Below are 57,671 nucleotides of genomic sequence, written 5' to 3'. Positions count from 1 at the left end.
CACCTCTGAAGCTACGGAGCTATGCTTCGTAATCAGATGCTCGGTAATTCAATTGCCGATGTAGTTCACTACGCATCTGGCACTATTTGCTCGAATATATGTTCTATTTTCGTTGATTTCAATTCTTTCTCATAGTATAATAAATCTATACTAGTGTACTGTATCATCACCCGATTTGAGGAGGATCTCATGCAAATATCCGAAGAAATATTCCAGAATATTTTAGAGCAGCCGGATCCAGTAGATTTATCACGGCTTACTCCCTATTGCTCCGACTTTACACTGGATGCATTTTCTCAATACCGTAAACATTTCAAAAATACGAGAACAGCGAATGAATATGCCTATATGTTTGCTGATTTTTTCAACTTACTGAAAAAGGACATTCAGCAGATATCTGCAGAAGATGTGCATTATTACTTTTCTTCTGTGCGCGATAAATATTCCACTCATTCCTTATGCACACGGATCCGTGCATTGCGAGCATTTGCACGGTATTTAGATGCAGAAGCCTGCAACGACACGGATGATGTCGATATGGTAGTACCAGATCTTCAACGTGAGGAGCCTGCAGAAATTTCAGATACTGGAAGATTTTCCGGACTCTTTCCAGAGTTTTCTTTCGAATGTGAACAGCCACTTGTTGTTGGGATAACCATGCGGGATATCGACCGCGTATTATCTACACTTATGGATGAACAGAATGTAACCTTGTTTGCAATTATTTCACTGGTTCTTCGCACGGGCTTAACAACGGAAGAAATTTGTGGCTTAAAAATCCAGCAGCTGGTTACCAATGGCCAGACTGATCAGTGTGGGATTATGATTTTGGGAATCAGGAACCGTTTTATCAAGGTTCCATCTGACCTCTTCTCACTGCTACTACTGCTTTCCGAGCAAACAGACAATGAAACAGGTAATCTTTTTCTAACCAGACTCAAGCAATGCCCATTTACTCAGCGCAACTTGTTATTGGAAATCAAAAAGGCCTGCCTGCGGGCCGGAGTTCGTCCTTTCACGCTGCAGCAGCTCCGTAATTTTTCCATTCTTTTAATGCTGCGCAGCCACGCCCCTGAAGAGGTGGTATCAGACTATGTTTCAACAGACTCCAGATGGATGACCAGATACAAAGAGGCTGCGCCGAGTCTAAACGCTGCCCCTTGTGATTATGTAGCCTTATCCTTGCGATATAATAGCTAGGAGGAAATGAAGTGTGAACCGACTGCCCTTTTTCAAAAGAAAACAAAAATCAAATTCATTTGAGCAGCTCTTAACTGCAACTGCTGTAAAGTCGACTGCCATTAATATAGATTTTATCCGGTCTCACATTGAGCGCGGCCTGCGGCAGTGGCTTTTCGCCCAATTAAAACAGGATATTGATCTGCTGCCGGATGCTGCCTTGACAGAAAAGTTTTTCTACGAATCACAGGATTATATCATTAAGGGATTATATGGTTTCCCCGCTATTCGTTCAATCCAGGAAATTGAATTGACAGATGCTTCATTTAAAGATTATGATAACTCCTGTTTGCACTCCATTACTAGCATCCAATTTGTATTTCAATATACTGTAAAAGCATCCCGTACTTATACCCTACGCTGCACGGCTGTAAATAGCACAAGGTTTGGTTGGCAGATTAACCAGGTCACCCAGATTTAGGATAATAAGCAAGAATCCTCGGTTATTCAATTGCCGAGATGAAAGTGTCTGAAACGCAACACTATCTATACTATCGACTCCTAAGTTGCCAACATGTACAACTAATTTATTGTAATATGGATTTACAGTTATTGGAATCAAATTAGGAACTCTTGTTGTAGATGTATTATCTTCTGTATAAGTAATCTCTGGCAAGAAGCGTGAATCTACTGGTTTCTCATTTGCGGCAAAAGCTGTGATGTTGGAAGATACTATCATTACAGCGACCAAAAAGAAACTTACAAAATGTCTAATGAATTTCTTCATACTTTTCCTCCTTTTCATATTAACTCAAAGCTACGGTATTATATTCCGCAGATAGTGAAGCATTCTTCTGTTTCAAAACATACTTGAACCCAGTTGTCAATTTCAGCAATAATTTTAAAACTACATGGAAAATCTTTTTTCGTTACTTGCTTCACATTATTCCACTCGCTTGGAATTACTGTTGTGACTCCAAAATAAGAGAAATGATTTAAACAAATATTAAAAATTTTTTCCAGTTCCATCTGCTGAAATAAATCTTCTGGAATATAGAGAGAATCCTCCAACCAATGTGTTCCAGAAAAAGTCCCTTTCATAAACTCGAATACATCATGCTCTGTAAGTTTATTCTTTGTAAGTACATTCAATGGAATCCCCTTCTTTCTGAACTATCCTTTTGTATAAATTACACAACAAATAACTATAAAAAGCAATTTATTTCTACTTATTTTTAGAATATTTTTAGAGTATTTAGTGGTAAGATTTTTATTATTCGCTTACTTTACGGAATAGTGCGGCTGCTGCCTATCAAATTCTTGTGTGTTACTCTACCGCACATGAGCATTCCCAGCCGGATTGTAACTGGGGATGGGACTCCCATCGGGAATGTTATTTCTTCGGCTACCACCTCTACATGTATGTGGCCTCCGATTCCCATAGTGACCTTCCCGTATTCCCTCTTTTAGAGCGTGCTTCCCGGCATGATATGCTTTCTTTTCTGCATTCTTTTTTCTCCATGAAAGCATACCTTCCGGAGTTCCGTATTGAAAAACTCCTTCTGGATTCCGCCCATGACGCTTATGCTGTCTATGAGTACTGCAGACAGAAAAATATCACTCCCTTTATCGACCTTAATCCCGGACATACCGGACATTTCACTTATAAGGACGATTTCACCATTGATGAGGACGGCGTCCTGATCTGTAAGATGGGCTTACATATGCATAAAGACGGATATGAGGCTTCTAAGCACCGGGCGAAATACCGTTGTCCAAAATCAAATCGGACACGTGGCTGCTTCTGTGAGCATCCCTGTTCACCTGCAAAATACGGAAGAACCGTACACATTTTTACAGCAGATAATCCAAGATTATTTAACATACCGCCAAGAGACAGTAAAGCATGGAAAAAGGAATATGATGGAAGTACTTCCGTAGAACGCTCCAACAAGCGTGAGAAAGAGGACTATAAATTAGAAGACGGCAGACACCGCTCTACAAGGATGTGGTACTGCCGCCTCTATGGCATCATGATTCTACAACATCTTGATGCCTGGGAAATGCCATCTATCGAGGCATTTCAAGAATCATTATTAGGATTGACCGCCTAATAATGATATATTAAGCGATTCCATAAGATTTTTCAAGGCATAGTACCAGCTATGTCCAATGTTTATGTCCATTTTTCTCAAATTTCTTTTTCTACACGATATTCAGTTGTCAATTTTCAGTTAGAACCTCATTCGTTGAGTTTCCGAAAAGTTATATTTCATCGCTTATTTAACACTGCCCTATCAATTATTTCACCAATTTATGAATTACTTTTATCAGTAATTCCACATCAACAGGCTTAGCAACATGTTCATCCATCCCTGCTTCTTTTGCTCTTATTCTGTCCTCCGTGAACGCATTTGCTGTCATTGCAATGATCGGTACCTCCTTTGCATCCTCTCTGTCCAGAGACCTAATCATCTTTGTGGCTTCATAACCATTCATTACAGGTATCATAATGTCCATAAGAATGACATCAAATTCACCAAGTTCACTTTTTCTGAACAGCTCAACCGCTTCCTGCCCATTCCACGCTTTAATCACGTCCGCACCCTCATTCTGAAGCATAAATTCAGCGATTTCCATATTCAGCTCATTATCTTCCGCCAGAAGAATATGAAATCCCTTTATAGATTTTTCGGATACATCCTTCTGTTCTTCACGTTTATCCGCATCCGGATCTATTTTAAATGGGACCCGGATCACAAATGTCGTCCCTACGCCTTTTTCACTTTCAAAAGTAATGGTTCCACCCATTTTCTCGACCAGCTTCCTTGCAATGGCCATTCCCAGTCCAGTTCCGACAAACTTTGTGCGGCTTCCCGTATATTCCTGTGCAAATGGTTCAAAAATATGTTTCTGGAACTCCTCAGTCATTCCGATTCCTGTATCCCGGCAGATAAATTCCATTGTCGTCATTCCTGGCTGTTCGGATGGGATTTCCATGCAGCTAAGATAAATATGTCCATTTTCTCTGTTATATTTCACTGCATTGGACAGGATATTCATCATCACACGTTTTACATACCCCGGACTTCCAATAAGATCACGGTGTATGATTTCTTTTTTCTCCCATACAATCCGGATATTCTGTTCTGCAGCAATCTGTTCAATTACAACAAGCACTTCCTCAGAGATTTTGCTCAGATTAAATGGACTCTCTTCCAGAACAACTTCACCCGACTCCAGCTTACTCATGTCCAGAACATCATTTACTAGTTCCAGCAACAGATTGGATGCCGCTTTAACCTTTGTTCTGTATTCCTTCTGCTTCTCCATATCATCTGCATAATGGTCTGCCATATTGATCAAACCGTAGATTCCATTAATCGGAGTCCTGATATCGTGGCTCATACGATGAAGAAATTCTGTTTTTGCCTCATTGGCGGCTTCTGCCTTTTTTGCTGCTATCAGAAGTTCTGCTTTATATTTTTCATCTTTTTCAAATTCTTGTTTCCGGTGCGCCAGATTGGTTCTGTATGTCCAGAACCAGAATATGCCGGACATCAGAAAATAAAGAAAAATAACACCTATAACACTCAATGGAAGATTACAAAACACTTCCGTATCCGGAAGATATGCGTAGATATAATAATCACGCTGTTTCAGCATGATTCCATAACCTCCAATTCCTTCCTTCTTAAAATGATAGATATGCTGACTGTCTGTATGCTTTTTCATTGCCTGAACAACTTCGTTGTCGGCTGTATTCTGTCCCAACAGGCTCTCATTATTGCTGGCAACAACGATTCCGTCGTCTGCAACGATAATCGTTCCATCTTTCTGGATACTATAACCATTTAAAAGCCCCTGTATCGTCAGCGTATAGTTTCTGGCAAATTCAGGAGATGTGTAGTAATAGATTGCAACGATACCCGGTGCATCTTTTCTGGCGCAGGCTGCAATGTCAATAAAGGATCCATCTTCCCTGGTAAACCGTTCCGAATAGCTTCTTTCTTCATATCCGGCAAAATCCATGATAATTTCTTTTTGCAGATACTCCGTAATCTCATTAGCCAGAGACTCATCCGTGCTGTATTCACAGTCCGTCTTTCCTTCTGCATCCAGTACAATGATACCATCCACCCATAGAGTCTGCAGGTTTTCCTTCAGGAAATCCCGGCTTAGCTGACCGCCGTTTTCTATTTCCATTTTAATATTTGTACTCATCTGTCTGGCACTTTCAATGGCACGGAGGAGGCTTTTTGATTCCGAAGATTCATTAAAATGGGTGTAGGTGGAGCACTGCACTTTCACATAGTTTACAATCTCCACCATTCTTTTCTCTGCTTCCGCTTTTTCTGCGTGGAAGAAATAAAACAGAGAGGCTACAGCCACACAGACTCCAATCAGACCGCCGAACAGCTGGATTCGTTTTTCTTTTTTCTTTCTCTTAATATCCACGATCATCCACCTCCAGATACTTCTGGGGATCATCCAGATATTTTTCAATGATTTTCAGGGATGTGCCATCCTGACGCATTTCTTCCAGTGTCTGGCTCATCTGCTCACAGATTTCTCTGTCATCATCTTTTGCAAAAGCGACACCTATTCCGGTGATCATCAGAGGCTCTTCCAGAATACGGAAGCTTGCATCATAATCCTTCATATACTGAACAATAGATTCCTCGTGTGCTGCAACTGCATCTACATATCCTTTTCCCAGAAATGTATAGATCAGCTCCCTGTGTCCCAGGCTGATCAGATTGCCCAGTTTTGGGATTCTTTCATCCGTCCGATTCAGAAAGATACCTTCCGGTTTGGTTGTTGACTGAACAGCCAGGTTCTTTCCCTCTAGGTCACTCAGTTTATAGATATTACTATTCTCATTTACAGCAACCACCTGACGGCTTGCTATGTATGGTCCCGCCCAGCGGTAATCATCAAGACGCCCTTCCATGGAAAAGCAGCCCATGATACAGTCAATCTCTCCGCTCTCCACCAGTTCTTTTTTCTTCTCCCAGTTGATCTGGACAACGTCCACCTGATATCCCATTCTTTTGAAAGCTTCTGTAGCCAGTTCTACATCGATTCCCGTCGGTACACCATCCTCATTCAGATAATTGTATGGTGGATAGTTGTCACTGCCGAGGGTAATAACAGGCTTTTCGGTTTCTTCTTTCGTGTTATCTGTGTTTTTACACCCTGCCAGGGTGACTGCTAAAATTCCCGCAAGCAGAATGCCTGCAATTACTCTTTTTCCTTTCATTTTCTGTCTATCCCTAACTATCCTTTTTGATTCTTCTATATCCGGTTACTTTCCATTCGTCACTGTACAGTGACCTGCGGTTCGGTACCACCCCCCCCACCAGATTTTATGCTTCTGATCGTCTTTTCCAGCACCTTCATCTCAACCGGTTTTGAAACATGTGCATTCATGCCAGCCGCAAGGGAACGCTGAATATCTTCTGAAAATGCATTCGCAGTCATGGCAATGATCGGAATCGTCTGTGCCAGTTCATGGGAGCTTCTGCGGATTGCTTTCGTTGCCTCATAACCATTCATAACAGGCATCTGTATGTCCATCAGGATCATGTCATAATCACCTGGGACAGACTATTCAAATGCTTTCAAAATCTCTTCACCATTTTCACAGATGATACATTCCGCACCTTCAATCTTTAACAGTTCCGTCAGGATCTCCGCATTCAGTTCATTATCCTCTGCACACAGGAACCTCATTCCTTGAAGGATATTCCCATCCTGCTCATCTGTTTCTTCTTGTGCCGCCAGAGCAGCCGTTCTATCCTCTGCAATTTTCAGATCCAAGAGAACCTCAAAACAGCTTCCCTGTCCCAATTCACTCTCCACATCAATGGTACCTCCCATTGCCTCAACCAGATTCTTAGTAATCGCCATTCCAAGTCCGGTTCCCTGTATTTTATTTGTAAGGGAACTTTCCGCACGGGTAAACGCATCAAAAATTGTATCCTTGAAATCTGCCGACATTCCCACACCACTATCGCTAACTAAGATACGGTACTTTGCATAGACAGATGACTTTGTCTCACATTCTTCTACAAAGAACTGAATTTCCCCACCTTCCTGGGTATACTTCACTGCATTGGAAAGCAGGTTGCTGAAAATCTGCATCAGGTGAACCTGATCCCCATTCACCCACTCATGCTGAATATTTTCTTTTATGATTGTAAGGGTCTGCTGCTTTTCATATATTTGAGTATGAAATATAGTGTCAAGTTCCTGTACAAGATCCAGAATAGAAAAGTCAGAATACTTGAAGACTGTTTTTCCTGCCTCAATCTTACTCATATCCAAAACATCATTAATAATTCCTAACAGATGCTGTGATGAAATATCTATTTTATCAGCATACTCTATAACTTTTGCTTTATTACCTGCATCATGTCTGATCAAAGATGTGATACCAATGATTGCATTCATAGGAGTACGAATATCATGTGACATATTAGACAGGAAATCTGTTTTCGCCTTATTTGCATTTTCCGCTGTCTGTAAAGCCTCTGTTGCAACGTTCTTTGCCTTTTTCAGTTTTTGATTGACTACTTCCATTTCCTTCATTGTCTGCAAATGAAGTTCATTCTTTCTTTTTTCATATTCTGCTTTTTGATCTGCAAGACTAAGTCTGGAAATACTGTAGAATAATCCAGCAAAAAGTAAAAGTATAAAACCTGCCATGAGTGTTGTTGTACACAGCACCGTTTTCTGGTAATCCCTCAGCACATTGTCAATAACTCCCTTTGTCACAATGCATACCAAAATGGTGTTGTTGCTTTCTATCGGGCAATACCCCAGATAATAGGGGTTCTGTTTTCCCAAAAGTGCAACTCCGGATTCTCTGTTATCAAACTTCTTTTTGAGCAAATCAGCCTCTTCTTCTGTAATGGCCTGTTCCCCTTTTAAATGTTTTAACAAAGAATAATTGCGCTGATATTTATCACCACTCAGGTTCGTATACGTAATATTTCCGTCATCATCCAGCATGAAAAAATATGCTTTCCCATCATAACCTTTCAGTTTTAACATGGAATCCAGTTTCGAATGATCATACACCGTTCCAATTGCCGTATAAGTTTCCCCATTGATCGTATATTCCTGACATGGGATCGCAACCAGATAACCGTCTTTTTTCTTCTGATCATAATCAAGACGCACCAGTTTTCCAATATTGTATCCATTCTTTAAGTCCAGCAGAAATTTACTTGGCATATCAATCCGCATTTTTGTTCCACCTGCGGATATTGCCTGACCATTTTCCCGAAGAAATATAAGGGTACTTTCCGATTCTTTTTCCCATGCTTCAAGGAAACTTTTGTTCGTATCCGTTTCAAGAGACAGCTCCCTCTCACGAAGTAAAAATTCCTCAACCAACTGCAGCTGGCTGTAGTACCCACTCACCTGAAGATCATAGGTCTGTTGTATCTGTTCAACAACAGCTCCCATACTGCTTTTTCCATTTTCGCTGATATACTTGCTAGACTTACTTATAAGATACTTGATACAACCTAAGCTTAAAAGAATCATAAGCAGTATAAGCAACAGCCTTGTTATTTTTTTTCTTTTCTTTACCGTTTGTTCTATCTCCACTTTTACTGTTCAACCTCTATATAGTCTTCCGGTGCTGACGGCTGCTGTCCTTTTGACATTGCTGCGATCCATGCACTTGATAATGTTGTATCTTTAAGCTGCTCAATCTCACATTTCGGATTTATTTTTTTCAAAACAGACATTGTGGTGTCTGTAAGAAGAATCGAGTATTCCTTTTCTTTGTCTATTTTCTTATCATTAACTGTTAAGTCCTTTAATGAAAATCCACTTTCCGCTTGATTGACGATCATTTTCATACCGGATGCAATTGGTAATTCGTATTTATTGGTTACGTAAAAATTCTCATCAGCATCAGCAAGATAATTTTCCACGAGTTCATAAACCTGTTTACCATTCATTTTTGCAACATATAATGCTGTATCTGAACTCTTCGCTGTCATCATGCCAACCCGGCTATTGGTGCATTCTCCTTTGTACATAGAAGAAGTGAAATAATAATATGGCGCCAGAGCCAGCTGTGCATCATTTTCTTCTCTGATCGTAGTTAAAATGGAAGATGCTGCATCACGGCCATTTCTATCGTTCAGTGAAATGGAATATTCATTTTCAAAATTCATCGTTGCTTTTTCTTCTGGAGCTTTACGATTCATTACACTGCAAAAAATATCATAAGCCTGTGTTTCATCCATTTCCCCTGACAGTAATCCGTGAACAGCCTCAAGACTTGCATCAAATGATTTTTGAGCGGAATATCGGATATAAACAGCATTATTATTAATTTCATCTTCCAGTCCAGGCACATCCTGCATCATGGTTGGAACATCTGTATTCAATGAAATGACGCCGCTTCCATCCGCAATCAGCTTTTGCCCCTCTTCTGAAATCATACAATCCAGCACATCCAGTGCAGTATCCAGTTTCTCCCGGTCTTTTTCCAGATTTTTGTTAAATGCAATGTTTAAGGATGGAGTCATGTACACGTAGGATTCATCCGATGTCTGTGAAAAGTAAGGAATACGGATCAGCTCTGCATCCATCTGTTTCTGCAGCTGCTGCATAACCGTCGGATGTCCATGAAACATTGCTGATTTTTCCTCGACAAACATCTGGGTTCCTGTATCGATGTCAATATTGATATCTTCTTTACCAAAGTGCGAGTCCTTAAGAAACTGACTGGTTTCTGAAAAAATACGTTTCCATAATGTATCATCAAACTTCACTTCATCCGCTGCAGTCTCTACACCGTTTCGCCATTCAATACCATCCAGGCTTGTAAACTCACCGATTGCCGCCGCCTGGATGATTTCATTATTAGACCAGTCTTCCCCAAGATCCATGGAATACGGTTTTATGCCATTATCATAAAACTGCTGACAGGCCTGTACATATTCCTCATAATTTTCTGGAATCTTTACGCCATACTGAGCAAACAGTGTTTTGTTGGCAATGATCGTCTGCGGAATACCACAGATTGGCAGCCACTGGATTTCATCCTCCCCATTCTTATAATATTGCACCGCATAAGAATAGTACTTGGAAACAACATCATAAGAAGCAAAATCCATAAGATAAGGCTGTAAGTCCTGTGCATCTGTTCCGGAGAATCGACGTACTGTTATGATATCCGGTAATTCATCATGTTCTTTAAAATAACTGTATAAATCGGTATCATTGTTACCAATAATAAATTCAATATCCTGATCAGGAAACTGTTCATGGATATAGGGTGCAATATTTTTCATCAAACGATTTTCCCACAGATAAACGGTAAGATGATCATCGTTTTTAGATACTTCTTTCTTTGACTGTCCACATCCAGACAAGACAGCAGTTGCTACAAGTACACCTAACACCACTGCTATCAGACAACGTTTTTCCTTTTTCATACTTTTATTTTCCTTATTCTTTCCTGATAAAATCATTGTTGTTACGTCTATGAAATAACACCGTAAAAAAACACTGTCAGACAGACAGTGCACCGCATTTCATGCAACTGGCTGCCATTTTACAGGCCCTGTAGCTTTGCGTCCCAGACTTTCATCTGGTTTGCCGATTTCCTTATTGTACCAAGTTCAATATCGTTAAAAATTGTACATTAAAACTTTCCAAAGTAAATTCCCGTAAGGGAATCTGCCAGAGTAAAATACCGCTATCTCTTTTGAAGTAAACCTTCCGGCTTCTTTTCCATTCTTTGTTACGATACTCTCCTGTACAGACATCACAAAGTTGAGATAATGACCGAAATTATTCTGCATTTCTGTTGCTGTAGCAGTAATCATACGCATTCTTTTTTCCGTTACTGTGAGGCTCTACGCCCTGTAATCTTTCGCTTACAATATAATTGCTTTCATAATTTCCTGAACGGTATTGCAGGTATCTTCAAAAGAAATATCTTTTGCATAGTCATATTCGCGTCTGTATTTTTCCCACAACTTACGAAGGGTATCGCTTTCTCGGATTTCTTTCAAGATTTCCATGTAGTCCGTAAGAATCGCTCCGCTGCCGCGCTTTTTTGTTGTCCGTTCCAGAGCCTGGCGTAGTGTTTCTTTATCACACTCTTCACCGCGCAGCGCATACAGGATATGTATGTCGTAATAATCTCTCGGACGGGTATTTGCAATGTTGCGGGATAACACCGTTTCCAGCTTTTCCGCCAGCACCGTTTCAAGATTGTAGGCAAGAATACTGATCTGGCGATCATCAAACAGCATGGAAAATGTGTATTCCACCTCACGGGGCGTTATCATGTCGCCCGTAGTAACATCCACCGTCAGCGGTACACTGATCGGCGGATAGTTTGCTTTCAGCCCAACCCGGATGCCGGGATAATCATCCGTTTCCCGTATATCAGAAATTCCGACAACCGCAAACTGCACATCATCGGCAATCTGTACAGTACAGATATCCGTAAAAATTTTCCGGATCGCTTCATGGGTCAGAGTGAACCCTTTGATTGTCGTGTCCAGATCCATGGTTGCCCGCGTATCCAGCCCTACAATAGCAGAAATCAGGAAACCGCCTTTGAGAATAAAATTGTTTTTATAGGGCGAAAGCGAAATTCGTTCCAGCAGTCGCTCTAGCATATAGTTCTGCATGACAAGCTGTGCAGAAATATGCTTCTCTGCTGCCTTATTTTTGATAAAGGCTTTTAACTGCATTGGATTTTTTGTAATCATAAGAGAACCTCCATATAACGCAGGACCTTCGGCTTCACGCGAAGCTGATCTGCGTACTTCATCAGTTTGTGAATATTTTTGTCTTTGGAGGCCGCATAGCGTTTCATAGCCTCACTGACGATCTGGATATCGCTGCCGCTGCCGCGCAGGATATCGCATAGCGTCCGCTCCAAATCATAAACGCGGATTGGGTTGCCGGACAAAGATTTAATTTGGATTTGCCCAAACTCATAATTTTCCGGTACAACACGCTTGATGATCAAGTTCTCTTGCTTCAAAGACGGTGCATTGTAGCCTTTCGGAAAGGTCATCGTATATTTCGCCGGGGTACGGTCCGAATAACCCAGCAGGTACAGTGCAGTATCATGGGAATAGATTCCGCGTCCATACTTACGCTGCAAAAGGTAAAAATCGTCCTCCCACACATTGCTCAGCACATACAGGCCGCGACCAAAACGGTACATTTCACCGCTCTTAACATACTCCTGCAGAATGCCGCGGTGAAGTCCGGCTTCCGTCACCTGGGATGTGGATATTGTACCATCCTTCGATGCTTCCAGAAGTTCTTCTATTTTTTCCCTGGTGGTCATGTTTCTCACCTCACTTTAACATTCACACATTATATTATGCAGAAATAATGTGTGAATGTCAATCAAAAATGACGAACACACATTAAATTACAACAAAATAATGTGCGTTCGTCAAATGAATTATTTAATGCTTCATTTAGCTCCGATCCACCATATCTTTCACCCGGGCACGGAATATACATTTCTCCGCATCAATGGCTGCCACAAAGCAGGAATACCCGTCTTTAGGATTTAGCACTTTATTTTTTGAGAGTTAATGAAATATATTTTATCCTCAAGTCAGCATATTTGCTGGCTTTTTTCTTTGTTTTAAAAACTTGACAAATTTTCTTTTTTATACTTGCTTTTATGGTGCTATGGTGCTATACTATAAGAGGGTGACTTTTATGGCATATTTTCTTAAAAAAACTAACAACAAAAATTGTATCTGGGGCTGGCCGTCGCGCTAGCGACTTGGTACAATATGATGATATGGCATTTAATTATATCATCGCTGATGCGAAGGGGAGATGGAAACAATGATGATCATGGATAGCAGCAAGCCGCTGTATCTGCAGGTGGAGGCAGATATTAAAAACCGTATCCTGTCGAAGCAGTACATGCCGGGAGATAAGCTTCCGACGGAGAACGAGCTAAGTGACCAGTATAATGTGAGTAAAATCACGATTCGAAAGGCGATACAGAATTTATCCGATGAGGGATATGTCAATAAGGTCCAGGGAAAGGGCACCTTCATCAATTTCAAGAAGGACAAGCTGTATCTGAATAAGACCAGCGGCTTCAAGGAAAGTCTGTCGAGCCTTGGACACGCGTCCAGACACGATATCATCCAGGCATCGTTCCTGAACGCGGATGAGGATATCGCAGAGAAGCTGATGATTCCGATGGGGACGAAGGTCGTCTACATCGAGCGTCTGGTCTGGCAGGATAACGAACCGATCGCGATCGATAAGATCTACATCGAGGATGCCCGCTTCCCGGACTTCATCACGACACTTTCGAAAGATCGCTCGTTCTACCAGGTGATGGATGAGTGCTATCATATCCGGCCGAATCATTCCGTCCTCGAAATCGACGGAAAGGCTGCGCAGAGCCACAGCGCAGATACTCTGAAGTGCAACGTCGGCGACCCGCTGTTTTCGATTCATAAAATCAGCTATGATCAGGATGGTAAGCCGATCCACTACTCGCTGACGACGGTCCGCTGTGATCGCGTCACCTATGTCGTTTCCACAAACGACTCCACGGTCATGGACGAGAAGATCAAGTCGAACTGAGCTTCGATCCACAACAGAAGGACGCTTCAGCCAGAACCAGCACAAACACAATCACAGATTTATCTCCATAAAGTTCAGAAGGGGCACCGACACATCTCGTGTGGTTGCCCCTTCGCTTCGTTTATTTATCGTTTATTTATCTTCTGTTTTTCGTGCTATGAACGGCGTTACGCCATCTCACAAATCTTACTGCGCACGCTGAGCACCATAGATGGTGCGACACTCAGCTCATCGATGCCCATCTCGACGAAACGCTCCGTCAGGGTCGTGTCAGCACCGAGCTCACCGCAGATGCCGGCCCACTTGCCCGCCTTATGCGCGCCATCGATGGTCATCTGAATCATCCGAAGAACCGCCTCATGATGTGGATTATAGAACTCGTCCAGCTTCTCATTCTGGCGATCGATCGCAAGTGTATACTGCGTGAGGTCGTTGGTGCCGATGCTGAAGAAATCGACGAGCTCTGCCAGCTCCTCACAGATCATCACTGCTGCCGGCGTCTCGATCATGATGCCCTGCTCCGGAATCGCATACGGGATTTGCTCCCGCTTGAGTTCTGCCGCCACCTCTGCGACGATCTCACGGATCCGAAGCACCTCATCTACGGAGATGATCATCGGATACATGATGGCGAGGTTTCCGTACTTCGCCGCACGAAGCAGTGCGCGGAGCTGTGTCTTAAACACATCCGGCTGTTTCAGACAGATACGGATCGCGCGATACCCCATCGCCGGGTTATCTTCCTTTCCGAGTCCGAGGTAATCGACGTTCTTATCCGCACCGATGTCGAGCGTTCGGATGATCACCTTCTTTCCGCCCATCGTCTGTAGCACCTGACGGTACGTGTTAAACTGCTCAGTCTCATCCGGCAGCGCGGTCTTTCCGAGATACAGGAACTCACTGCGGAACAGGCCGATGCCCTCCGCGTCATTTTCCTGTACATATGCGACATCTGAAACACTGCCGATGTTTGCATATACGTTTACCTTCCGGCCACTCTTCGTCACCGAAGGACGTCCCTTGTAGTTTGCAAGCAGCCGCTTCTGCTCTGCCGCCCTCGCCTGCATCTCGTGTGCAGCAGCGATGGTTGCCTCATCCGGATCCACGCAGAACACGGCATCCTTGCCATCGACGATGCCCATCGTACCGGAATGGAGACTGTCGAGCTCCACCGGCACACCGATCAGCGCCGGGATGTTCATCATACGCGCGAGGATCGCGGTATGGGAGTTCGTCGAGCCATGGACGGTGACGAACGCAAGGATCTTACGCTTATCCATCTGCACCGTTTCACTCGGTGTCAGGTCATCCGCCACGATGATGGACGGTTCCATATGCGCCCAGTCGAGCTCCTCCTCACCACTCAGATTCCGGATCAGACGATTCGAGATATCCTTCACATCCGCGGAACGTGCCTGCATGTACTCATCATCCATATTCGCGAAGATCTCGGCGAAGTTATCTCCGGTGACCGCCACCGCGTACTCAGCATTGAGCTCCTCCGTCTCGATCATCGAGTGGATCGCATCCTGGTAGTCCTCATCCTCGAGCATCATCTGATGCACCTCGAAGATCTGCGCGTTCACCTCGCCAACCTCCTGAAGCGCCTTCTCATAAAGCGCGCCGAGCTGGGCCTGCGCCTGTTTCTTCGCATCCTCGAGACGCTGGAGCTCTGCCGCTACATCCTCGACATGCTGACGCTTTACGATGCCATCACTCTTCTTCAGAACATTGATCGGACCGATCGCCGTTCCCTTATAAACGGACTTTCCGATGTATTTTTCCATTTCCTGTCCCCTCAGATTCTATATCGATCGATGAATTACAGATTTTCCTGGAAGAACTTCTCGAGTGCCTCGAACGCAGCATCCTCATCCGGACCCTCGACCTGCACGGTCACCTCATCGCCCTGCTTGACGCCCATGCTCATGATGGCGATCAGCTTGCCGGCAGCTGCGGTCTTTCCCTTCGCCGCGAGCGTCGTAGCGCTCTGGAACTTCTTCGCTTCCTTCACCAGCAGTCCGGCGGGTCTCGCATGCAGTCCGAGTTCTTCCTTGATCACATATGTAAATTCTTTCATCTTTATCTATCCTTTCTTTTCACTGCGTGAGCTCATACGTAAGTCCCCTCTGCAAATAAGCGGGATTCCTGCATACGTCACCATGTCATCTAAGTCATCATGTAAATAAGTTCTCATTATAAATAAAACTTCCCGCACGGTATAGTACTTTCCGGATCTCGAATTCACTATGCATGCAGGAAGTCTGGATATTTTTTCAGGGGTATGCCACAGTGCCCTGTGGTATTTTAAAGAAGTGTATCGCTCTGTTTAGAGAATGCCCAGTGCACCCATGACCATGCCGAAGAGGACGATGCCGATCAGCAGGACGTTGGTATTGACCTTCTTCTGAACGAGATTGTAGATGCCCAGCGTAAATACGAACGGAAGCATCTTCGGGATGATGGAATCCAGCATATCCTGGATGACCAGATTCGTACCACCGGTGGAGAAGGTAAGCGGCGTGGTGACGGACACCATGCTGGCTACCATACCGCCGACGACGGCGAGACCGACGATGGATGCGAAGTGCATTACGCGATCCATAAGTCCTTCCTGGTACAGCTTCGCGAGGTATTTATTACCTGACCTGTAGCCGAAGAAGGTTGCATTGTAGGCAAACAGCAATGACGGAATCGCGAACAGCAGTACTGCGAGAATCGGTCCCAGGATGCTGCCCTGCTGTGCGAACGAAAGGCCGATACCGAAGGTGATGATTCGGATGGTTCCCTGGAAGAAGCTGTCACCGATGCCGGCGAACGGCCCCATCAGACTGGTCTTGATCATGGAGATCGACTCGGTCTGGAACTCACCCTCTTCTGAATTTGCGTTCTGCTCCTCCATGGAAGCGGCGAGGCCCATGATAAACGGTGTCAGCTGCGGTGTGCAGTTAAAGAACTCCATATGCCGCTGATACGCTTCCTTTTTTCTCTCCTCATCATCTGCATACAGCTTGTCAAGCACCGGTGCCATGCCATACATGAAGCCCATGTGCATCTGACGCTCATAGTTCCATGAGCACATAATCGCGAGGGAATGCAGGAAGACCTTACGTAAGTCTTTATCGCTTACCTTCTTTAATGCTTTCTGATTTTCCATTATGCATTTGCCCCCTTTCCATACAGAACCTTATCCAGGATGAATGCCAGGATCGCGGCGAACATGGTCACACCGATCAGGCTGAGACCGGAATATGCGACGATCAGGAAGCCGAGAAGGAAGTACGGGAACATCTTCTTCGACAGCATTGAACTCAGCAGCATCGCAAATCCGAGGGCCGATAAGAGGTTACCAGCGACTGTGAGGCCGTTCGTGATGACCTGCGGAATCGCAGCTACCAGGTTCGTAACTAGATCCGTACCGAAGTAAACGGTCAGGAAGATCGGGATGAAGTAAACCAGCGCGTTGAAGCCGAAGGACCACCAGAGGTGGATATGAATCGCCTTCTTGAACTGTCCGTTCTCGATGGCCTTATCCGCTACATGAGAGAACTGCGCGATCACCATACGCATGATGACACTCAGGAACTCGCCAATGACGGCGACCGGAACGGCGAGGGTCAGTGCCGCTTCCGTGGAGGCACCGGAAAGAATCGCAAACGCAGTGGCGATGATACTTCCGAACTGCATGTTTGGTGGTCCGGCTGCTCCGATCGCTACAAATCCCATGGAAATAAGTTCCAGGGATGCACCTAAAATTACACCCTGTCTGACATCGCCTAATACGAGGCCTGCCAGTGTACTCAGGATCAGTGGTCTGCCGATGTTCTGACGTCCGATCAATCTGGAGTCGATGACACCGACGATACCAACTAAACCGAGTAAGATCGCTTTAATCAGCATACGACATCTCCTTTTTTAATTCTCAAATGATGCATGCTCGATCGGGGAGGATGGCACCATCTGAATATAGATCTTCTTTCCCATCGAAATCAGTTCCTGGGTGGCCTTCAGCTCTGCTTCATTTAAGTACACGGCCTTACCGTACTCCTTCGAACCGGCCTTCTTCGCCACACCGCCATAATTGATTTCGGTCACCTCTGGAAGCTCCTTCGCAAGCTGAAGTGCTTCTGCCGGTCCCTTTACGATGATCATGATATTCTTGCTGGCATTCTCATCCACCAGCTTCCGAAGCTGTGAAAACGGAATGATACTAAGCTCACAGTCCACCGGCTTCGCGATGCTGAGCGCCATCATGCTGATCGGATCATTCGGAACCTTATCATCGGCGACGATGATATAGTTGGTGCCTACCTGCTTGGTCCAGGAAAAAATCACCTGGCCATGTAAAAGACGATGATCTACACGAACTAACTTAATCATACATTTCCTCCATTTAAAAAGTTGTTGTACAGTACGATGCTCTGGGCTGCACTCTTACAGGTATCATCGAGGTCCAGCTCCTCCCATGTCGTACCGCTCTTCTTCATTGCCATGATTTCCAGTACCAGCGGGAGATTTACACCCGCGATCAGTTTTCTCGACGAGCTCATGAATGGTAAGGCGGTATTCGCCGGCGATCCTCCCGGAAGGTCCAGAAGGACGACCAGATTCCGATCCTTATATCTCTCCTCGATCGTCGCACGGATTGCTTCTGAAAAGTCATCCAGTGACTCTCCGTTTTCGAACGACAGCGTCCCGAAATCATCCTCGTCGATATCCAGGATCAGCTTCAATGCATCTGCATATCCCTTGCACAATCCTGCATGTGTAATCATCAGCACATCAAATGCATCTTTCATGTTTCGTACCATCCTTACTTAATTCTTCTATGATTGGAACAGCCTCTGATAAAGAGGCGATAATCTTTATGGCCTGTCGCTTCTGGACTTCCGTCGGCGGCATCAGATCCGGCACCATGATGACCGGGATCCTGGCATTCCAGGCTGCCTGGACGCCCACCTTCGAGTCTTCGAAAACCAGTGCATCCTCCGGTGCTGTATTCATCTTCGCAAGCACCTTCAGGTACGCTTCCGGCGAAGGCTTCCGCTCGACGACCTCATCACCACAGCAGATATAGTCAAAGTACTGTATGAGCTGTAAGCGAGTCAGGCGCTCCTCCGTCAGTGATCGACTGGTGGCGGTCGCTACCGCACACGGAAGTCCGGCCTTTTTGATGCAGTTCAGGAGTTCCACGGCACCCGGTTTTGCGGTGAGCTCACGCTCCAGACGCTCTACTCCATGCTGACGGGCGACTTTCATGAATTCCTCTGTGGAGCAGCGTCCACGGAACAACTCTTCCATGTAATCATACACCGGCTGTCCACTGCGACCAACCACATTCAGAAAGTCCTCTCTCTTCCAGTCGTCGATCCCGAAGTCTCTTGCCGTATCATACCATACATCCTGCCATACCCTCTCTGTATCGAGCAGCAGTCCATCTACATCAAAAATAACCAGTTTAAGCGACATATATTTTCCTCTTCGTACTGTATCTTAGTACTGCATCTGCCACATATAACGACGAACATCGAGTGAGTGACCACGCTCGAAGGCGATCGCCTCTACGAAGTGACGGATCACCACGCCGGTAAGGATGGCTGCAACATATGGCTTCGCCTCATCAGCTACCGTAGAAAGATCGAGATCCTTCTGATCGAGTACGAGCAGATCCTCTGTAAACTTCTTTGCGAAGTTCTCTACACGCTCATCGAGGTGTCTGGTGTGACCGATGGACTTTACAAGCATGAATGGAACATCATAATCGGTTACCTCGAACGGGCCATGGAAGTACTCACCGGAGTGGATGCATCCGGAGTTGATCCACTGCATCTCCATGAACCAGCACATCGCGGTGGAGTAAACCTCACCATAGTTGATGCCGCTGCCGATGGTGTAGATGGTCTTCTCACGCTTGTTGCGCTTCGCCCATGCCTTCGCCTGTGCATCGTACTGTGCCTTCGCCTGTGCAGAAAGATCGGTCAGCTTCTCGAGCTCCTTCAGGCATACATCCCACTTCGCATCTGGAGCGAGTACGGAAAGAAGGCTGAAAAGTAAGCCGTAAAGGATACCCTTATTCTTATCAGAATCGCTTACTTCCTTACCCCAGTCATAGTGAACAGGATACTCTGCTGCCTCCCAGAGTGGAGAACCCTCGAGGTTGGATAAGCAGATCGTAAGGGCGCCCTTGGAACGTGCAAGCTTCGTTGCCTCTACGGTCTCCGGTGTGTTTCCGGAATGTGAGCAGGAAATCACGACGGAGTTCTCATTGAGACGCTTCGGCGTATCATATACGAACTCGTTCGCGGTGTATACGTGGGAAGGGATCGAACTCTCCTTATCGAACATATACTGTCCAGCCATAAGCACTGCCTGGGATCCGCCACAAGCGACGAAATAAACCTCATTGACCTCCTTTCTGGCTTTCACTGCCTCAACTGCGGCCTTAATCTGTGATGCATGTAAGTCTCTCATAATTCCTCCTTAAAAATGATAATTGATTATATATCATTATTGGTTTTATAAGTCTTATTATATACATGTAGCACAAATTTGCAAGTACTTTTTTCTTTTTTGTCGGGAGTTTTACACTTCTTTTTTTAGTGTTTTAATACAAATCCTTTATTTAAGCCATTTACGGCTTATTTTTTTGTCAAATTTTATGATTTTTATAGTGCCCGTCTTTAGGATTTAGCACTTTATTTTTTGAGAGTTAATGAAATATATTTTATCCTCAAGTCAGCATATTTGCTGGCTTTTTTCTTTGTTTTAAAAACTTGACAAATTTTCTTTTTTATACTTGCTTTTATGGTGCTATGGTGCTATACTATAAGAGGGTGACTTTTATGGCATATTTTCTTAAAAAAACTAACAACAAAAAAGGTACTTATCTTCAGATTTATTCAAGCTTTTACGATCCTGAACGCAGGCATACTGCCCACAAGGCTTATAAACCTATTGGTTATGTTCATGAGCTTCAGGCAAAGGGCATTGACGATCCTATCTCCTTCTACAAAGAAGAAGTTATCAGACTGAACCAGGAAGCAAATGCTGCAAAAGCCGCAAAAAAAGCGAAGCAGATTTCAGATGATTCGCCGGAAAAACTCATTGGCTATTTCCCGATGAAAAACATTAACGACAAGCTTTCTGTCAAAAAGTATATTGATCTCATGCAGACCGCTACTGACTTCCGCTTTAATGTTTTTGACATGATCTCTGTCCTTGTTTACGCAAGGCTTGTCCAGCCATGTTCAAAATCAAAGACTTATGACGAAGTGATTCCAAAGCTTTTTGAATCCTACGATTTTTCTTTAAACCAGCTCTATGACGGGCTGGAGTATATCGGTTGCGAATACGAAAAGATCATTGAAATCTACAATCATCAGATCCAACAGATGTATCAGTTTGATACCTCTCATACTTACTTTGACTGCACTAACTTTTACTTTGAGATCGACAGGGAAGATGATTTCCGGAAAAAAGGACCTTCCAAGGAAAACAGAAAAGAACCGATTGTTGGTCTGGGACTCCTGCTTGATGCAAATCAGATTCCCATCGGCATGAAGCTGTTTCCGGGCAATCAGAGTGAAAAGCCGGTGATCAGAAATATCATTGATGATTTGAAAAAGAGAAACTCTGTGTCCGGCAGAACCATACAGATCGCCGACAAAGGGTTGAATTGTGCTGAAAATATCTTCCATGCGCTCAAAAATGGGGATGGATATATTTTCTCTAAGTCCGTAAAGATGCTTCCGGAAACGGAAAAGACCTGGGTACTGCTCCCTAATAATTACAGGGATGTAAAAAATGCTGCCGGGGAGACTTTGTATCGCATTAAGGAATGTGTAGATGAATTTGAATATAAATTTACCGAGTCTGAAACAGGCTCTTTAAAAAAGTTCCGGATCACAGAAAAAAGGATTGTTACTTTCAATCCAAAACTTGCCAAAAAACAGATCTACGAAATTAATAAAGAAGTTGAAAAAGCAAGGCTTCTGAAAGCTTCGCAGGCTAAAAAATCCGAGTATGGTGATTCTGCAAAATATGTCATTTTTACTGCTGCAGATAAAAAGGGCAACGACACAGATGGTAAAGTAAAAGTCACCATGAATGAGGAACTCATTCAAAAATCCCTGGAGCTTGCCGGATACAACATGCTGGTCACTTCCGAGATTTCCATGAAAGATAAGGATGTCTACAATGCATACCACAATCTCTGGAGAATAGAAGAATCCTTCCGGATCATGAAGTCACAGCTGGATGCCAGACCGGTATACTTGCAAAAACAGGATACCATTGTTGGACATTTTTTAATCTGCTATCTGGCCGTATTACTGACAAGATTACTGCAGTTCAAGATATTAAAAAATGGTTATAGTTCCGAAGAGCTGTTTGAATTCGTACGTGACTTCAGAGTTGCCAAAATATCAGACAGAAAATATATAAATCTATCGCATGGTACATCATTTATCAGGGAATTGTCAGAGCTGTGCAGCTTACCACTGACATCGTATTTTTTGAACGAAGGAGACATCAAAAAAATGCTAAGCCACAGGTTTTAATCCTTGGCTTAGCACCATGTTTTATACTTCAACTCCGAAAGTCAGGTATTATGCAGAAATAATGTGTGAATGTCAATCAAAAATGACGAACACACATTAAATTACAACAAAATAATGTGCGTTCGTCAAATGAATTATTTAATGCTTCATTTAGCTCCGATCCACCATATCTTTCACCCGGGCACGGAATATACATTTCTCCGCATCAATGGCTGCCACAAAGCAGGAATACTGCCCGCCAATCTTGATGATGATCGGTCCGCCAGTTGTCGGAGATAAACGGTTCGGGTAAAAACAGTATACAGAGATATTGGGGACTCCCGGAATTTTTCCGATCCAGTTTTTCCCCTGCATCTCCACACACTCAATGATAATGTTGCTATGCAGAGGGAAACGTTCCTCGATACCGATCCATTCGGACTTTACACAATCTCTTCTGGAAACCAAAAACCGCGGCTCTTCCTCCGTAGATTTCGTCGTGTACCCTTTAATTTTCACATCAATGATCTTTCCGGAGACCGCCTGCTCCTTGATATTTGCCGCATAGCCATGGATCCATTCCGAATACGGCAGCACTCCCGGAATGGAAAGCCCCAAAATATCAACCACAATGTAATTCTGCAAATCCCGGCACAAAACCACAATGGCCTTTACCTCTAACTCTTCCCCGGCCTCTATAGATTTTTTAATCTTCTCCAAAGCTGCCGGCCTGTATTCCGCCTGCGCGGCCCGGTAGCTTAAATAGACCGTCCTCTCCTCCCGGTCAACTCTGGTGATTTTTACATTATAACACCGTTCCAGGAGATACGTTGCGCCAAAAATTCCCTTATAAAGCGTGGACTCCTCAGTCGGCATGATCAGCTGAACATCCCCGTCATATGCCTGCAGCCCTTTTTCCTTAATTTCCTGGGTAAACCGGATGTCTGTCAAAAGTTCTCCCTTTTCCATCAGGTATTCGTACTGATCCAGTTTTTTCTGGGCTTCTGCCTCCTTAGATTTCGCGGTGCCTCCTAAAAATCCCAATAATTCTAATCCAGTTCCATTCTCACTCATAAATTTGTCCTCTCTTCTTAATTTAATAATATTCCGATCCCCCAGGTAAACAGGAGAAAAAATCCCGGAATTCCCACAATAAATGTCAAAAAAATCCTGCGAAACAACAGCTTGTCCCTCCTCACCAGTAATAGAAGCAAAAAACCAATGACCAGAGAAAAGCCACTCACTGGCAGCGCTAGCATCCGCACCTTTCGGTAAAACTGTTCAAACAGTGCAAAGATCGTTTCCGTGACCCCACCATAAGCGGAACCGCTATAATCCTCCAGTTCCGACATGACGCGGTCATACGCATCCTCCAGCTTCCGTTTCTTTTCCCAGAGTTTTTCATTCATATCCGGAGCATGCAAAGTAATTGCCGGCCATGCCCTGATAAATTTTCCTGTAAAGTATCTGCACCAGGACTTAATCACCATCTGTACTCTCCACTCCTTCCATTCCAATATCCTCAAGATCTGCAAGGTCAGGCAGGTCATTATCACCATCTTGCGGATCCTGGAACACCTGACCAGTAAATGCCTTCATAAGTGGCGTTCCCGCCTTGATCGGTATGCTGGCAGCCACACTTCCCAAATCCGAAGCATTGATGAAGAAGCTATCATCAAATTCTGTCTGCACGATCTCTTTTTGAACCATGTCCCCACTTATCAGCTGACCGGCCGGAATGTCGGTTTGCGCATAATATACCTCATGCTCCAGGGCCTTTAATTCCTTTTCTTTCTTTTGCAGTTCATCTTCCGCCTGCCTGTTTTCTTCCTCAAGTCCTGTAATGAATGTATCTGCCTTCGTAACCATCCGGTTGTACCTGTTGTTTGCACTGCAGGCCGATACCATAAATCCCATGCATGCCACTAACAGCGCTCCCATCACTATCTGGATACCAAATTTTTTAAAGTCCCGCGGCCGTTCTGAAAAACGCTGCTCAACGGAATCGCTCTTTTTATATTTTTCTTCCTTATATGTACCATCCAGAAGTTTTAAAAAGATCTGTCTGCATGCTTTTCCTGGATAAAATGGATTACTCTCATATGGAATTGCTGCAAGGATCGTATTTTCCGGCATAAGTTCCTTTACATCTCCCAAGTCCGAACCGCCACAGTGGGAACTGATCAGTACCCTGCACTCATCTTCCCCAGGCATTCCCTTTATATCTTTTAAAAGTTCTTTTAATTCATGCTGTTTCCATTCTGCCTTTGATGTTACAATGAAGCGGTTTTGCATCCTCGCATACACATGAAAGATCGTTTCCTGGTCCAGACACCCAAAATCATAGACAATAAAATCATATAAGGGCTTATAGTCCAGCTGGAATTTCTGGAGTGGAACATGGTAATAGTAATCCAGCGTTCCGATTGCAAACTTTGTGATCCCATCCACCTGCTCTTCCTCCCGCTCCTGGCGGCAGAGTTGCTCAAAGCATCCATCCGCATCATCCAGTTCAACGATCGCAGCGCGCTTTCCCTCATGTGCCAATGTATTGGCAAGAAGAATGGAAATGGTTGTGCATCCAACCCCTATGTTGGTCGCCATAACCCCGATCTCACATGCCTGTCTCTTTGCCGGTTTACGTTCTGTCGGTTCCTCCTGTTTTCTTTTAAAAAATCGCCGTATTGCTTTATTCTTCGGCTGCTCTTCCCCTCCCGTATCCGCTTTTTCACCTGCCTCCTCTTTCTCTGGCTGACCGGAGGGCTTATAAAGGTATGCGTACTGTTCTTCCGCCATCTGACAGATCAGGGCAAAGCGCGGCTCCCGTTTTAACATTTCACATATAGGATCCGGGAGCTGGCAGACGATAGATGCCACCTGACTGGCCGGAATTCCATTTACCAGTACAGACATCCGCTGGATCAGGTCCGTGTACGATCCGTCATATTCCAAAAGATACTGGATACTGGCATTCACGTCCATATTGCGATACTGGACCACATGGTCCCCTCCGGCGACCCCGTAATAAGCCCGGGCCTCTTTTTTCGTCCGGCCGTTGCAGTACCATTCTGCGATTTTTTCAAAACTGGCATCTTCCTGGTAAACCGCCGTGTATATCCCCAGGCTTTCAATTTCCTTCATATAGTCGCTGCCACGCATTTCAGAAACTACCACGAACACCTGTAAATCACCTTCCGCCGTAGAGCAGATCTGATCAATGTCGCGCGGGGAAAGTTTTTCCTGATCCTGGTACTGGCTGAGTACCACCGCGTGTATTTGTGGATTGGCCCGGACAGACCGGATCACACTGTCTTTTCCAGAGCGAAATTCTATTCTGTGGACCGTGACTCCGCGTTTTGCAAATACACTCCGAAGTTCTTCTGCTACCGAATCGCCATCCCCGCTCATTTCCGTTGCGATCAGAAGGTCTAATTCCTTTTCCATACTCACCTCTTTCTGCCAAATAGTCTGCGCAAAAATCCTCCAGAACATTTTTCTGGTTTCTCCAGTTCTTCATCTACCGCGACTGCTGCCCTGGCAAGTGTTCTGATTTCTTTTGAAAACAGGGACCCTTTGTCACTTGATGCTGCTTCCCCGACATTCGCAAAACTTCTGGCATCCTGATTTGTATGTATGATACAGGTCGGTTCCATAGTTAGGATCCTGGCCACATGGGATATTCCAAGCTCGCATTTTTTATCATCAAGCGGCACCTGGTTTATAACCATCCGGATATTAGATTTATCTATCCGAAATTCACTAAGCACATCCAGGAAATTGCGGGCGTCCTGCACTGTGGATGTATCCAGGGAAAGGATCAGCAGGATCAGATCCGATTTTTCCAGGGGAATGACGGTCGTATCCTTTAATGTATTGCAATTGTCAACCAGAATCAGATCATAATCGCAGCGCCTCAGATTATCCATAATCGCCTCTGCAATCTCACAATCCAGACGCGCCGCTTCCATTGCATTATCACTTCCGGCCAGGATATGGATCTGCTCATCGTATTCGATTACATATCTGGATACGATGTCCGCCGGCGAATATGCAGGAATGTATCCCAGCCGCTCCCTATCGTTACAGATCCGTTTCACCCAGTCCATTACATTGGGCGATGGGCAGATACCAAACGCACTGTCCACATCCCCAAATTCCCAGTCCGCATCAAGCACCAAAATTTTAAGCCGTTTCCCATTTCTCTTCATGTTCGATAGGACATGGGCTAATTCCCTCACAATGGTAGATTTCCCTACGCCACCTTTGGGGGAATATACAGAGATCATCTGCTGCAATGACACGTTAGTAACCGGCTGGCTTAAACCAATCTGTTTATAGGTCCGCCGCACTGCCCTGTTTATCGTATGAGTTGGCGTTAGATCCTCTTCCGCCGGCATACGTCTGATAACGTTCTGCGGTTCCCGTGTTTCTGGAATGGGTTCTACCAAAGCTTTTCTACCGGCAGTCACTGTGGGTTTGGGTTCCTGTGTCTGGATATCCGGCAAAAGGTCTGGCATTTTTTCTGTTTTGGCCGCAGCTGGTTCTGTTCTTAACGCTTCCTCTGCTTTCTCTACTGCCTCTACAGAAATCTCTTTGCCCGTTTTTTCAGCAGTATTTTCGTTGACTGCCTGGGCAATTTCTTCTTCATCAGCTTTTTCTTCTGCTGCTTCTGAAACCGCCTGCGCTGCCCCATCGTCAGTCACAGTTGCAGGGGCCTTCAGCAAAATATCCGGCGACATATCCTGTTTTATCTGCTCTTTTATATGGACATCTTCACTATTAAACAGATCCTCAAATTCACCAAAAAAGTCCTCCGGAAGGATCGCATCCAGTTTTTCCTGTACAGACGGTTCTTTTTCCTCTGCTTTCTCTATTACGGATTCATTTTCCTGAACAGGCGGTTGAGTGGCTGCCCTATTGACCGCCAATCTTTCCTGGTCTGCCATCCTGTCCAGATTTTCATGATCCGCAGCCGTTTCCTTTAATAAGTTCGAAGTCCGAACTGGTCTTGCCATAATCTACCTCCAAAAAATTGCATTCAGAAACGGAAGATACTCCCGCAGCTGTGTGATCAGTGCGATCCCGATTTCCACCATTTCTTTGCGCGGTCCCGGGAAACATACGGACGAAAGCCCAAGCAGGCAGAACCCGACAAAAATAGTGGCTGCAAAAAACCGCACAATCTGCCCGGCTGCCTGGATTATAACGGAGAACGTATCGGGATGCTCCACAATGATGATATCCGTTGAATCCTGCAGGCCATGCTGCGCTTTCAACCGTTCCGTCTCCAGACTTTTTCGTTTCAACCGTTTCTGTTTTCTCTTTTGTGTCCTTTTTGTAAATACGTTCATACTCCTCCGCTAAAACAATAAATGTTTACTCCTTAAATATTTTTCCATCCGGCCACGCTCGTCTTCCCGCAGCCGGTCTTCCACTGCCTGCTGATATGCGATCTGATCCACACGCTCCGGAGCATCCAGACTATCCAGTATCGTGTTCGTATACTGCATAAAAGCTGTTTCAATGATCTGCTCATTCGCAACCGCACGCTCCTCTTTTGTGGCATTTACCATGCTGTTTTTAAGCCCTGAATAAACCTGCCTTGCGCTCACCGCGCTGTCCGTATACGCATGGTGCATGGTTCTGCGAAATTCCGGCTTCTGGATTTCTGCCTCATAGAATTGCTGCATGATTGCCGCGTCTTCATCCGAAACCGTGTCTGCATAGGTTACCTGTGGCCCAGACTGTACTCCCGCATCTTTTCCTACTGCTTCCACATCTGACTGGTAAGACGGCTGTTCCTTTGATCCCGGCCCGGAAACCGTCTCTACAGATGACGGATTATTATCCTGTGACTGGGATACGGTCGTAACAGTCGGCTTTGATGAGGAATGTACATTCACTTCCAACATTTTTTGCGGTTCTTCTTCGTAAACATTCAGTCCTTCCGGATTGTTTCTGTAGGCTTCTGCCTTGTCTTTCAGGATCGTTGCTCCTTTCTGCAGCAGCGGGCCGCCCCTTCTTACAAGTTCGACACCGCCTTCATACACCGGTTCGGCCAGAACTTCGCCTAAAACACCTCCGGCATTTGCGCCCATTGCGCCGCCTATGGCTGTCATCTGCATCTTTGCTGCCGGAGAACTGAATGCGGTCATGGCCATCCCGGCCGTTGCTCCAAAGGTCATCCCGGCCATGGTGCCTGCCGCGGTTGTCGCACCTCTCACCCTGGTCTTTGCGGCTCTTTCCCGGTACAGCGCCGCTTTCCGTTCCAGGGATATATTCTTAAACTGCGGAGACTCAAAATTATCAATGGTTGCATATTGATCCAGTATTTCCTGCTCTTCTTGTGATATACCACTTCCTAGTCCGCTCACACCGCCTCCAAAGCTGCTTCTGGATGGTGAAATCGCACTCCGGGCCCTGGCCGACAGAGCATCAATACGTCCAATTTCCTCCTTCGTCCGGGCATTCTCACCGCGGAGCCTGGACTGTTCTTCCATACGGATGGACCGCGAATGCTCCGCTTCGCCAATTCCCTGATCCAGTTCCCGGATCCTCGCATATCCATCCACCGATGGGGTATCCCCCCGTTTTTTCTGTTCATTCTGCTCCGCCTGGATCGCCTGTTTTTCAGCCTTCATAGACGCAATCTGTTCATTATCCATGGCAATTTCTTCCCCAATGGACGCAATTTTAGAATCATTGGAGCGGATATCCTCATTTAAAGAATCCTTCTTTCTTCCGATGGCATCAATACCACTGGCAATATTCTGCGCGGTCGCTGCTGCCTGGGCATGAGGGCTTTTCTCATGTATGTCCTCTTTCGGTGTAGGCCGATAGCCAAAAGCGAAGGATGTATCCGCATCATCCTCATTCAAATCCGGATGATTGCCTATGATATCTTCCATTTCACTCTGGAGTTCCTCGCCCTTATTTACATCTTCCAGGTCTTTCTTTTTCTGAACATCTGCTAGATCATCCATCATATCCGCGTTCCTCTTATCGGATTTTGCGTCAGAGGACGCATGAGCCAGCGCACCGGCCGCTGCTCCAATCCCGCTTCCAATGGATCGCATCAGGCTTGTGGCCCCCATAATGGTTCCAAACCCGGCAAGCTCCATTCCCATTCCATTTCCGATATGAAGAAACCCACGGATGACCCCCCGCGCCGGTATGATACAGCCACAGATAATGAGTGCAATCAGGGCATAACCTTTGCTTTCCTGGGCCGTCCCGATGATCATAAAAAACATGGGGATGAGCAGCAGGCAGGAATCAATCACCGGGTTTAATAAAATTCCAAGCACCTGCCGCATCCAGTTGGATATCGTTCCCCGCTCGACCATTTCAAACAATGCAGCAAACGGGAACAACAGCACCAAAACCACCATGCAGACGGCAGCGGAAATATAGCAGACTGCCAGGTACGCCTGATAAACGACCGCGCCTACATATAATATCGAATTAATAAACACGACCTTACCGTTGGGCTTTGCCATTGCACGGAACTGGCTGATCAGGTTGTAGTCTCCTCCCGAACCAAAGAAAAAGGCATAGGAATTATCCCCCATGTTGACGCCGGAGCCAACACTGTCCGCCACCTTAAGGATCATCGACTGGCTTCCAGTCATGAGCGCATGGAGCATGGCATCTCTCAGGTATAAAGCAATTCCCAAAAGCTGCGGGAACAGAATAAAACCGATGCTGCTGGCAACAAATAGTTTTGTCATGCCCAGCAGCCGTTCCTTGACCCGCGGATTGCCATTTGAGTAGAGGAAACCAACCAGGTAGTATAAGAATACTGGCACCATAAGCGTAAAAACCAGGTTCCGCAGGTACCCATACATCGCCATACCCACCAGGCCATATATGTTGCCGGTCCCCATGTCAAAGGAAAACAGCGCCACGTCCCCAGTACGGGCAGAGGCACCTCCCACTCTTCCGAATATGATCGCGTTTAAGTCACACCCAAAAGAAGTCAGCAAAAAATTCAGCCCGTCACCAATTCCTATACAAAACTCCCCCAGCAGTTCGGCGAAAATTCCTCCGTCCAGCATGTCCGGTGTACTGGAATCAGGTGCGTCCCCGGCGGAATCATAAATACTCTGGTCCGCACGGTCCGTCCACGGCCCATCCGCATAAGAAGATACCGGTGCCATGCAGAATGTAAGTACAAATATAAGAAGCAGCAGCTGGATTGTTTTTCTGCTGATGTTCTGCATATGTTTCATTTGCTTCATGCCCCCTGTTTCATCCTTGCGTGTTCTGCAATCTTTTCTACGTCTGTTTCCACTACATCAAACTCGCTGTCTTTTAGATAATCCGCCTGGATGAACACTGCGCGCTTCGTAGGAATGTCAACCAGACATAGCTCTCCATATTTTTTCGCCTCGGATGTACCGCCCAGATTAAGTACCGTATCTACCTGGGACTGGGTAAGGTTTGTAGTATCTTTGATGTACTGCCCATCCAGATAGTTATGGCGAAACAGCATAAAGGTCTCCGTGGATTTTAAGATTTCCTCTGTATCCTGGTATTTTGCAAAGTCCTTTACGGACTGGAGGATCAGCCATGGAGCTGTATGACGTTTACGCGCTACGCGGTATAGGGCATTCTCAAACATGCGTGCTCCTTCAAATTTCAGGATACGGTGTGCCTCATCGGTGGACACTATGAGTTTCCGGGCCTTATTCGGATTGGTAGAGTTTTTCTTGATAAAGTTTTCTTCAATATAAGACTGCACGACCATGATCATGTTAATACGCTCCGTCTCATCTGTGATCTGCGACAGATCAAAATTATGAAACGGCAGCGACATATCAATAGAAAGCGTGGACTGGCAATCTAGGTATGCCTGACTGCCATGAATTTCCCGCAGATAATAGATCTTGCCTTCTTCATGATTATTACAGACATGGGCACCTCTCTCGGTTCTTTTTAATGTGGACAGCTCTTCTCTTGTGAATTCCTTCATGCAATGAGGACAGTAATACATTTCACGCACGCGATCCTCAAATATATCCAACAGGAGGGAGAACGCGTTTTCTTTGAAGTTGTCCACATTCTCCCGCGCATCCAATAATATTGCACGATAAAAATCATGCATCTGGGGCAGCCGCTTCTTTCTCCGCCCTGACCCAAAGGATCCTCCGGATGCTGGCACCGTTTCATAAAGAGACGCTGCATCCTTGTCCCGAAGGCCGCAGTCAGCATAGATTTTCCTTACATTCTTTGAAATAATGGATTTAATGCGGGAATATTCCGTCGGCTCAAATTCACCAACCATGCCATTGGTCGTAAAGCTGGTTGCCAGTACCATCAGGATATTCGTCATGTCCACGATCTTTTCTTCCAGATATAGTGTTGGTATCTCCTCTCCGGTTGCTCGGTTATATTCATACTCATCGCTAATCTCGAAAAAATTAAGTTGGGAGTCGGAATAATTGGAGATCAGATAATTGACTCCGCCTACAGCTTCCGCCACTATGGAATACTCACCTCTCTTTCCATCGCCAGGGAGAGGTTCATAGTCAATATTCGCAATATGCACGCCGAAATCCACCTGTCTGGAAAAAAGCTGCTTCACGGTTGCCGACTTTCCGTATCCGGACTGCCCCGCGATCACGGCTCCGTAGGAAAAATGAGTCTTATCAAACGGGTCAAACGTAACCGGCATTCCACTGAAGATAGACCTCCCAAATACGCAGCCCTTTTCGTGAAAATATTCGCTCGTCGTGTGGTTAAAGATCAGGGATAAATATGCCTGGCTTAAAATATGTCCCTTGATCGGCTTTTTACTCACACTCAGATTTTTACCGACAGATATTTTTGCTTCAAATATCTCATTAAGTGGGAGGGATGTTAAAAAAGCTTCCTTATGCATCGCATAGCAGGAACGGAAACCGATCCCCTTTCCCCTGGAAATAAACTCTGAAATCCGCTCTGTTAAAAGCTTTAAGCTTTCCGCGCGGATCAGGAATAGAAAATATGTTTCAAACAGGGTTGACTGGTCAGAGTCGATCTGTCTGGCCCACCGCTCTGCATCCGCAATCTTTCCATCCAAAACTCTCAGCCGGTTTCTGTCCCGTTCCCCAGACCGCTCCATATCCAGTGACCGGATCCGGCGATTGATCTTTTTCTGGGATTCCTCTAAGAGCGGGTCTATGATGACCGAAGACTCAACATAGTCCATATTGAAGATCCCGGCAAAACTATGAGCAAACCGGCCCTCTACCGGAAGTTTGTCGATATAGAGACCGGCATAGTAAAGTTCAATCCCGTTATCATCCAGTGTCATGTAAGATACCGGCATGGTATTTACGCCATCCGGCGCAAGCACCTGTAAAATCCCGGCACGCTCTTTTATAGGCTTTGGCACATTCTTCGTCCCGCTATGAAAAACAGTACCTCCTGTTTTCTCTTCCGCCTCTTCTTTTTTCTGCTTTTTCTTAGACCAGATATGTACGATCAGTAACGTCACGCCCGACAAAACGCAGATGCACAGACTGAACATCATAAGAAAATCAACCATTTTGCAGTCCTCCGTATAACATTTCATCAATCAGTTCGTCCGTAAAGGATTCCTCTAAATCCGTGTCCTCCCGGTACGGCATGATCCGGCTGTCCCAATTGGACTCCAGCAGATCATCATAGCGGAACCTGTTTCCAGTAATCGGGTGATAATGCGTATGGAGTATATTAAAGAGTTCCGCTTTACTGCATGGCACCGCTTTTACATCACATTCTGCCAGGTTGTGAAGCAGCTTTTTGATATCTTCTTTTAAATGTTTTGTAGCTTCCTGATACAGTTCCTCTTTCGTTAGGACCGTTGCCAGGTCCGGCGGAGCGCTCCAGGAAAGTACATATGTTTGAATAAGGTTCTGCCTAGCTGCATCCGGTCCTGACACTTTCGCGATATAGGCTAACTGGCTTTCCACATGACGGATGCGCCAACTGTATGCTTTTATCTTTTTCTGGAGCAGGAGCAGTTGTTTGGAACGCTCCCGGGTTTCTGCGGAATCAAAATCACTCTTTACCGTTTCAAATTCTTTCCGGAGAGCTTTATAATCTTCATTCGTCTCAAAAAGCATGTCCTGAAGACCGGTTAAGATCTTCTCATATTCCCGGACAGTGCCATCCATGTTAATGTCTTCCCCATATATGCGGTATGTAACCCTGGACGTAAATTCTGAAATAAAGGCAGCATAATTATTTTTGACCCTTACTTTTTCCCCAATCGGCTTTGTGTAAAAGTCGCTGCCACCGCATTTTAGTACCACAACAAATTTCTTCCCACCATTTGTCACGATGACCCCCGGCCCGATCTCATCAATCGGTACCAGTTCATCCGTCTGGGAAAACAACCCTCTTTCTTCTGTTTCTGCCTTTTTTGTCTTTAAGTTCTTTTTTCTCATCCGGATAAGCCAGATAGCAGCTATTCCCAGAACCAGAATGGTCAGTCCTAAAAACGCAGCCGTAAGCCTGGTAAGATGATTGATACTTTCCATCTAGAATTCTTCCTCCCATTCCGTGTCTTTGTAATAAGTTCTGCGATTTAACCGATGCGCAATCAGGCTGATGATAAGCTCATCTGCAGTACGTCCGCCAAATGCCAGCAGGGAACTTCCAAAATCAGGGACCGGAAATGTGACCCCGATAAAAAGTCCTGCCTCAAGCATCACGCCAAACCACACGCCCAGAAAAGCCAGGTGGAGCATTGCCGTGATTTTAAAAAGAAGATAGGCAATCACCCCGCCGCCCAGGCACACCAGTAATGATTTGTTTGAAAAGATCCACCATTTTGTCACATCTGTAAAATCCGGTGGTCTAAGTTCTGTCAGCTGATCCATGCCATTCCTCCGTTTCTAATGCTGCAGCATGCCCAAAAACAAATTGATAAGTCCCACTAAGCAGCTAATGCTAAAAAACACGATCACTTTCGCTCCAACCACGTCAAGAAATTGATGTTTCCCATGGCCGGTATCATTTGCCGCCAGCTTAATTCCTGCTACGATCAATGACAGAACCATACCGCCTATGGACAAATACAGGCATAAACTGTAAAAAGAGGCAATCGGGCTCTGTAACGCTTCGCTGTCACTAAACCCAAAGTCGGATACCTGATCGTATGGATCCAGCTCAATCTGCCCATCTCCCATTCCAAAATCCATATCCGACAGTCCCGCGCCGGTTGAAGACTCTGTGATTTCTGCCGTTTCAGTTGATTCTGCCGGTTCCGCATAGGCACTCATTTTCATCGCACCTACCAGCAAAAAGGAACTCGCTAAAACAATTCCGATCCATGCACCTGGCCGTTTTTTTCTACTGGAACGCATCGCCAGCCGCCTTATAAACCAGACTTACAAAGAAGATTGCCCCAAACGCGCAGATCATACCAACGAAGATTCGGAATATCTTCTGCTTTGTTTGCTTTGCGTCAGAGGTATCACCAAATGACAGTTTTACGCCTGCATAGATAAACAACAGTACAAAAAGTCCCACTGCCACCACAATCGCAAAGGAATAGCCGCTTCGGAATACATCCTGGACCTTCGTGATCGCTTCCGTAAAAAGGCCTCCGCTTGTCGCATCTTCTTTCATCCAGTTTGCATCCTGGACCGTCTCCGCATAAGAGCAGATCGTCATCATTCCACTTAAGACTGCCGCCTGCATGGTCAGAAGTGCCTTCCTTCCATTTTCTTTCCATCTTCTGAACATTCCTGATGTCCTCCTTCATCTTTTCTATTGGTTATGAACAGTTCCTGCCCATATCCAGTACCCCAACTTGGTTGGGATACTGGATATATGCAGAACAGCCAGAAATTCATGGGAAACTGCCGCAGATGCAGCAGCTTTCCCATAAACAAACAAATTACTTATTGGAATTTTCTTCGGAACTTTCTTCCATTTCTTCTTCCTGTGTTTCCTCTTCCTGATCTTCTTCCTCTTTTGTCGGCTGACTGCCCGGTCCTGTATGCAGCGTTACCAGATGAATGAAATGGTTTTCATCATCCTTGGTCCAGATGCACCAGCCCTTATAAATTTTCACATCTTCCGTATACGGTTTCAGAAAATTCATAAACAGAGACAGTTTTTCATAAAAGCACGCTCCGCTTTCCGCAGTCGTCTTGACATCAATAGCTGATACAAAGTTATCATTCTTCATGTCCGAGATGCTCATCATCTGTCCTTCAAATGAAACTTTTACCGTATCAACCTTCTGGGCACCTGCATTCATAACGCTAAGCGCGCGTCTTAAACTGTTGCTGTTGGCCTGAAATTCATACTGCACGGTTTCCGTATTTCTGAAAGCCGCTTCATACATCCGTTTATCAACAGCGCTCTGTATATTCAAGCGAAGCTGATAAATCGCATCCGGCCACTTAAGAGCGATACCAATGATGTTTTTGTGCTCCTCATCAAACTGGAATGAAATACCGAGCTGATTATAGCTTTTGTTGCATGCCAGAATCTTGATCAGTGTTCCCGGTTGGATCGTCAGATAGGTCGAAATTGCATCTACATAAGGTTTATAATCTTCCTCTTTCACCTCAGACCGGTCTTTACTTTCAAAACGGACCATTGTTGGAGATAAATCCACCGTTAACATCGTGTTCTGGCGATCCGTGGATGCCATTTTCAAAATCGGGCCCTCTCCGGATAATACCGGAAGGAAGCCGATCCCACTTTTTGTAGTTGCCATGTGGGGTAAATACTGTGAGATTTTCTCCAACGGAATGCTCATGCTAAATGCATCCGTTTTCGGATTTTTCACCTTGGTCGGTTCTTCCACGAAGCTTACCGGGATCTGAATAGCTGGTTTTTGGGAAAGCAGTGTCACCTGCTTTTCCTCAAACTGCATATATACAATGTCGGTCTGCTCCGCAACGGCTCTGACCGAACCGGCAAACCGCGCCGGCAGATAAACCGAAATTTTCTCAACCGGCATCATCTCGCCCTTTTCATCAAGTCCTTTGATCTTGGCCTCGAACTTCACGCTGGCAGTGGTCGTTTTTCCCTCTACCGAAAACATGCACGGGTAACCTTTTGCCGTTGCCTTATTACTGGCCAGAAAGCTGATAACCCCCTCTTCAATCGTGATCTTATCCATCAGTTCCAACATTTTTTCGCTGGTAGCCGCAACGATCATCATTTTACTCATATATTTCCCCTTTCTCTTCTACTGAATTTTCCAGTTCATCTGTTGAGATACGCTCATGCGTCTGCGTATCCATTTCATACATTTCCAGAATCATCCTCTTGGCTTCATTCATGGTGCCGTCCATATCCACCTGGCCACCATCCCATTCTGAAAAATCGGAATGGTATAACTGGTAATCATAGCCATCTTCCGAAACCTGAACATATAAATAGCCCTTATTACCCAGCTTCCAGGCACACTCATCTTCCGTAATCTCCGGCTCCGGAGTACAGGTTGCCTGGCATCGTTCCAGACGTTCTGCCAGTTCGCAGATATGGTAAACTTCACTGCCAAAACGCAGATGATACTCATCCATATATCCGCAGGCCACAATGACTGTGCTGTTCGGATACTTCACCTCTACATACGCACCATCCGGAATCTGAAACAGTTCCCGGTAATTCGGATCAATGAAGCGGATCATGCGTGTCTCATCCGCCTTATCATTTTTAAATCGGTCCATAACGTCCTCCTTTTTAGAAATCAAACAACGAAAAAAAATTTGCCATACCTGCCATGGGTTGCTTTTGTGGCACTACCACTGCCGGTTCCTCGTTTTCCGGCTCCTGTAGATCCATAAAATCTTCATCCCACTGGCCGAACAGATTTTCAAACATCTCATCTTCTTTTGCTTTTCTGCGTCGCTCTACTTCTTCTTTTCCAAGCAACTCTTCATATACCTGCATCGTCACATACGCCTCAGCCTGTTTGTCCGAGCTGTGAAGCACATCAAACATCTTTTGCAGGGCATTGCCAGACTTTACATCTTGATCCGCCAGGCTTGATGCCAATGCAACTCTCGCATCAACACCCTCTGCCATGGCAGAAATTCCTTCCACGGAGAACTTTCCCTGAATAGCTGCCGTTGCTACCTGCTTTTCCGCGATCAGCTCAATCACTTTCGCCTGTGCGGTTCCTTCGTAAGCCATATAGTACGTTCTGCATTCCATGGTCTGGTTCATCCGGTAGTGACGCCTGGAAGCCTGCCAGACAGTGAAAAGGCTGTACCCCAGCTGATAAAAGATCAGGGTCGGATAGTTGTACCTCTTCCCGCCTTCCGTCCAGCACAGATCAACTCCTGTCTCGATGAGCTTTGGATTGGTGATAAATACTTCCACGCCATCTTTTGCCCGCTCACGAATCCAGTTTTCCCGCTTTAATGCTCCCGGGCTCTCCGCTTCCACAACAACGGCAAAGATCCCCGCGGCTTCCAAAATATCTCTGAGCCGGTGTGTGACGTTCCAATCATTTTTTCCAGAGCATTCAGCAAATACTACAGATTTTCTGCCTTCCGAAAGCTCTGATTTTATCAGTTCAATGAGTTTTTCTTCTTTCGGAAGCAGTATTTCTCCCGAACGGTATTCATCGTGCTGAGCAGCTCTAATCAGAATGTCTCCATTGACCGGATTACGGATCTCTTCATTGCCATATGGCATGTCCGGATAGAAAAGCCCATACTGTAATGCCTGGCTGAGTAACGCAAATCCACCTCTTTCTCTTCTTTTGGCGTATGAAGTCAGCCTTGACACCAGAATGGAATGATCTCTGGCCACGTCTCTTGCCATCGGAACGGTCACAACCATCTCCTTTAGATCCGGTAAATAGGATGACATGTCCGAAAGATCCAGAAAAACGGCACAGTCCAGCAAAAAGTCTGTAAAGATCGTTGGACTGATTCCCGGCTTTGTCTTTGGTGACGATAAACTCCGGCCGCGGGCAGATACTTTCTCCGCAAGTTCCTCATCCGAGGAAGATCCTGCATATTCATAGCGCTGCTCCACTTTTCCATACTGCTTGGAAAAATTCGCAACATCTGTCCAGCGGTACCCCTTTGATATCATTTTCCACGGTGCCAGCCGGTAAATCAGATAATAAAGATCCTCAGCCTTTCCGCCAGCGATGGTTCCAGTCAGTGCAAGCTGTTTCTTCGTTGCCTTGATCAGGCAGTGCATTGCATTTCCCTGGGCACTGTCTCCGTCCTTACACACATGGCATTCATCAAAAATCACGATGTCAAAATACCCTTTCATGTATTTTTTAATGAACGAAGCAGGCGAATACTTTCTTACCCCATCTCTTTCTGAAACGGATATCGGTTCCGTCTCATTCTCTGCGTAATACTTTCTTGCATATTCTTTATGTACCCAGACCGTAGTCTTTCCTTTTTGGGCCCGGTTTCTATAACAGGTTGCCCGGTACCAGGGGCTGATTTTCTTTGCACCGATGTTTTTCACATGCGGCATCCATAAGGATTCCCCGCACCAGATGCAGTTTGAATTCCGACCTGTTTTATACGCAAAGTCATTGGCTGTAAGTCCGCAGATTCCGCCAGATGCTGTATAGGCAGCAAGCACCTCTCCACAATACGGACATTTCATTCCATAGATTGTCTCGATCTTAGTTGTCCCTTTCTCAAAGTCTTTACCGCCGCAAGAAACGCATTTTCGGACAGGCATATTTTCTACTCCGCAGTCTGGATTCCTGCATTTCTTCATATACGCCATCTTAGCAATTTCCTTTTTCGGTACCGGCTTCAAGCTATAGGAGAGCTTTGCAAAATCTTTCGAGAGGATATAAAATTCTTTTCCAAACCTCTGACTTCCGCGCTTTCTAAGCTCCAGCAGCTGAGAAAAATCAGTTACGATCGTTGCCTTTGCATATGGAATCTGGCGCTCAATCTCCCCTTTCCATTTTTCAAGGAGATGACCAGGACACATGACGAGATTCCTGTATTTTACCAGGGACTCATCCATATAAATATCCTTGAGTGCTCTATGGCTGCGTCGCATTTCCTTCTGCACAAAATAGCTTTCGCAGATTGCAGCAGCCTGCGCTGTCTTTCCTGTGCCCATCCCCTCACAGATGATGGAAAAAGTTGCGCCATTTAAGAGGTGCGTGGTAACACCATTCACCATGGCTGCCTGCTGAGGGTAAAGTCGGATAGAGTTTAGGGTAAATGCATCCACCTCACCTTTCAGTTCGCTTTCCGGGCTCAGCAGATTTTCAAGATTTTCCACGAGCGTCGATCCGTACTGTCGAAAATACTCATCCATGCTGTTAAAGTTGATCGAGCGCTGCTCTTTCTTTGAGATCCAGATCTGTTTTTGCTCAAACAGGACCTGGATAGCAGACTTTAAAGCCTCATAATCAAAGGTTACAAGATCATATATCTGCATTTCTTTCAGGTCATCCGTTCCCTGTAGAGAATATTCCGTCTCAACGCATTCCGTATGAAGCCGATTGGAATAAGCATTGATCAGACCCTCTCTCAGTGCATATGAAAGGATTGGTTTTCCCCACCACTTAAGCAGTGGCAGCGGATATTTTTTCATCAGAATTTCATAAAGTTCTTCTCCTGCAGTTTCTTCTTTTGAAACGAACAAATCGTTTCCAATCGCTGCATTTAAGATCACTCCATGATAAAACCGCTCTTTTCCGCGCATGATCGGCACATAGTAAGCTTTATAGCTGCCAAACACGTTATACCGCTTCTCCTGTCCGTTTTTGTTCAGCCAGATTGTGTTCTGCTCGGTGGTGCACATCGTACTTGCTATCGCCTTTGCCTCCTGTAACGTCCGGGTAAAATAACTGATGTAAGCAGCCCTGATTCCCCGGATCAGCATTCGCTCCAGATAAGCCTCAAACATACCGATTCTAATCATTCCGTTTTTCATCACACTGCCCTCCCCTATGCTAACTCTCGGATCGTCCCGAAATTATCAATCACATGCAGCGTGATCTGGTTGCGTGTTGTGACTAAAACAGAATGAATATCTCCATCATCATTAATCTCCGGAGTTTCGACCTGAACTGGCTTTGCCTGTCCTCTTTGCAGGTGTAAATCGCCGCGGTCTTCATTTCCGGCCAGGCCCTGTCCGCCTCCCGCAATCGCAGACAGATACAGCAGATCTTTTTTCAGCGGAACAATTGGCTTTCCAAGGCCAACCGACTGATATTCGTTGGTCTGCAGAGCTTTTTTAAGCACTGGCACCAATGCACTCGTATTATGAAGCAGAATTGCCTCATCGAATTCCTTCGTTGTAAAGAGCTCAATCTCACTCTCCAGCGATACGGGAACTTCCATGCGTGTATCTGGGTCTTTGGGAATGTACGGAATATTCTCAAGCGGTGCCCCAGGATTTGTACTCATCCACTCCTCGTACTCTTTCCGGTATAGCCCGATCGATGCACGCTTCTGACCAATGAAAACCACCTGTTTGTATTTCGCAAACTCCTCATCGTCAAAACGATAGAAGGCCACAGGCTTAAACCTTGCCAGCAGAGACTTTGCAAATTCATCCAGATTCATTGTGGTAAGGGAAACAACCAAGACAAGATATCCTTTCGTTTTCATTAACTGGAAGATGCGTTCAACAAAGAGCCTTTCTAGTCTTGTTGATCCATCATCTCCGCCTACGCCATATGGCGGATTGGCAAAACACAATGTAAATGACCGGTTCGATGCCCGGATCCCGCCAATGAAATCTGCACATACTGGAAATTCAATCTCCTGCTTATACTGCTCAAAGGTTTCCCGATTCAGTTCCACACCAAATGTATGGACAGAACCGACTTCATCTGCCCTCTCGCACTGACTTAAAAACGCCTTCAGTGCTTCTGCATTACCAAACGATGGTTCCAAAACGCAGCATTCTCCCTGCAATCGGAACAACCTTCCTATTTTAGTGGCATGCACCGGATCCGTGTAGTAAGCGCCAAGCTTACTGTCATTAAATACCGTTCTTGAGAACGTATTCTGTTTGATGATTTGCTCCATCACCGTTTCCTCCTTTTGGAATAGTCTTAAAATAAAAAAATCCCAGTTATCGCTAACCGGGATTTGAATATAAAAAAATAGACTATTCCCTCCAAAGGCCCATATGGGCTCACTCACCGCCAAAAGCGGTATCTTTGAAAAAAATAATCTAATGAAATTATTATAACAAAGCAATTCTAAGATTGCAATATCGAAACTGGCAACATACTCGCTGCATATCCTGATGAATTACCAACCCCCACTTCAATTTCTTATAAATATGAAGTGAGGGCTTCCGATAATTCTGTCTCTTGGAATATGCCGCACTGGTATTAGAAATTTCAGGCAGCCACCATCCTCTTTTCCTGTCAAAATCGGTTGTGGCTATCGAAAATCTATATGACCCCAGTCAATGCAGCCGTCTACCTGGTTCTCCAGAAGGTAACGTATCAGTTTCACGCAGGTTTCCCGTTGGTCAGCATCAATTTCATCACGAACATCCATCAGGTAATCTTCATACCAATCATAAGGATAGATATCCCCATAAGTCTCCCTGTAGTCTTCTTCTGGATCTTCGTCATACACCTCTTCTGGATCGTGATCAAACGTAACCGCAATCCGTTCAAGCTCATCTATATCTACCTGGTGGTCATAGAGGTAGTAAAGAAATGAATCACTACCGCCCATTCCACTATAAGCCCGCGAAAACCATTCGCCTGCAAGTTCCTCCTCATCCGATCCATTTCTGTGCCATCCACTTAAATCACCAACAAACGCTTCCAGCAGCTGCGCCGGATGCTTAAAACCGGCTTTAAATGTATAATACAGAAGAGCATGATACTGCTCATCTGTAAGCTTTGGGCTTATATCTCTGTCTGCTTTTGTCGCAAGATCGGACGCTCTCTGTTCTCTTTCTAATATCATTTTTCGTGTCTCCCTTTAGGCATAATATTTTAAAATGCTGTATTGTTTACTCTCTAGGTGTGCCCCTCCAGTCGATTTTTTGACCGCATCCATGACAATAATTCGCCAGTCTCGCTGCATTTGGTCCCCATCCCAAACGGGTACCACAACTGGAACATGTATACAGCGTACCTTTTTTTACATCATGCAAGGCTCCAAGTGGATGAGCCTCTATTCCCTTTTTGAGTGCTCTCTTTGCAACTTCCAGCGCTCCGTAAACTTTCTTTACTTCATCCTCTGTTCCATTTATTTTAACATTCATTTTCTGTATTACCTGTAATGCCTCATCTTCCATCATCTGACATACACCTCCGTATTTCGTTTTACAAAAAAATCCATTCATCCTCCTCACTTTCTCTGTAATATTTTATATAAACAGGGAAAGTCTCTCCGTAGACATTCCCCTGATCATATCAATCTCAGGGCAATGCCCACTCATTTTAAATTATTCTACTCCTGCCACTAATGCCAAAGCCACGCTCCAGACACTTCCTGATCCAAACGATCTGTTTTCGATAACCAATAATGTACAATATTATCTTACCATAATTAAAACAACGTCTCAAGATTCCTCCGATATTTGGCCATTACTCTGTACCTTGTATCAACCTGCTATAAGTATGGATATGGGTAATTGAATTAAACAGCTTTTTCGTTGAAGAGTTCGTCCAGATAAATATAAATTTCATTTATGTCATATTATAATTTTTGACTTCCTATCGTCAAGCACTCTCCTTCCATTTACGAACTACCAATACTTAATTTATTGATTTTTGCACCTTGCTTTAGTATAATAATAATAATTTCACATGTGTTTTTACTATTTTTAGTAATAACAAACTTTGTTACTATGAAAGAGGTGATATTTTGGAAGGACGAGTATACAACTTTATGGGCAGCAGGAAAACAGATGAAAATCTTCCTGAGCAGGACTTAAGCAGCACTACCGAATCGAATTTTAATGATGTTAATGCTGAAACTTCGGAGCCTGATAGTCAGGATGATTTTTCTTCTGATTACTCTACTGGCACTTCAACTGATACTGAACAAAATAATCATAACGGCTCTGTTGTAAACGAACAAGACGGACATAATGGTCCTATTGTGAGCGATATAGATGGCTTATATACGTATGGACAACTTGCCAAATTGTTAAATAAACCAGAAAATAATCTGCGATACTTAATCAATACTTTCCGCGATTTTATTCATCCTGTTGCCGTTACAACTTCTGCAAATGCTAAACGTGCAAATTTCAAATATTCAGAATCTGATTATGCTACCCTTAAGCAAATTCTTGCTTATAAAGAAAAGGGAATTCAGAATGCTGAAATCATTAAGCTTTTAGAAAACGGGCCGGCTGATGATAACAACGATAATGAGGATGATCAGATTGCTATTATTGCGAAGCGAGTCCTGGCTTTTTACAAGAAAAATCTTTCCGATCGTGATCAACAAGTTATTAATCAATTTTCCTTAGTTAACGCCAGAAATCAAAAAGCTTTAGAAAGTCTGCTCCAACAAGTAAGCGATGTTTATTTAGATCAAAAGAAGTTTTATGAATCTGCACTCTCCGAGACAAAAAAGCAGAATGAGATTTTAAAAGAACAAAATGACAAGCTGCAAAAACAGTTAACTGATGCACAAAATATTATATCGTCTTCAAAAGATGCATATGAACTTAACAGTCAAGTTATCAGCGATGCGCAAGAAATCATATTGAAACAATCCGAATATATCGAAAAATTAAAGGATGAGCTTTCACATGATGATGAACAAACTTCAGAAAAGAAAGGCTTTTTTTCAAGATTATTCGGACTTTAACTTGATACCATCTTACAATTTATATGCCTATAAAAGCAATCATATTTAATGATTGCTTTTTTTATTTACTTGATTACACCCTCTCTCCTACTCTCATCTTTATTTTCTATTATTCTTTATTCCAACTTGCATCTCTTTAAGTCATACAAATACATGTTTGCTATTTATCGGGCTTCCTTTATGATAATAATAATTTATTTTTATCTTTTTGCATATGTAAAGTATTTATTATCACTAATTATGATAATAATGTTATTATTATATTTGATGATAGTAAATTTATTCATTATCCGTTCTCGTTTCGATATAGTAGTAATAATGTCATTACTACTATATCATTTCTCGAATTATATTCTTATTATCAAAATTGATAATTTATTTATCATATTTTCCATGTTGGATTTTCTTCTCTTATTTATCATTATCATTTTTGTGAATTAATTTATTTTATCTATGATAAATTTCTTTTCATTGATCACGGCACGCTCATTTCAGAAAACAAACCTGTGAGCTTGTTGTATTAGTAAAATTTTCTTTTATGAATCTGCCAAATTTATTTTTTATGTTTTATCAAAGGCAGGAGAGCAGTAACGCCATTAAAATGCAATTTTTAAGCCACTAACACGCAATTTTTACGCCATTCTGTCAAGCTGAAATTATTGTGTGCCACCATTATGCCATTATCACGCTATAGTTACGCCATTCTTACGCAATCGCAATGCCACTAACACGCAATTTTCACGCCATTCATCGAGTCTTATTCAGATTTAGTTCATTGATAAGACGATAATAATATTGACATTTTCGTAAATACACAGTAATATAATAGTAATGTCATTATTATTTTTGATAATAATAAATTGACTCAAGAGTTCTACAGCATCGAAAAGATAAGATATGATAATAAAATTGATGTTAATGAAAAAGAAAAGAAAGGAAAAGCTGCCATCTATGTAATTAGAAAAAGATGATGGGCAGTAGGAAAACGAATGGACCAGAAATTATATTTGAGCATTGACTGCGGATTTGATAAATTTAAGTGCTGTATTGGCGACTATTTACTCGCCTTTTCATCTAAAATGATTGATGTCACCAATTCTATTAATGCTTTATCAGTAGCAGATGGTGACAACACCTACATAGAATACAAGGGATCTGTATACATGTTCGGTGACAGTATCGATCAAATCATCAGTATGAAATCCAATTTAAAAATGTATGCTGAAGAACTTGATAGTAACCGAAACAAACAACGTTTTAAAGACAGAACTTTCCATATTAGTTTACTCGCAGCAATCGGATACTCAATAGTAGCATATGATACCGTCTATAACCCTGAAAAAGATGTTGACAAACATCTTTTTAGAAACCTCAGTAATTTGCAGTATTTTATCGGTATTGGTTTGCCTTATGGCAGCATGAATGAATGGCCACAGATCAAGGAATTTTTGAAGCAGCGCCATCATTTCAAAATCCGCCGTGGCAGCAAATCCTGTACTTTTGATTTTGACCTGGATCTTTCAAACGCGAATTTCTTATGTAACGCACAGGTAATCACAGCTTTTCTTTTCCAAGGTGCATCATCAGACGGTAATTTAACTATTGATAAGAAGGCCTTACCATGTATCATGATGGATGCTGGATATAAAACAGTTGGATTATTTGAACTGGCAAAGAATCTGTCGATCAATCCAGAAACCGCGTTCAGTGATACAGATCATGCAATGTACAACATTGATAAGTATGTTGAAGAGAAGGTAAAAGAAGCTGGAAGAGAGGACTTTAGTTATCTTCAGGTACAGTATCATGCCAGAGGCGAAGGTAATCCAGCAGTTCGTAAGAACACAACTGTGATCAATGTAAAGGATATCTACGAAAAAGTTTTGGCAGAAGAAGCTATCAAACTGTGTAGCCTATTAGAAGGAAAATATTCATTGGATGACGTTGAAAATATGTTCATAACCGGCGGCACCGGAATCGCATATTATCCTCACATAAAAAAATACATGGCTGAACATCACGGACTTACAAAAGTGGTTTTAACAAATCGTGCTGATGATGGATCCGAAATTTCTCCAATGTACGCTATTGTAATCGGACTGCATAAACAGCTCAAAAACAGGTACAAATAATGGCTAGCTACATTCAAATCAACATCAATACAGCTAATGCGCCACATTTCGCTACGTGGTATCATAACCGCAGCGGTCAAGCAATGTCATACTTGACCGCTGCCGTACTAAATTACGCAATCAAGCGGCAATTTCTCTTAATCGGCTACGCACCGAAAAACATTTTCCTTGAAGAGCTTCCAAAAATATTTCAGATCCGCATTAAAGGCAATGAATCACTTGTCAAATGGGAAAACGATTTAAAAATGGCAAGCCTCAACAAACGCAGAACGATTGAGTACATACTGGAACAATCCATCAGTACAGATACGCCCATTAGTTATACACAAGCAGAAATGGATATGAAAATAGCCGAGCTTACTTTCGGATCAACAGTCCGAGAAGAGAAGAGTAGTGTGGCACCTTCATATGTACCGGTGGTAAACGAAAATCGTACTGATAATAGTTCCAATGAAGCGATAACGAAATCAACGTCTTCCATGAAACAGGATACTTCAAAAGTTGTTTCTGAAAATAAGGATACCGAAACCGTTTCAAGTAGAACTACCGAGGAAAATAATTCCGATAATATATTCATAAACAGTGCATTTGCTGGCTTAGAATAAAAAGGATGATGACCATGCATATAACAAAGAAAAAGCGAGATGCAATTGTTAAGCTGCACCGTCAGGGCGAGTCGATCGAACTTCTGACCGCCATTAGCGGTCTCAACCGAACCACCATTACATCCATTATCAAAAAAGACGATAGTGAAAAGCTTTTTCGCGAATTCAATATGGTAAGTGAAAAATTATCGTTTGAGCGTTGATAAGTGTTTCCGATCAGGTAAGAATTTACAAAGCTAATCTAATATGATAGAATACTTATTACAAAACCGCTTTCCGGCATAACATAATCAATCTGCAGAATTGCTGCAGCCGATTATGTTATGCTTTTTTGTGCCAAAAATTTGAATTTGAGAAAGGATTTTAAGATGATAAAAATGAAATCAGTTTCCATTATTTTCCTCATATTCATGTTTGTCATATTGACAATCCCCACATACGCTGCCGATACCAAAAAGATTACCAGCGTAAGCATCCAGAGAATTTATAAAGTAAAAGAGGGCGAAATCAATGCAGATCAAGTATCATTTAAGCCCAGCCGTTCCGAGTACACCATCACTTATCAGGGAATGTATGATGCCAGCGATTTACCCATCGGTTCTTATATGGACTATAGGATTACTCTTAATGCTAAAAAAGGGTATGATTTTGAATGGCTAAAAGAACGAAATTGTCTTTCAGATTCCGGGACAATACAGGGACTCTCTATATCTGCAGATTACTCATCCTGTAGTTTTACCCTACATTCCTATCCGCTACCAATGGTTTTAAATCAGCCACAGCAGCTTCGTTGGAATGGGACAGTCGCAGAATGGGATCCTGTTGAACATGCCGACTCATATCATGTGACTATATATACCATCGAAAAGGACGGTCGTCTTACCCAACGTGGAAAAGAACTTACATGCAGCACAACCTCTATCAACACAAGAGAAATCCTATATTCAAAACCAGGTGATTATATTTTTAAAGTCGAAGCAGCCAGCGACCAAACATACCTGTATACCAGTAAAAAAGCAGAGCTGGCCTATAATCATTCAAAATATCTATCATCTGAAGATATTGGCTATTATACAGGATACTGGCAGAAGAAAAATGATGCGCAGCTCTATAAGCTCGCTTCCTCCGAACGCTCTGAATACGATAGTGAATACCTTATAAGTGGCCGATACCTTATAAACGGAGACTACTACACTTTTAACGAAAACGGTGAGCGGCTGACCGGCTGGCAATCTTTTGGCGGAGAATGGACTTATCACGATGAAAACAATGGAAGAGCAGTTCGCGGATGGTTTTCAAAAACATGTAAAAAATACTACTTCGATCCTGCGTCATCCATTATGATAACCGGTTGGAAGACGATCGATCATCAAAGATATTATTTCGATCAGTCCGGGGCCATGGTCACTGGCTGGCAAAAAATCCATGGAAAGATATATCTATTTCAGAATAATGGCACGCTAAACCTTAGTACGATAGTGATCCAGGGGAAAACCTATAGTTTTCAAGCCGATGGAAGTCTCATTCAGTAAACACATTTTCACTTGGAAAGGCAGGAATCATTTATGCTCAGTTTGATATTTAAAATTCTACAGGATAAAGTAGGCGAGTTATACAATTCCATCAATCGGAAAATCCAGCCCTTACCATTTGGGGATGACCAGGACTATATCTTTGACTCCGATACTGTAACCGTATCTGATTTCTGGAAGAATTTTAAAAAGTATAGCCAGAGCCCCGCTCTGGTTGGTGTATTTTATGCGTTTTTGCTTCTCAACATAATAATAAATTTATTTATTATTATCATTTCTATTTCTAATCTTTCCAATCACTACTTAGGAAATCATTTACTATCACTCATAATGGCACTTTTCTGGCTATTTATGCCTCCGTTTATCTGGATGTATTCTACCAGATATGTTTTTTGGAACTACCGTTTGTACAAATATGGAAGCCTCATCCTCCTAACATTGAATGACCTTATAATCATTCAGAAGTTCATAATGAGCAGCCTTTATCCGCCCCTGATTCGTTTTCTCTCAGTCATTCCGGTGGGAGAGTACATCGGCAAGGATATGATCATGCAACTGGGCATTTTCCTATTTGCCGGACTTCCGCCTCTTATTCCCATCTATATCGGATGCAAATTATATGGCACATTTTCTTCGGACCTAGTCTTGGATGAAATCGATCGGTTTAAACTCGATCATTACATAGATTTCCGGAAATCCAAAGAATTTGCTTATGATTTTAAAGCAGTCCGTTATCTTTCAACGGGATCCCAATTTATTGTAAAAGAGTTGGACCGATTTTTGCATATGTACTGCGACGGTACAACCGGCACCGCGAAAACATCCAGTGTGCTCACTGTTGCCATTGCAGACGACCTTGATCAGAAAGTATATAATGAGGACTATCAGAAAAGAACTTGTTATGCAGCTCTAAAAGAGGGGAAATTACGGATTTGTGTTCCATTCAAGGAAACCGATTTTTCCATCAATTACTTTGAACCGGTTCTGTTAGAAAACCCGAATACAGACAGACAGATTGAAAAAGAAAACAACAGCAGAAAAGAGCTGTACCGGCATCTCAAGTTTGACTCCCAATCCGCCGGCATCACCGTTGTAGCACCCAATGCTACATGGGCAGATCAGTGCTACTATATGGCCAAAAATCGCAAACTGAAGATCCATAGAATTGATCCGATTTTAAAAGATGGGAAACACAAAGAAGGGTTCACCGGTTTCAATCCTTTTAAAATCGATCCGTCACTGACCGGAAAGGCACTGGCAACCACCATCACAGCCCAGGCCTCCAATTTCGCTACCGTAGTCCAGTCCATTTATGACCAGTCAGGAGTATCCGATCCATATTTTTCTAGTCTCAATGAAACAGTAACTGTCAGCATAGCAGAACTATTAATGCTGACTTATCATCTGGTGCACCCCGGGCAGGTTCCCAAAGCATCCGATGTGCAGAACCTGATCAACGACTGTAGCCGCTGCCGTCCATATCTGGATGCACTTATTAAGCACTATTCCGTTCACAGCCTCAGAAGCAATGGAAATGACCGCACAGAACAGGTTGCTGAGATTGTAGATGTAGGGCAGTGGCAACAGGTATACACAACCATCAACAATGATCTTCTGGGCGAAAATAAAGCAAATATGTACGATCGCTGCAATGGTCTGCGAAACCTGATCAACAATTTCCTAAATGATCCTCTGGTCCGCGATGTTTTTGAAGCAGAAGAGACCGTTGATATTGATAAAGCCCTGGAGTACGGTGAGATCATCATATTAAATTATGCCCTTGAGCGAGGCGATTCTGTGGCAACCGGTTTTGGCCTGTTTTTCCTGCTTTCCTATGAAACGGCCGTCCTCAGGCGTCCTGGATCAGAAAATGACCGTATCAAAAATTTTATTTACATCGATGAGCTTCCTGTGCTCCTGCATCCGAAACTGCAAAGTTTCTTCACACTGTTCCGCCAGTACCGGGTTGCTGTCATCTGTGCCATCCAGACACTGGATCAGGTAAAGAAGATACAGCTTGACAGCATCATGCTCGGTAACTGCGCACACCAGATCATATTTGGACGCGTAAGCACCACGGAAATGGATATCTTTTCCAAAATGGCTGGCGAGACCCTGGAACACGTCACACAGGAAACTGTTACGGAAACAGCAATCACCGCAGAGCTACCGGCTTACTCATATTCCAGGCGCTCTACACCTACCTTATCCGAACGTTTTTCTGGCACGGTATTCCGGTATTTGGGCTTTCAGGAAGTTATATTCTTTTCCGTAAACAATTCTTCACCCATTTATCCCTTTAGGGGAAAAGTGAATTTTCTGCCCAAACCGAGAGAGAAGAGCGCCCCAAGACTAAAGATCGAATGGGAGCCATTCATGCCAGGACCGTTGCATCCATCCGTTTTTGAAAAACGATTCAGCGTTGCCCACATATCATCAAACGGGTATTTTTCTTCAGGCAAACCAGGAAATTATTTCCTCGCAGGAAATAAAAAATCCATTCCAGAACCCCAGGTCCAGACGGATCTGACCACAGAAACAACTGAAGCTGTCTCAGATGCAGAAGATCAAACGCCAGTAGAGCCGACCCATATCATAACCCCCACGGAACACACCGATGGCATCTTCTTCGGTGAATGAAAATGAAAGGAACGCGAATACCACCGCATATACCATGTCCTATTCCCCATTTCGATTTGATAGCACCACAACCATTAAATCCATTCAGGTCCCTAGATCATCAGGAGCATGGCAATCCATCACAAAAAATGAATTGTCGGATCTGGAACTGCTCATCCTATCCATAGTCTATGAGCTGCAGTATTGTACCGCATCTCAGGTAAGAGATTTTCTATTGTTTTGTGGGTGTGAAAACAGATTCAAGCGTTTTTCCGACGGAAACGGTAATCCCTATCGAAACCCCATCCATGCTCTGATACGCAAAGGATTGTTGATCCCACTTTCCATATTTCGCGGCGGAACAGCAAGCGGACCGTCTATCCTGCAGTTAAGCTCATTTACAAATAAATTAATGGAATTATTATTCCCGCATCCCAGAATTTTTGATCATTTTCCAAACCGTACTGCAAATGATCCATCCACAATTTTAACAGTTCTGGTCCGCAATAGCGCCTGCATCAATATTCTGAGAAGCAATCACCAGATATTCCTTGCGCAGGCCATTGAGAATGCCCCATCTATTCCCCATATCTGCCTTAAGACGCGTTTGCAGGGGCAGATCTTAGTATTTCCCTACCGTTCAAATAAAAAGGCATTAAAAGCGGAACTGGATCGTCAAAATGCCACTTCCTATCAGACATGCATAGTGATCGCCGAAACTTTAGATGATGCAAGGAAATTGAACCACTTTCTGGACACCAGCCATTTTAAAACACCTTTACTCTTTAGCACCGATGCTTCGCTGAAGAACCCAGAAATTCCACTTCTTAAACACTTATACCAATTCACGAATGGGCATATGGAGTGCCTGGCACTTTCTGATACCTAAGAAAGATCGAAGCTTAAATCAGTAACCGTTTCAATACCACAGGAGGACAAAAATTACGATGTATTTGATATGTTTCTTACTTTTCTTGTTTCTTGCAACGCTTCTTTTCTGCATTGTACAGAACAAATCCCCATATGACCAGGCTATTGATGATTTAGCACAGGAAACCGTTCTAACGCAGTATTGTACCCATCGCAATACTAAATATCGCTGATTCCTTCTGTTTTCGTCCATGCACGGCAATGTGGTGATAGACGATGAAGGCCTGGTGTTCTTCACAGTGTTTAATGCCTCTTTTTTGTATTGATGCAACTCGCAAATAATGATAGAATTGGTGAAGCAGGATCATGCCTGACAAATGGCCCACCACTGCGTGTATCATTCGGAGCATGATCTTTTCTGGAATACTGGCCTTAAGAAGGATATGAATATGAAAATGACCTTAAGAAGTCCCAGAGCCGGCGTTGTGGTAGAGCGGTTCGGGGACAAAAGAAAGTATCTATACAAAATTGTTGAGAACAACCCACTGTGCTTAATCAAACCCTGCACAACCTTACTTCCCCTGGCAGAAATAAGTGCTGATGCAAAGATCATCGGCCCGGACGGGCAGCCTGTCCCTGCAACCGGCGAATACTATATCACTGCAGAAACCATGGATCCGTACCATATCGTAACAGATTGGTTTTAGGAGCTGCAGGTAAAAGACATATAAGCCCAATGGACTTTGTATGTCTTTTTTGTTTCTGATTGCCATAAGATTGATGCCTTTCTCTATGCAAACGTCATTGTTGCAGCGCGGTCTCCGCATAACTTGATGTGCTTCTGGGAACCATTACTCCATAAAGGAGGACTGCGTAGATGTCAATGATCAACAAAGAAATAAATGATTTTTCTGTTCAGGCTTATCAGAATGGTGAATTTAAAACCATAACCAAAAACGATATCATGAAAGAATGGAGTCTCTTTTTCTTCTATCCGGCAGACTTTACCTTTGTATGCCCTACGGAGCTGGAAGATCTTCAGAACAAATATCCAGAGTTTCTAAAAGCAGGATGCGAAGTTTATTCGGTCTCTACAGATTCTCATTTCGTACACAAAGCATGGCACGATCACTCTGAGCGAATTGGTAAGATCGCATACCCAATGCTGGCCGATCCCGCTCATGTATTATGTAAGGACTTTGGGGTATTGATTGAGTCCGATGGAATGGCCGAGAGAGGAAGCTTCATCGTAAATCCAGAGGGAAAAATCGTTGTATACGAAATAAATGCGGGCAATGTTGGCCGTAATGCGGATGAACTGTTTCGCCGCCTTCAGGCATGCCAGTTCGTAGCAGAACATGGCGATCAAGTATGCCCGGCCAAATGGCAACCTGGTGCAGAAACCTTAAAACCAAGCCTTGATCTGGTAGGTATGCTCTGATGGAAAAGGAAAATTTCTATGATGTAGTAGTGATCGGCGGAGGGCCGGCCGGACTGACCGCCGCATTATATCTTGCACGTGCCCGCTATCGTGTCCTTATCCTTGAAAAAGAGAAATTCGGCGGCCAGGTCACCATCACTGATGAAGTGGTAAATTATCCAGGCATTGAGAAAACCAGCGGGAGAGCACTGACAGAAACCATGCGCAGACAGGCCGAGTTTTTTGGAGCTGAATTTCTATTAAGGGAAGTTACTGCGCTAAAAAAAGAAGAAACTGCATCCGGAGCAGAACTCTGGGAAAGCACTACAGACAAGGACAGCTTCCAAAGCTTTGGAATTCTGCTTGCAACAGGCGCCCATCCAAGAATGATCGGCTTTCCAGGTGAGGCAGAGTTCCGCGGTCATGGAGTAGCTTACTGTGCAACCTGTGACGGAGAATTCTTCTACGGGAAAGAAATCTTTGTAATCGGCGGAGGATTTGCAGCGGCAGAAGAGAGTGTATTCCTCACCAAATTCGCAAGCCATGTGACCATTTTGATCCGAGACGATGATTTTTCCTGCGCAAAAGCTGTTGCAGAAGCAGCCAAAAATCATCCTAAGATTACCGTCCTGACAAATACCGAAGTTATTTGTGTTGAGGGTGACCACATGCTGCGCAGGATCTGCTACAGAAATAGAAATACCGGAAAGGAAACTCTCTTTGATTCTGCAAATGACACGTTCGGAGTGTTTGTATTTGCAGGTTATGAGCCAAACACATCACTGGTAAAAGAACTGGTAAATCTGGATCCCCATGGATATGTGATAACCGATAAGAGCCGGCAGACCAGCTGCCAAGGAATTTATGCAGCCGGTGATGTGTGCCAGAAAAATCTGCGCCAGGTAGTAACGGCAGTGGGAGATGGTGCTACCGCCGCTACGGAGCTGGAAAAATATGCGGCTGCCATGCAGGGAAGAACCGGTATCCATGCAAAACAGGCGGTTAAAAAAGGTGCCGCGCCAGATGTAAAATCCTCAAATAGTTTTTTCTCACAGGATATCATAAACCAGTTAAATACGGTATTTGCCAAAATGGAACGGAAATTGCAGCTTGAGCTGCATCTGGATTCCCGGCCCGTGAGCCAGGAATTAGAAAATTATATGACAGAACTGGCAAAATATACAGATAAGTTGACTGTGCACGAACGCGTCCCTTCTGCAGAGACCGGTGCTTCGCTTCCTTTTGTGGATGTATTAACCGAAAGCGGAGAGCAGACAGGGCTGGCTTTTCACGGCGTCCCTGGAGGGCATGAATTTACGTCCTTTATTCTGGGATTATATAATGCTGCAGGGCCTGGGCAGCCACTTGATCCTGTAATAAGAGAAAAAATACTGGCAATCCAGCATAACGTTCATCTGCAGGTCCTGGTATCACTTTCCTGTACCATGTGCCCGGATCTTGTGACGGCCGCACAGAGGATTGCTTCCCTAAACCCTCTCGTAACGGCTGAAGTATATGATATTGCCCATTTTCCAGATTTAAAAGAAAAATATCATGTTATGAGCGTTCCCTGTCTGATTATCAATCAGGATAAAACCTCATTTGGCAAAAAGAACATCCAACAGATATTGGAATTAATCTGACTGGTCTGCATCTCTTAACCTTCCCATGAGTGTTTAACTTGCAGTCCTTTCAAAGGCTTTCCCTTCGCCGAACAGGGTTTCAGCGCTGTTGACAAGCATTTGTGAAGCAGATATAATAAAACGGTACTCATTTTTTTCAAATATAATTCGCTATGTGAAAGGCATACGATCTCATCCGGGATTGATATGCCCTTTTTTATGCGAAAATGATGCCGACAGGCAATCATATGCGTCAGCAGGACTGACATACTCCGCTACATGGCGGTAAAAAGCAAACAAATATCATATTTACAGGAGGAGAAGAACATGAGCGATGCATGGAAAGGGGTAAGCAGGGCCAGAAAATGCCCCATTTGTCAGCATGAAGACTGGTGTGGCTATTGGACACCGGAAGATTACGGTGGTGAGCTCATCTGCTGCCAGCGTGATAAAGAAAAGTGCAATATGATCGGTTCCGATGGCCAGGAATATGTGTTCATCGGAAGCGCAAAAGGTTCCGGCAGTTCCATCTATGAAGAACGCACTCAGTACGAACTGCTCCGGAAAAAGAAAACCGGAATGAATTATTCGCATATTTCAAAACCACAAAAAAGGGAACTGAAACCGGTTGATCAGATTGTGCCCAAAAACAATGAAAACTGCAGCAGTATTTACACCTATATGCAAAATCTTCTGATCCTTGACCCGGCACACAAGGCTTATCTTCATAGCCAGGGTTGGACGGATGAACTGATTGAAAAGCATCATATTGTATCATTTCCAGAAGAGGACAGCCTGCGGGTAAAGTACCATAACCGATACCGCACCAGAAATATAACCAGAGTCAGGCTTGCAGATCTAATTCTACAGAAATTTGGATCAAATTCACTCGAAGGAATTCCCGGGGCGTATTTAAAAGGAGAGCAGTGGACCTTTGCCGGCCCAAGTGGACTGGTATTTCCGATGTATGACCTCGATGGGAACACCTTTCGTCTTCGGATCCGGAAAGATTTTTCTGACATTGATGCAACCGTGATCACTTCCGGCCAGGATCGTTTCTACTATGCCGAAGGTAAAAAATATTTCATCAGCATGAAGGGAGTTTACTTTGTAACCCCTGGAGGAGAGAAAGAATTTCTCCCGCAAAAAGGAAAATACAGAACCCTGGCTTCCTACTATCAGGATTCTCAGGCTGCAACACGTGGAATATTGGCCAACATCTATAAAAAGGGCTGCGCGGCTGCAAACCAATGCAGTTTTTACGGCCTTCCTTTTGCCAAAACATCCTCCCTTTGGTACATCACGGAGGGTGAGCCAAAAGGACTATTTGCATCCAACGCCTTATCGACTCCGGTGGTAACTCTTCCCGGGGTCAATTCCTATTCTCTTATTTTAGATGACGGTGTCCTTTCTCAAATGAAAGAACTGGGAATGAAAATGGTTGTTGTTGCATTTGATGCAGACAAGCTTCATAATGAGCGGGTTTTATCGTGCGAAAAATCACTGGCAGACGGACTAAAAACCGCTGGCATCCCAGTCGTAATTGCAAACTGGAAAGAAGAAAATGGAAAAGGTATTGATGATCTTCTGGCATCCGGGGGAGCACCTCAATACTGCATTTATTAAGAGAATTCAATGAAAGGTCCATCTCATTAGTGTTTTGCTAATAGGATGAACCTTTTCTCATCCATTCAATTCTTAATCTTCTTCAGGAATACCATATATGAGAGTAAGTTCCACCTCATCAGCTCCAGACCACTTGTTTACAGCAATGTGGTCTGCGAATGCTATTGCCATGTGCATTTGTTTCTGGTTTGCAGTGATATCAACGCCATACTTGCTCCTTAATGTTACTGTCATACCGCCACACGCATCCTGATCAATTTTAAGGCAGCATCCGGAAACAGCAGCAAATTCATTAAGAATCGGGAAAAGAGCCTCATTAAACCATTTTTTAAATTTCATGACCTTTTTCTCTTCTTTTTCCTCTTTTATTTTTTCAATAGCTTCCTTGGCAAATACCGCTTCCTCATAAGACAGCCCATCCACCGCATCATACAAATCATTCGATGTTTCATTACTATAGTCAAATTCCTGCATATTCTCTTACCTCCTTCTAACCAGTATACAACATTGTGCATATATGCACAATGTTGATTTATCCGTAATTCAGCTATGATTGTTCTTAGGAGGACTTTTCAATGGTTGATTACAGCCCGTTATGGGACACGATGCAGAAACGCAAAATTACACAGTATACTCTGTTGAAGGATAAGGTCCTTGACAATCATACGCTTGACCGGCTCAAAAAAGGCCAAAATATAACCTTGGTAACATTAGAACGCATATGCAAATATCTGTCCTGCACGCCCAACGATGTCGTATCATTTACAGATGATGCATGAAAAATCTGCCACTTTCTTTGGAAGTTTACGTTTACGCTGTAAATGTAAACTTTTTTATTTCTAAACTTTGATGCAGACAACAAAGTAATTTTAGCGGGTATGTCTGTTATGGGCATATCCTCTTTTTGTTTTGCCAATCAGCCTCCTGGCCTAAGCCGGCCAGATGTAGGTGAATGCAAATCGAATTGACACTCCCGAAGCAACCCATTATACTAAAAATATCGTTGAGCATCCTCCCCATATAACATCGCAGTTTGTATTGTCCGGCCTGCTCATCAAACATTCATTTTAAATGGAGACTCAGAAAACATGGCACTATATGCTCTGGGAGATATGCATCTGGCCTTTTCCGTAGACAAACCTATGGATAGATTCGGGAAAGT

Annotated in this window: 54 protein-coding genes and 1 riboswitch (1 of these 55 only partly in view); of the genes, 18 read left to right on the top strand and 36 right to left on the bottom strand. The window is 43.9% G+C overall.

The features are described 5' to 3' along the window. The first annotated feature begins 189 nt into the window (after positions 1 to 189). Positions 190 to 1,200, top strand: a complete 1,011-nt coding sequence (locus ACZM6M_RS09525) for a tyrosine-type recombinase/integrase (RefSeq protein ID WP_489490249.1) — start codon at positions 190 to 192, stop codon at positions 1,198 to 1,200. A 13-nt stretch (positions 1,201 to 1,213) separates the two neighbouring features. After that, a complete protein-coding gene (locus tag ACZM6M_RS09520; RefSeq protein WP_412910363.1) occupies positions 1,214 to 1,660 on the top strand; it encodes a hypothetical protein in 447 nt (148 codons plus the stop codon). Here the strand turns inward: ACZM6M_RS09520 and ACZM6M_RS09515 are convergent. Next, positions 1,595 to 1,966: a hypothetical protein gene (locus ACZM6M_RS09515; RefSeq protein ID WP_489490248.1), complete on the bottom strand. Its 372-nt coding sequence runs from the start codon at positions 1,964 to 1,966 to the stop codon at positions 1,595 to 1,597. The genes ACZM6M_RS09520 and ACZM6M_RS09515 overlap by 66 nt on opposite strands. A gap of 38 nt (positions 1,967 to 2,004) precedes the next feature. Next, positions 2,005 to 2,331 carry a hypothetical protein gene (locus tag ACZM6M_RS09510; RefSeq protein ID WP_118740916.1) on the bottom strand — a complete coding sequence of 109 codons (327 nt, stop codon included), beginning with the start codon at positions 2,329 to 2,331 and terminating at the stop codon, positions 2,005 to 2,007. 368 nt (positions 2,332 to 2,699) lie between these two features. On the opposite strand from ACZM6M_RS09510, the gene ACZM6M_RS09505 reads away from it, so the two are divergent. Then, the gene (locus ACZM6M_RS09505; RefSeq protein ID WP_489490246.1) at positions 2,700 to 3,293 is read left to right on the top strand and encodes a hypothetical protein; all 594 of its coding nucleotides are present in this window, start codon (positions 2,700 to 2,702) and stop codon (positions 3,291 to 3,293) included. A gap of 187 nt (positions 3,294 to 3,480) precedes the next feature. On the opposite strand, the gene ACZM6M_RS09500 is transcribed toward ACZM6M_RS09505, so the two are convergent. From ACZM6M_RS09500 to ACZM6M_RS09465, 8 genes are all read right to left on the bottom strand, one after another. After that, positions 3,481 to 5,643: an ATP-binding protein gene (locus ACZM6M_RS09500; protein WP_489490244.1), complete on the bottom strand. Its 2,163-nt coding sequence runs from the start codon at positions 5,641 to 5,643 to the stop codon at positions 3,481 to 3,483. Continuing rightward, positions 5,627 to 6,442 (bottom strand): substrate-binding periplasmic protein, encoded by an 816-nt coding sequence (locus ACZM6M_RS09495; RefSeq protein ID WP_489490243.1) that lies wholly within the window; start codon positions 6,440 to 6,442, stop codon positions 5,627 to 5,629. Before ACZM6M_RS09495 ends, ACZM6M_RS09500 begins: the two co-directional genes overlap by 17 nt. A 59-nt stretch (positions 6,443 to 6,501) precedes the next feature. Then, positions 6,502 to 6,768 (bottom strand): response regulator, encoded by a 267-nt coding sequence (locus ACZM6M_RS09490; RefSeq protein ID WP_489490242.1) that lies wholly within the window; start codon positions 6,766 to 6,768, stop codon positions 6,502 to 6,504. Between the two features lie 21 nt (positions 6,769 to 6,789). Next, positions 6,790 to 8,655 carry a sensor histidine kinase gene (locus ACZM6M_RS09485; protein ID WP_489490241.1) on the bottom strand — a complete coding sequence of 622 codons (1,866 nt, stop codon included), beginning with the start codon at positions 8,653 to 8,655 and terminating at the stop codon, positions 6,790 to 6,792. Between the two features lie 146 nt (positions 8,656 to 8,801). Next, the gene (locus ACZM6M_RS09480) at positions 8,802 to 10,646 is read right to left on the bottom strand and encodes an ABC transporter substrate-binding protein (RefSeq protein WP_489490240.1); all 1,845 of its coding nucleotides are present in this window, start codon (positions 10,644 to 10,646) and stop codon (positions 8,802 to 8,804) included. A 99-nt stretch (positions 10,647 to 10,745) separates the two neighbouring features. Next, a riboswitch (cyclic di-GMP riboswitch) is annotated at positions 10,746 to 10,821 on the bottom strand. 20 nt (positions 10,822 to 10,841) lie between these two features. Continuing rightward, positions 10,842 to 10,979, bottom strand: coding sequence for a hypothetical protein (locus tag ACZM6M_RS09475; protein WP_243107316.1), 138 nt, complete (start codon positions 10,977 to 10,979; stop codon positions 10,842 to 10,844). 111 nt (positions 10,980 to 11,090) lie between these two features. After that, complete coding sequence (locus tag ACZM6M_RS09470) at positions 11,091 to 11,936, bottom strand: nucleotidyl transferase AbiEii/AbiGii toxin family protein (protein ID WP_118542779.1); 846 nt, start codon at positions 11,934 to 11,936, stop codon at positions 11,091 to 11,093. Beyond that, entirely contained in the window at positions 11,933 to 12,526 is a 594-nt protein-coding gene (locus ACZM6M_RS09465) for a type IV toxin-antitoxin system AbiEi family antitoxin domain-containing protein (protein ID WP_118542780.1), read from the bottom strand. The genes ACZM6M_RS09470 and ACZM6M_RS09465 overlap by 4 nt, the downstream gene beginning before the upstream one ends. Positions 12,527 to 13,044: 518 nt before the next feature. Here ACZM6M_RS09465 and ACZM6M_RS09460 point away from each other — a divergent pair. Then, positions 13,045 to 13,803 (top strand): GntR family transcriptional regulator, encoded by a 759-nt coding sequence (locus ACZM6M_RS09460; protein ID WP_243034890.1) that lies wholly within the window; start codon positions 13,045 to 13,047, stop codon positions 13,801 to 13,803. Between the two features lie 167 nt (positions 13,804 to 13,970). On the opposite strand, the gene ptsP is transcribed toward ACZM6M_RS09460, so the two are convergent. From ptsP to ACZM6M_RS09420, 8 genes are all read right to left on the bottom strand, one after another. After that, the gene (gene ptsP, locus ACZM6M_RS09455) at positions 13,971 to 15,590 is read right to left on the bottom strand and encodes a phosphoenolpyruvate--protein phosphotransferase (RefSeq protein ID WP_008704980.1); all 1,620 of its coding nucleotides are present in this window, start codon (positions 15,588 to 15,590) and stop codon (positions 13,971 to 13,973) included. Positions 15,591 to 15,625: 35 nt separating this feature from the next. Beyond that, positions 15,626 to 15,883, bottom strand: a complete 258-nt coding sequence (locus ACZM6M_RS09450) for an HPr family phosphocarrier protein (protein ID WP_008704982.1) — start codon at positions 15,881 to 15,883, stop codon at positions 15,626 to 15,628. A gap of 249 nt (positions 15,884 to 16,132) precedes the next feature. Further along, the gene (locus ACZM6M_RS09445) at positions 16,133 to 16,960 is read right to left on the bottom strand and encodes a PTS system mannose/fructose/sorbose family transporter subunit IID (RefSeq protein WP_054355261.1); all 828 of its coding nucleotides are present in this window, start codon (positions 16,958 to 16,960) and stop codon (positions 16,133 to 16,135) included. Next, the gene (locus ACZM6M_RS09440) at positions 16,960 to 17,703 is read right to left on the bottom strand and encodes a PTS mannose/fructose/sorbose/N-acetylgalactosamine transporter subunit IIC (RefSeq protein ID WP_178301358.1); all 744 of its coding nucleotides are present in this window, start codon (positions 17,701 to 17,703) and stop codon (positions 16,960 to 16,962) included. Before ACZM6M_RS09440 ends, ACZM6M_RS09445 begins: the two co-directional genes overlap by 1 nt. Positions 17,704 to 17,718: 15 nt before the next feature. Then, a complete protein-coding gene (locus ACZM6M_RS09435; RefSeq protein WP_008704986.1) occupies positions 17,719 to 18,183 on the bottom strand; it encodes a PTS sugar transporter subunit IIB in 465 nt (154 codons plus the stop codon). Beyond that, positions 18,180 to 18,602 carry a PTS sugar transporter subunit IIA gene (locus ACZM6M_RS09430; RefSeq protein WP_243107766.1) on the bottom strand — a complete coding sequence of 141 codons (423 nt, stop codon included), beginning with the start codon at positions 18,600 to 18,602 and terminating at the stop codon, positions 18,180 to 18,182. Before ACZM6M_RS09430 ends, ACZM6M_RS09435 begins: the two co-directional genes overlap by 4 nt. Next, on the bottom strand, positions 18,586 to 19,272 hold the full coding sequence (locus ACZM6M_RS09425; RefSeq protein ID WP_008705000.1) for an HAD family hydrolase: 687 nt from the start codon (positions 19,270 to 19,272) through the stop codon (positions 18,586 to 18,588). Before ACZM6M_RS09425 ends, ACZM6M_RS09430 begins: the two co-directional genes overlap by 17 nt. A 24-nt stretch (positions 19,273 to 19,296) precedes the next feature. Continuing rightward, the gene (locus tag ACZM6M_RS09420) at positions 19,297 to 20,274 is read right to left on the bottom strand and encodes an SIS domain-containing protein (RefSeq protein ID WP_118300514.1); all 978 of its coding nucleotides are present in this window, start codon (positions 20,272 to 20,274) and stop codon (positions 19,297 to 19,299) included. 371 nt (positions 20,275 to 20,645) lie between these two features. On the opposite strand from ACZM6M_RS09420, the gene ACZM6M_RS09415 reads away from it, so the two are divergent. After that, positions 20,646 to 22,361: an IS1634 family transposase gene (locus tag ACZM6M_RS09415; protein WP_489490236.1), complete on the top strand. Its 1,716-nt coding sequence runs from the start codon at positions 20,646 to 20,648 to the stop codon at positions 22,359 to 22,361. A gap of 150 nt (positions 22,362 to 22,511) precedes the next feature. Here the strand turns inward: ACZM6M_RS09415 and ACZM6M_RS09410 are convergent, their stop codons facing one another. The 17 genes from ACZM6M_RS09410 to ACZM6M_RS09330 form a co-directional block, all read right to left on the bottom strand. Beyond that, positions 22,512 to 23,414 carry a hypothetical protein gene (locus ACZM6M_RS09410; RefSeq protein ID WP_118563621.1) on the bottom strand — a complete coding sequence of 301 codons (903 nt, stop codon included), beginning with the start codon at positions 23,412 to 23,414 and terminating at the stop codon, positions 22,512 to 22,514. Between the two features lie 17 nt (positions 23,415 to 23,431). Continuing rightward, positions 23,432 to 23,830, bottom strand: a complete 399-nt coding sequence (locus ACZM6M_RS09405; RefSeq protein WP_118656927.1) for a hypothetical protein — start codon at positions 23,828 to 23,830, stop codon at positions 23,432 to 23,434. Continuing rightward, positions 23,820 to 25,784 carry an SAF domain-containing protein gene (locus ACZM6M_RS09400; protein ID WP_118740910.1) on the bottom strand — a complete coding sequence of 655 codons (1,965 nt, stop codon included), beginning with the start codon at positions 25,782 to 25,784 and terminating at the stop codon, positions 23,820 to 23,822. The genes ACZM6M_RS09405 and ACZM6M_RS09400 overlap by 11 nt, the downstream gene beginning before the upstream one ends. A gap of 2 nt (positions 25,785 to 25,786) precedes the next feature. Further along, entirely contained in the window at positions 25,787 to 27,355 is a 1,569-nt protein-coding gene (locus ACZM6M_RS09395; protein ID WP_489490235.1) for a CpaE/TadZ family protein, read from the bottom strand. Positions 27,356 to 27,358: 3 nt separating this feature from the next. Then, a complete protein-coding gene (locus ACZM6M_RS09390) occupies positions 27,359 to 27,691 on the bottom strand; it encodes a hypothetical protein (protein ID WP_489490234.1) in 333 nt (110 codons plus the stop codon). 9 nt (positions 27,692 to 27,700) lie between these two features. Beyond that, positions 27,701 to 30,580 carry a hypothetical protein gene (locus tag ACZM6M_RS09385; RefSeq protein WP_489490232.1) on the bottom strand — a complete coding sequence of 960 codons (2,880 nt, stop codon included), beginning with the start codon at positions 30,578 to 30,580 and terminating at the stop codon, positions 27,701 to 27,703. After that, positions 30,577 to 32,871 carry a hypothetical protein gene (locus ACZM6M_RS09380; protein ID WP_489490230.1) on the bottom strand — a complete coding sequence of 765 codons (2,295 nt, stop codon included), beginning with the start codon at positions 32,869 to 32,871 and terminating at the stop codon, positions 30,577 to 30,579. Before ACZM6M_RS09380 ends, ACZM6M_RS09385 begins: the two co-directional genes overlap by 4 nt. Then, positions 32,864 to 33,847, bottom strand: a complete 984-nt coding sequence (locus tag ACZM6M_RS09375) for a hypothetical protein (RefSeq protein WP_178774133.1) — start codon at positions 33,845 to 33,847, stop codon at positions 32,864 to 32,866. The genes ACZM6M_RS09380 and ACZM6M_RS09375 overlap by 8 nt, the downstream gene beginning before the upstream one ends. Beyond that, positions 33,848 to 34,189: a hypothetical protein gene (locus ACZM6M_RS09370; RefSeq protein ID WP_118697019.1), complete on the bottom strand. Its 342-nt coding sequence runs from the start codon at positions 34,187 to 34,189 to the stop codon at positions 33,848 to 33,850. A 15-nt stretch (positions 34,190 to 34,204) separates the two neighbouring features. Next, positions 34,205 to 34,675, bottom strand: a complete 471-nt coding sequence (locus ACZM6M_RS09365) for a hypothetical protein (protein WP_118542795.1) — start codon at positions 34,673 to 34,675, stop codon at positions 34,205 to 34,207. Continuing rightward, entirely contained in the window at positions 34,662 to 35,057 is a 396-nt protein-coding gene (locus ACZM6M_RS09360) for a hypothetical protein (RefSeq protein ID WP_118542796.1), read from the bottom strand. Before ACZM6M_RS09360 ends, ACZM6M_RS09365 begins: the two co-directional genes overlap by 14 nt. A gap of 154 nt (positions 35,058 to 35,211) precedes the next feature. Then, positions 35,212 to 36,501: a peptidase associated/transthyretin-like domain-containing protein gene (locus tag ACZM6M_RS09355; protein WP_489490228.1), complete on the bottom strand. Its 1,290-nt coding sequence runs from the start codon at positions 36,499 to 36,501 to the stop codon at positions 35,212 to 35,214. Beyond that, positions 36,494 to 37,003 (bottom strand): LPD16 domain-containing protein, encoded by a 510-nt coding sequence (locus ACZM6M_RS09350; RefSeq protein WP_489490226.1) that lies wholly within the window; start codon positions 37,001 to 37,003, stop codon positions 36,494 to 36,496. The genes ACZM6M_RS09355 and ACZM6M_RS09350 overlap by 8 nt, the downstream gene beginning before the upstream one ends. Positions 37,004 to 37,016: 13 nt before the next feature. Then, complete coding sequence (locus ACZM6M_RS09345; RefSeq protein WP_489490225.1) at positions 37,017 to 40,214, bottom strand: DEAD/DEAH box helicase; 3,198 nt, start codon at positions 40,212 to 40,214, stop codon at positions 37,017 to 37,019. A 14-nt stretch (positions 40,215 to 40,228) separates the two neighbouring features. Beyond that, positions 40,229 to 41,434, bottom strand: coding sequence for a DUF6094 domain-containing protein (locus ACZM6M_RS09340; RefSeq protein WP_489490303.1), 1,206 nt, complete (start codon positions 41,432 to 41,434; stop codon positions 40,229 to 40,231). Positions 41,435 to 41,680: 246 nt separating this feature from the next. Then, positions 41,681 to 42,220 carry a hypothetical protein gene (locus ACZM6M_RS09335; protein ID WP_489490223.1) on the bottom strand — a complete coding sequence of 180 codons (540 nt, stop codon included), beginning with the start codon at positions 42,218 to 42,220 and terminating at the stop codon, positions 41,681 to 41,683. Positions 42,221 to 42,266: 46 nt separating this feature from the next. Further along, complete coding sequence (locus ACZM6M_RS09330; RefSeq protein WP_118721341.1) at positions 42,267 to 42,557, bottom strand: hypothetical protein; 291 nt, start codon at positions 42,555 to 42,557, stop codon at positions 42,267 to 42,269. A 569-nt stretch (positions 42,558 to 43,126) separates the two neighbouring features. Between ACZM6M_RS09330 and ACZM6M_RS09325 the strand changes: the two genes are divergently transcribed. The 11 genes from ACZM6M_RS09325 (at position 43,127) to ACZM6M_RS09275 (ending at position 56,509) form a co-directional block, all read left to right on the top strand. Next, a complete protein-coding gene (locus tag ACZM6M_RS09325; protein WP_489490222.1) occupies positions 43,127 to 44,083 on the top strand; it encodes a MerR family transcriptional regulator in 957 nt (318 codons plus the stop codon). Between the two features lie 989 nt (positions 44,084 to 45,072). Next, positions 45,073 to 46,215: a hypothetical protein gene (locus ACZM6M_RS09320; protein ID WP_489490220.1), complete on the top strand. Its 1,143-nt coding sequence runs from the start codon at positions 45,073 to 45,075 to the stop codon at positions 46,213 to 46,215. Then, positions 46,215 to 46,820, top strand: coding sequence for a hypothetical protein (locus ACZM6M_RS09315; RefSeq protein ID WP_489490218.1), 606 nt, complete (start codon positions 46,215 to 46,217; stop codon positions 46,818 to 46,820). The genes ACZM6M_RS09320 and ACZM6M_RS09315 overlap by 1 nt, the downstream gene beginning before the upstream one ends. Before the next feature lie 14 nt (positions 46,821 to 46,834). After that, a complete protein-coding gene (locus ACZM6M_RS09310; RefSeq protein ID WP_118542810.1) occupies positions 46,835 to 47,023 on the top strand; it encodes a hypothetical protein in 189 nt (62 codons plus the stop codon). A 165-nt stretch (positions 47,024 to 47,188) separates the two neighbouring features. Further along, positions 47,189 to 48,352 (top strand): N-acetylmuramoyl-L-alanine amidase family protein, encoded by a 1,164-nt coding sequence (locus ACZM6M_RS09305; protein WP_489490216.1) that lies wholly within the window; start codon positions 47,189 to 47,191, stop codon positions 48,350 to 48,352. Between the two features lie 471 nt (positions 48,353 to 48,823). Continuing rightward, positions 48,824 to 50,992, top strand: a complete 2,169-nt coding sequence (locus tag ACZM6M_RS09300) for a TraM recognition domain-containing protein (RefSeq protein ID WP_182438940.1) — start codon at positions 48,824 to 48,826, stop codon at positions 50,990 to 50,992. Continuing rightward, positions 50,970 to 51,860 (top strand): hypothetical protein, encoded by an 891-nt coding sequence (locus tag ACZM6M_RS09295; RefSeq protein ID WP_147353369.1) that lies wholly within the window; start codon positions 50,970 to 50,972, stop codon positions 51,858 to 51,860. Before ACZM6M_RS09300 ends, ACZM6M_RS09295 begins: the two co-directional genes overlap by 23 nt. Positions 51,861 to 52,290: 430 nt before the next feature. Continuing rightward, positions 52,291 to 52,548 carry a hypothetical protein gene (locus ACZM6M_RS09290; protein ID WP_147353368.1) on the top strand — a complete coding sequence of 86 codons (258 nt, stop codon included), beginning with the start codon at positions 52,291 to 52,293 and terminating at the stop codon, positions 52,546 to 52,548. A gap of 170 nt (positions 52,549 to 52,718) precedes the next feature. Further along, entirely contained in the window at positions 52,719 to 53,282 is a 564-nt protein-coding gene (ahpC, locus tag ACZM6M_RS09285) for an alkyl hydroperoxide reductase subunit C (protein WP_118542815.1), read from the top strand. Continuing rightward, positions 53,282 to 54,904, top strand: a complete 1,623-nt coding sequence (locus tag ACZM6M_RS09280) for an FAD-dependent oxidoreductase (RefSeq protein WP_118542816.1) — start codon at positions 53,282 to 53,284, stop codon at positions 54,902 to 54,904. Before ahpC ends, ACZM6M_RS09280 begins: the two co-directional genes overlap by 1 nt. A 306-nt stretch (positions 54,905 to 55,210) precedes the next feature. Then, positions 55,211 to 56,509 (top strand): DUF3854 domain-containing protein, encoded by a 1,299-nt coding sequence (locus ACZM6M_RS09275; protein WP_182436823.1) that lies wholly within the window; start codon positions 55,211 to 55,213, stop codon positions 56,507 to 56,509. Positions 56,510 to 56,581: 72 nt separating this feature from the next. On the opposite strand, the gene ACZM6M_RS09270 is transcribed toward ACZM6M_RS09275, so the two are convergent. After that, positions 56,582 to 56,983, bottom strand: a complete 402-nt coding sequence (locus ACZM6M_RS09270) for a hypothetical protein (protein WP_118542818.1) — start codon at positions 56,981 to 56,983, stop codon at positions 56,582 to 56,584. Positions 56,984 to 57,084: 101 nt separating this feature from the next. Here ACZM6M_RS09270 and ACZM6M_RS09265 point away from each other — a divergent pair, with 101 nt between their 5' ends. Together ACZM6M_RS09265 and ACZM6M_RS09260 are read left to right on the top strand one after the other, a co-directional pair. Next, positions 57,085 to 57,288 carry a helix-turn-helix domain-containing protein gene (locus ACZM6M_RS09265; RefSeq protein ID WP_118542819.1) on the top strand — a complete coding sequence of 68 codons (204 nt, stop codon included), beginning with the start codon at positions 57,085 to 57,087 and terminating at the stop codon, positions 57,286 to 57,288. Positions 57,289 to 57,597: 309 nt separating this feature from the next. Next, on the top strand, positions 57,598 to 57,671 hold the beginning of the coding sequence (locus ACZM6M_RS09260) for a metallophosphoesterase (RefSeq protein ID WP_118542820.1). The gene runs 667 nt beyond the window's last position; the window shows 74 of its 741 coding nt (coding positions 1-74); it begins with the start codon at positions 57,598 to 57,600; the stop codon falls past the right edge of the window.

Source organism: Enterocloster sp., from assembly GCF_057861365.1.
Note: the sequence above shows the minus strand (reverse complement) of the source record. Positions and strands in the feature narration are given on the sequence as shown.

Coding starts and splice junctions, on each gene's coding strand:
- ACZM6M_RS09505 (WP_489490246.1), top strand. CDS start 2,700: ATGAAAGCATACCTTCCGGAGTTCCGTATTGAAAAACTCCTTCTGGAT.
- ACZM6M_RS09435 (WP_008704986.1), bottom strand. CDS start 18,183: ATGATTAAGTTAGTTCGTGTAGATCATCGTCTTTTACATGGCCAGGTG.
- ACZM6M_RS09490 (WP_489490242.1), bottom strand. CDS start 6,768: ATGATCCTGATGGACATACAGATGCCTGTTATGAATGGTTATGAGGCA.
- ACZM6M_RS09410 (WP_118563621.1), bottom strand. CDS start 23,414: ATGAGTGAGAATGGAACTGGATTAGAATTATTGGGATTTTTAGGAGGC.
- ACZM6M_RS09355 (WP_489490228.1), bottom strand. CDS start 36,501: ATGAGTAAAATGATGATCGTTGCGGCTACCAGCGAAAAAATGTTGGAA.
- ACZM6M_RS09415 (WP_489490236.1), top strand. CDS start 20,646: ATGGCATATTTTCTTAAAAAAACTAACAACAAAAAAGGTACTTATCTT.
- ACZM6M_RS09350 (WP_489490226.1), bottom strand. CDS start 37,003: ATGGACCGATTTAAAAATGATAAGGCGGATGAGACACGCATGATCCGC.
- ACZM6M_RS09380 (WP_489490230.1), bottom strand. CDS start 32,871: ATGGTTGATTTTCTTATGATGTTCAGTCTGTGCATCTGCGTTTTGTCG.
- ACZM6M_RS09460 (WP_243034890.1), top strand. CDS start 13,045: ATGATGATCATGGATAGCAGCAAGCCGCTGTATCTGCAGGTGGAGGCA.
- ahpC (WP_118542815.1), top strand. CDS start 52,719: ATGTCAATGATCAACAAAGAAATAAATGATTTTTCTGTTCAGGCTTAT.
- ACZM6M_RS09290 (WP_147353368.1), top strand. CDS start 52,291: ATGAAAATGACCTTAAGAAGTCCCAGAGCCGGCGTTGTGGTAGAGCGG.
- ACZM6M_RS09300 (WP_182438940.1), top strand. CDS start 48,824: ATGAGCAGCCTTTATCCGCCCCTGATTCGTTTTCTCTCAGTCATTCCG.
- ACZM6M_RS09305 (WP_489490216.1), top strand. CDS start 47,189: ATGATAAAAATGAAATCAGTTTCCATTATTTTCCTCATATTCATGTTT.
- ACZM6M_RS09360 (WP_118542796.1), bottom strand. CDS start 35,057: ATGTTCAGAAGATGGAAAGAAAATGGAAGGAAGGCACTTCTGACCATG.
- ACZM6M_RS09425 (WP_008705000.1), bottom strand. CDS start 19,272: ATGTCGCTTAAACTGGTTATTTTTGATGTAGATGGACTGCTGCTCGAT.
- ACZM6M_RS09280 (WP_118542816.1), top strand. CDS start 53,282: ATGGAAAAGGAAAATTTCTATGATGTAGTAGTGATCGGCGGAGGGCCG.
- ACZM6M_RS09420 (WP_118300514.1), bottom strand. CDS start 20,274: ATGAGAGACTTACATGCATCACAGATTAAGGCCGCAGTTGAGGCAGTG.
- ACZM6M_RS09470 (WP_118542779.1), bottom strand. CDS start 11,936: ATGATTACAAAAAATCCAATGCAGTTAAAAGCCTTTATCAAAAATAAG.
- ACZM6M_RS09270 (WP_118542818.1), bottom strand. CDS start 56,983: ATGCAGGAATTTGACTATAGTAATGAAACATCGAATGATTTGTATGAT.
- ACZM6M_RS09450 (WP_008704982.1), bottom strand. CDS start 15,883: ATGAAAGAATTTACATATGTGATCAAGGAAGAACTCGGACTGCATGCG.
- ACZM6M_RS09405 (WP_118656927.1), bottom strand. CDS start 23,830: ATGGTGATTAAGTCCTGGTGCAGATACTTTACAGGAAAATTTATCAGG.
- ACZM6M_RS09310 (WP_118542810.1), top strand. CDS start 46,835: ATGCATATAACAAAGAAAAAGCGAGATGCAATTGTTAAGCTGCACCGT.
- ACZM6M_RS09525 (WP_489490249.1), top strand. CDS start 190: ATGCAAATATCCGAAGAAATATTCCAGAATATTTTAGAGCAGCCGGAT.
- ACZM6M_RS09515 (WP_489490248.1), bottom strand. CDS start 1,966: ATGAAGAAATTCATTAGACATTTTGTAAGTTTCTTTTTGGTCGCTGTA.
- ACZM6M_RS09335 (WP_489490223.1), bottom strand. CDS start 42,220: ATGATATTAGAAAGAGAACAGAGAGCGTCCGATCTTGCGACAAAAGCA.
- ACZM6M_RS09395 (WP_489490235.1), bottom strand. CDS start 27,355: ATGGCAAGACCAGTTCGGACTTCGAACTTATTAAAGGAAACGGCTGCG.
- ACZM6M_RS09390 (WP_489490234.1), bottom strand. CDS start 27,691: ATGAACGTATTTACAAAAAGGACACAAAAGAGAAAACAGAAACGGTTG.
- ACZM6M_RS09295 (WP_147353369.1), top strand. CDS start 50,970: ATGGCATCTTCTTCGGTGAATGAAAATGAAAGGAACGCGAATACCACC.
- ACZM6M_RS09445 (WP_054355261.1), bottom strand. CDS start 16,960: ATGGAAAATCAGAAAGCATTAAAGAAGGTAAGCGATAAAGACTTACGT.
- ACZM6M_RS09465 (WP_118542780.1), bottom strand. CDS start 12,526: ATGACCACCAGGGAAAAAATAGAAGAACTTCTGGAAGCATCGAAGGAT.
- ACZM6M_RS09315 (WP_489490218.1), top strand. CDS start 46,215: ATGGCTAGCTACATTCAAATCAACATCAATACAGCTAATGCGCCACAT.
- ACZM6M_RS09385 (WP_489490232.1), bottom strand. CDS start 30,580: ATGAAGCAAATGAAACATATGCAGAACATCAGCAGAAAAACAATCCAG.
- ACZM6M_RS09330 (WP_118721341.1), bottom strand. CDS start 42,557: ATGATGGAAGATGAGGCATTACAGGTAATACAGAAAATGAATGTTAAA.
- ACZM6M_RS09430 (WP_243107766.1), bottom strand. CDS start 18,602: ATGAAAGATGCATTTGATGTGCTGATGATTACACATGCAGGATTGTGC.
- ACZM6M_RS09375 (WP_178774133.1), bottom strand. CDS start 33,847: ATGGAAAGTATCAATCATCTTACCAGGCTTACGGCTGCGTTTTTAGGA.
- ACZM6M_RS09400 (WP_118740910.1), bottom strand. CDS start 25,784: ATGGAAAAGGAATTAGACCTTCTGATCGCAACGGAAATGAGCGGGGAT.
- ACZM6M_RS09475 (WP_243107316.1), bottom strand. CDS start 10,979: ATGTCTGTACAGGAGAGTATCGTAACAAAGAATGGAAAAGAAGCCGGA.
- ACZM6M_RS09275 (WP_182436823.1), top strand. CDS start 55,211: ATGAGCGATGCATGGAAAGGGGTAAGCAGGGCCAGAAAATGCCCCATT.
- ACZM6M_RS09500 (WP_489490244.1), bottom strand. CDS start 5,643: ATGATCGTGGATATTAAGAGAAAGAAAAAAGAAAAACGAATCCAGCTG.
- ACZM6M_RS09365 (WP_118542795.1), bottom strand. CDS start 34,675: ATGCGTTCCAGTAGAAAAAAACGGCCAGGTGCATGGATCGGAATTGTT.
- ACZM6M_RS09265 (WP_118542819.1), top strand. CDS start 57,085: ATGGTTGATTACAGCCCGTTATGGGACACGATGCAGAAACGCAAAATT.
- ACZM6M_RS09320 (WP_489490220.1), top strand. CDS start 45,073: ATGGACCAGAAATTATATTTGAGCATTGACTGCGGATTTGATAAATTT.
- ACZM6M_RS09345 (WP_489490225.1), bottom strand. CDS start 40,214: ATGAAAAACGGAATGATTAGAATCGGTATGTTTGAGGCTTATCTGGAG.
- ptsP (WP_008704980.1), bottom strand. CDS start 15,590: ATGGAAAAATACATCGGAAAGTCCGTTTATAAGGGAACGGCGATCGGT.
- ACZM6M_RS09480 (WP_489490240.1), bottom strand. CDS start 10,646: ATGAAAAAGGAAAAACGTTGTCTGATAGCAGTGGTGTTAGGTGTACTT.
- ACZM6M_RS09495 (WP_489490243.1), bottom strand. CDS start 6,442: ATGAAAGGAAAAAGAGTAATTGCAGGCATTCTGCTTGCGGGAATTTTA.
- ACZM6M_RS09370 (WP_118697019.1), bottom strand. CDS start 34,189: ATGGATCAGCTGACAGAACTTAGACCACCGGATTTTACAGATGTGACA.
- ACZM6M_RS09485 (WP_489490241.1), bottom strand. CDS start 8,655: ATGGGAGCTGTTGTTGAACAGATACAACAGACCTATGATCTTCAGGTG.
- ACZM6M_RS09440 (WP_178301358.1), bottom strand. CDS start 17,703: ATGCTGATTAAAGCGATCTTACTCGGTTTAGTTGGTATCGTCGGTGTC.